The organism is Scytonema sp. UIC 10036 (assembly GCF_009725235.1).
In genome coordinates this window covers 57,672-115,342 of the sequence record NZ_WJFC01000007.1, presented here as the reverse complement: position 1 = coordinate 115,342, position 57,671 = coordinate 57,672, and the positions used below count along the sequence as shown (strand labels likewise).

Annotated in this window: 43 protein-coding genes, 1 tRNA gene and 3 pseudogenes (2 of these 47 cut by a window edge); 32 read left to right on the top strand and 15 right to left on the bottom strand. The window is 41.4% G+C overall.

What is annotated here, in order from left to right:
* Both F7734_RS05595 and F7734_RS05590 read right to left on the bottom strand, forming a co-directional pair.
* Positions 1 to 119: the 5' portion of an NAD(P)H-quinone oxidoreductase subunit F gene (locus tag F7734_RS05595; RefSeq protein ID WP_155743747.1), read on the bottom strand. 1,714 nt of this gene lie to the left of the window's left edge; only the first 119 of its 1,833 coding nucleotides appear in the window; it begins with the start codon at positions 117 to 119; its stop codon lies off the left edge, out of view.
* Between the two features lie 152 nt (positions 120 to 271).
* Entirely contained in the window at positions 272 to 1,804 is a 1,533-nt protein-coding gene (locus tag F7734_RS05590; RefSeq protein WP_155743746.1) for a SulP family inorganic anion transporter, read from the bottom strand.
* Between the two features lie 682 nt (positions 1,805 to 2,486).
* Between F7734_RS05590 and F7734_RS05585 the strand changes: the two genes are divergently transcribed.
* The 7 genes from F7734_RS05585 (at position 2,487) to F7734_RS05560 (ending at position 15,941) form a co-directional block, all read left to right on the top strand.
* Positions 2,487 to 3,947, top strand: a complete 1,461-nt coding sequence (locus F7734_RS05585) for an HlyD family efflux transporter periplasmic adaptor subunit (protein ID WP_155743745.1) — start codon at positions 2,487 to 2,489, stop codon at positions 3,945 to 3,947.
* Between the two features lie 64 nt (positions 3,948 to 4,011).
* Complete coding sequence (locus F7734_RS05580) at positions 4,012 to 5,211, top strand: ABC transporter permease (RefSeq protein WP_155743744.1); 1,200 nt, start codon at positions 4,012 to 4,014, stop codon at positions 5,209 to 5,211.
* Between the two features lie 173 nt (positions 5,212 to 5,384).
* Positions 5,385 to 6,650, top strand: coding sequence for an MFS transporter (locus F7734_RS05575; RefSeq protein ID WP_155743743.1), 1,266 nt, complete (start codon positions 5,385 to 5,387; stop codon positions 6,648 to 6,650).
* A gap of 1,212 nt (positions 6,651 to 7,862) precedes the next feature.
* Positions 7,863 to 8,453, top strand: coding sequence for a hypothetical protein (locus F7734_RS63135; RefSeq protein ID WP_243146708.1), 591 nt, complete (start codon positions 7,863 to 7,865; stop codon positions 8,451 to 8,453).
* A gap of 124 nt (positions 8,454 to 8,577) precedes the next feature.
* Positions 8,578 to 8,820 (top strand): DUF4351 domain-containing protein, encoded by a 243-nt coding sequence (locus tag F7734_RS63130; protein WP_243146707.1) that lies wholly within the window; start codon positions 8,578 to 8,580, stop codon positions 8,818 to 8,820.
* Between the two features lie 895 nt (positions 8,821 to 9,715).
* On the top strand, positions 9,716 to 15,316 hold the full coding sequence (locus tag F7734_RS05565; RefSeq protein ID WP_155743742.1) for an AAA family ATPase: 5,601 nt from the start codon (positions 9,716 to 9,718) through the stop codon (positions 15,314 to 15,316).
* Positions 15,303 to 15,941 carry a response regulator transcription factor gene (locus F7734_RS05560; RefSeq protein ID WP_155743741.1) on the top strand — a complete coding sequence of 213 codons (639 nt, stop codon included), beginning with the start codon at positions 15,303 to 15,305 and terminating at the stop codon, positions 15,939 to 15,941. The genes F7734_RS05565 and F7734_RS05560 overlap by 14 nt, the downstream gene beginning before the upstream one ends.
* 90 nt (positions 15,942 to 16,031) lie before the next feature.
* Here F7734_RS05560 and F7734_RS05555 read toward each other — a convergent pair whose 3' ends face one another.
* Positions 16,032 to 16,352 (bottom strand): hypothetical protein, encoded by a 321-nt coding sequence (locus F7734_RS05555; protein ID WP_155743740.1) that lies wholly within the window; start codon positions 16,350 to 16,352, stop codon positions 16,032 to 16,034.
* Positions 16,349 to 16,756 carry a hypothetical protein gene (locus tag F7734_RS63125; RefSeq protein WP_347566134.1) on the bottom strand — a complete coding sequence of 136 codons (408 nt, stop codon included), beginning with the start codon at positions 16,754 to 16,756 and terminating at the stop codon, positions 16,349 to 16,351. The genes F7734_RS05555 and F7734_RS63125 overlap by 4 nt, the downstream gene beginning before the upstream one ends.
* A gap of 326 nt (positions 16,757 to 17,082) precedes the next feature.
* Between F7734_RS63125 and F7734_RS65955 the strand changes: the two are divergent.
* The 14 genes and pseudogenes from F7734_RS65955 to F7734_RS05480 form a co-directional block, all read left to right on the top strand.
* Positions 17,083 to 17,169 (top strand): annotated as a pseudogene (locus tag F7734_RS65955) (DNA-binding response regulator); the annotation flags it as partial.
* Positions 17,170 to 17,410: 241 nt separating this feature from the next.
* Positions 17,411 to 17,959, top strand: coding sequence for a DsbA family protein (locus tag F7734_RS05540; RefSeq protein WP_155743739.1), 549 nt, complete (start codon positions 17,411 to 17,413; stop codon positions 17,957 to 17,959).
* Between the two features lie 80 nt (positions 17,960 to 18,039).
* The gene (locus F7734_RS05535) at positions 18,040 to 18,285 is read left to right on the top strand and encodes a hypothetical protein (protein WP_155743738.1); all 246 of its coding nucleotides are present in this window, start codon (positions 18,040 to 18,042) and stop codon (positions 18,283 to 18,285) included.
* Between the two features lie 40 nt (positions 18,286 to 18,325).
* Positions 18,326 to 21,802: a CHAT domain-containing tetratricopeptide repeat protein gene (locus F7734_RS05530; RefSeq protein WP_155743737.1), complete on the top strand. Its 3,477-nt coding sequence runs from the start codon at positions 18,326 to 18,328 to the stop codon at positions 21,800 to 21,802.
* A 2-nt stretch (positions 21,803 to 21,804) separates the two neighbouring features.
* Positions 21,805 to 22,164, top strand: coding sequence for a hypothetical protein (locus F7734_RS05525; protein ID WP_155743736.1), 360 nt, complete (start codon positions 21,805 to 21,807; stop codon positions 22,162 to 22,164).
* Complete coding sequence (locus F7734_RS05520) at positions 22,161 to 23,720, top strand: hypothetical protein (protein ID WP_207714024.1); 1,560 nt, start codon at positions 22,161 to 22,163, stop codon at positions 23,718 to 23,720. Before F7734_RS05525 ends, F7734_RS05520 begins: the two co-directional genes overlap by 4 nt.
* A gap of 103 nt (positions 23,721 to 23,823) precedes the next feature.
* Positions 23,824 to 23,961: a hypothetical protein gene (locus F7734_RS05515; protein WP_155743735.1), complete on the top strand. Its 138-nt coding sequence runs from the start codon at positions 23,824 to 23,826 to the stop codon at positions 23,959 to 23,961.
* A gap of 437 nt (positions 23,962 to 24,398) precedes the next feature.
* On the top strand, positions 24,399 to 26,882 hold the full coding sequence (locus tag F7734_RS05510) for a dynamin family protein (RefSeq protein ID WP_155743734.1): 2,484 nt from the start codon (positions 24,399 to 24,401) through the stop codon (positions 26,880 to 26,882).
* A gap of 1 nt (position 26,883) precedes the next feature.
* Positions 26,884 to 27,840 (top strand): diguanylate cyclase regulator RdcB family protein, encoded by a 957-nt coding sequence (locus F7734_RS05505; protein WP_155743733.1) that lies wholly within the window; start codon positions 26,884 to 26,886, stop codon positions 27,838 to 27,840.
* Positions 27,830 to 28,867 carry a patatin-like phospholipase family protein gene (locus F7734_RS05500; RefSeq protein WP_166481743.1) on the top strand — a complete coding sequence of 346 codons (1,038 nt, stop codon included), beginning with the start codon at positions 27,830 to 27,832 and terminating at the stop codon, positions 28,865 to 28,867. Before F7734_RS05505 ends, F7734_RS05500 begins: the two co-directional genes overlap by 11 nt.
* 160 nt (positions 28,868 to 29,027) lie before the next feature.
* Positions 29,028 to 29,408 carry a hypothetical protein gene (locus F7734_RS05495; RefSeq protein WP_155743731.1) on the top strand — a complete coding sequence of 127 codons (381 nt, stop codon included), beginning with the start codon at positions 29,028 to 29,030 and terminating at the stop codon, positions 29,406 to 29,408.
* 222 nt (positions 29,409 to 29,630) lie between these two features.
* Positions 29,631 to 33,239, top strand: a complete 3,609-nt coding sequence (locus F7734_RS05490) for a CHAT domain-containing protein (protein WP_155743730.1) — start codon at positions 29,631 to 29,633, stop codon at positions 33,237 to 33,239.
* Between the two features lie 29 nt (positions 33,240 to 33,268).
* Positions 33,269 to 33,613: a hypothetical protein gene (locus F7734_RS05485; protein WP_155743729.1), complete on the top strand. Its 345-nt coding sequence runs from the start codon at positions 33,269 to 33,271 to the stop codon at positions 33,611 to 33,613.
* Positions 33,610 to 35,211 (top strand): hypothetical protein, encoded by a 1,602-nt coding sequence (locus F7734_RS05480; protein ID WP_155743728.1) that lies wholly within the window; start codon positions 33,610 to 33,612, stop codon positions 35,209 to 35,211. The genes F7734_RS05485 and F7734_RS05480 overlap by 4 nt, the downstream gene beginning before the upstream one ends.
* A gap of 448 nt (positions 35,212 to 35,659) precedes the next feature.
* Here F7734_RS05480 and F7734_RS05475 read toward each other — a convergent pair whose 3' ends face one another.
* Positions 35,660 to 36,769 carry a tetrahydrofolate dehydrogenase/cyclohydrolase catalytic domain-containing protein gene (locus F7734_RS05475; protein WP_243146705.1) on the bottom strand — a complete coding sequence of 370 codons (1,110 nt, stop codon included), beginning with the start codon at positions 36,767 to 36,769 and terminating at the stop codon, positions 35,660 to 35,662.
* Positions 36,770 to 36,777: 8 nt separating this feature from the next.
* On the bottom strand, positions 36,778 to 37,041 hold the full coding sequence (locus F7734_RS05470; protein WP_155743727.1) for a hypothetical protein: 264 nt from the start codon (positions 37,039 to 37,041) through the stop codon (positions 36,778 to 36,780).
* A 50-nt stretch (positions 37,042 to 37,091) separates the two neighbouring features.
* Between F7734_RS05470 and F7734_RS05465 the strand changes: the two are divergent.
* A pseudogene (locus tag F7734_RS05465) lies at positions 37,092 to 37,274 on the top strand (hypothetical protein); the annotation flags it as partial.
* Between the two features lie 74 nt (positions 37,275 to 37,348).
* Here F7734_RS05465 and F7734_RS05460 read toward each other — a convergent pair.
* Together F7734_RS05460 and F7734_RS05455 are read right to left on the bottom strand one after the other, a co-directional pair.
* Positions 37,349 to 38,728, bottom strand: a complete 1,380-nt coding sequence (locus F7734_RS05460; RefSeq protein WP_155743726.1) for an RNA polymerase subunit sigma-54 — start codon at positions 38,726 to 38,728, stop codon at positions 37,349 to 37,351.
* Positions 38,725 to 40,146 carry a sigma-54 dependent transcriptional regulator gene (locus F7734_RS05455; protein ID WP_243146704.1) on the bottom strand — a complete coding sequence of 474 codons (1,422 nt, stop codon included), beginning with the start codon at positions 40,144 to 40,146 and terminating at the stop codon, positions 38,725 to 38,727. Before F7734_RS05455 ends, F7734_RS05460 begins: the two co-directional genes overlap by 4 nt.
* Positions 40,147 to 40,758: 612 nt before the next feature.
* On the opposite strand from F7734_RS05455, the gene F7734_RS05445 reads away from it, so the two are divergent.
* Both F7734_RS05445 and F7734_RS05440 read left to right on the top strand, forming a co-directional pair.
* Entirely contained in the window at positions 40,759 to 42,021 is a 1,263-nt protein-coding gene (locus tag F7734_RS05445) for a proton extrusion protein PcxA (RefSeq protein WP_155743725.1), read from the top strand.
* A 99-nt stretch (positions 42,022 to 42,120) separates the two neighbouring features.
* Positions 42,121 to 43,056, top strand: coding sequence for a hypothetical protein (locus F7734_RS05440; protein ID WP_155743724.1), 936 nt, complete (start codon positions 42,121 to 42,123; stop codon positions 43,054 to 43,056).
* 377 nt (positions 43,057 to 43,433) lie between these two features.
* Here F7734_RS05440 and F7734_RS05435 read toward each other — a convergent pair whose 3' ends face one another.
* The 4 genes from F7734_RS05435 to purD form a co-directional block, all read right to left on the bottom strand.
* Entirely contained in the window at positions 43,434 to 43,601 is a 168-nt protein-coding gene (locus tag F7734_RS05435) for a hypothetical protein (protein WP_243146703.1), read from the bottom strand.
* A 1-nt stretch (position 43,602) separates the two neighbouring features.
* Entirely contained in the window at positions 43,603 to 43,821 is a 219-nt protein-coding gene (locus F7734_RS05430; protein ID WP_155743723.1) for an antitoxin of toxin-antitoxin stability system, read from the bottom strand.
* A 77-nt stretch (positions 43,822 to 43,898) separates the two neighbouring features.
* On the bottom strand, positions 43,899 to 45,833 hold the full coding sequence (gene nblS, locus F7734_RS05425) for a two-component system sensor histidine kinase NblS (protein ID WP_155743722.1): 1,935 nt from the start codon (positions 45,831 to 45,833) through the stop codon (positions 43,899 to 43,901).
* 385 nt (positions 45,834 to 46,218) lie between these two features.
* Positions 46,219 to 47,493 carry a phosphoribosylamine--glycine ligase gene (purD, locus tag F7734_RS05420; RefSeq protein ID WP_166481742.1) on the bottom strand — a complete coding sequence of 425 codons (1,275 nt, stop codon included), beginning with the start codon at positions 47,491 to 47,493 and terminating at the stop codon, positions 46,219 to 46,221.
* A gap of 736 nt (positions 47,494 to 48,229) precedes the next feature.
* Between purD and F7734_RS05415 the strand changes: the two genes are divergently transcribed.
* Positions 48,230 to 49,177, top strand: coding sequence for an NAD-dependent epimerase/dehydratase family protein (locus tag F7734_RS05415; RefSeq protein WP_155743720.1), 948 nt, complete (start codon positions 48,230 to 48,232; stop codon positions 49,175 to 49,177).
* A 284-nt stretch (positions 49,178 to 49,461) separates the two neighbouring features.
* Here F7734_RS05415 and F7734_RS05410 read toward each other — a convergent pair.
* A pseudogene (locus F7734_RS05410) lies at positions 49,462 to 50,278 on the bottom strand (esterase); the annotation flags it as partial.
* Between the two features lie 157 nt (positions 50,279 to 50,435).
* Between F7734_RS05410 and F7734_RS05405 the strand changes: the two are divergent.
* Positions 50,436 to 51,182, top strand: a complete 747-nt coding sequence (locus tag F7734_RS05405; protein WP_017743794.1) for a response regulator transcription factor — start codon at positions 50,436 to 50,438, stop codon at positions 51,180 to 51,182.
* A gap of 210 nt (positions 51,183 to 51,392) precedes the next feature.
* Here F7734_RS05405 and F7734_RS05400 read toward each other — a convergent pair whose 3' ends face one another.
* Both F7734_RS05400 and chlP read right to left on the bottom strand, forming a co-directional pair.
* On the bottom strand, positions 51,393 to 52,166 hold the full coding sequence (locus F7734_RS05400) for a choice-of-anchor K domain-containing protein (RefSeq protein WP_155743719.1): 774 nt from the start codon (positions 52,164 to 52,166) through the stop codon (positions 51,393 to 51,395).
* A 524-nt stretch (positions 52,167 to 52,690) separates the two neighbouring features.
* The gene (gene chlP, locus F7734_RS05395) at positions 52,691 to 53,911 is read right to left on the bottom strand and encodes a geranylgeranyl reductase (RefSeq protein ID WP_155743718.1); all 1,221 of its coding nucleotides are present in this window, start codon (positions 53,909 to 53,911) and stop codon (positions 52,691 to 52,693) included.
* Between the two features lie 183 nt (positions 53,912 to 54,094).
* Between chlP and yidD the strand changes: the two genes are divergently transcribed.
* The 6 genes from yidD to F7734_RS05370 all read left to right on the top strand — a co-directional run.
* Positions 54,095 to 54,577 carry a membrane protein insertion efficiency factor YidD gene (yidD, locus tag F7734_RS05390; protein ID WP_155743717.1) on the top strand — a complete coding sequence of 161 codons (483 nt, stop codon included), beginning with the start codon at positions 54,095 to 54,097 and terminating at the stop codon, positions 54,575 to 54,577.
* Positions 54,578 to 54,714: 137 nt separating this feature from the next.
* Entirely contained in the window at positions 54,715 to 55,731 is a 1,017-nt protein-coding gene (locus F7734_RS05385; protein ID WP_166481741.1) for a sulfate/molybdate ABC transporter ATP-binding protein, read from the top strand.
* Positions 55,732 to 55,793: 62 nt separating this feature from the next.
* Complete coding sequence (locus F7734_RS05380; RefSeq protein ID WP_155743716.1) at positions 55,794 to 56,207, top strand: hypothetical protein; 414 nt, start codon at positions 55,794 to 55,796, stop codon at positions 56,205 to 56,207.
* Positions 56,208 to 56,541: 334 nt separating this feature from the next.
* A tRNA-Cys gene (locus F7734_RS05375) sits at positions 56,542 to 56,613 on the top strand.
* A gap of 154 nt (positions 56,614 to 56,767) precedes the next feature.
* Positions 56,768 to 57,007 carry a hypothetical protein gene (locus tag F7734_RS65950; protein ID WP_347566130.1) on the top strand — a complete coding sequence of 80 codons (240 nt, stop codon included), beginning with the start codon at positions 56,768 to 56,770 and terminating at the stop codon, positions 57,005 to 57,007.
* An 87-nt stretch (positions 57,008 to 57,094) separates the two neighbouring features.
* Positions 57,095 to 57,671, top strand: the 5' portion of a protein-coding gene (locus F7734_RS05370; RefSeq protein ID WP_347566129.1) for a site-specific integrase. The gene runs 326 nt beyond the window's last position; the window shows 577 of its 903 coding nt (coding positions 1-577); the start codon lies at positions 57,095 to 57,097; its stop codon lies off the right edge, out of view.

Below are 57,671 nucleotides of genomic sequence, written 5' to 3'. Positions count from 1 at the left end.
GCAGCAAGGCGGGGACCTGTGCGCCGGATAATGCCCGTTGACCACGGTAGGGTGAGAATTGCTCCTAGCAAGCCGTAGAACGGTATGAGCCAGGTAGTTTGAATCAGAAGTTCTGTCATGAATGCCGAGCGAAGGATAAAGGATAAAGGAAAAAATTATGAAAACCTTTGACTTCTTACTTCACACTGCACACTTTACTGTTTTTTCGTCAGTTCATTGTTGACATTCTCTGTTTTGGCGATCGTTAAGTCATAACTATTAGGGTTGTTGCTTAAGAATGTCCGGCGGTATAAATTTTTCGATTGCGTTCTAAAAGTCTATCCCATTGAACTATGAGGGTACTACCCGTTTGTTCTTGTTGTTTTGCCCAGGTTGAAAAGAGATCGAGGCAGGAATGGTCTATATAAGCTAAATTATCTAAATGGACGTGTAATTGTGTCTTTGGAGGGATGTGGTCTAGGATGTTTGCCAATTTTGGCAGTCTTACAAATGTTGCTGCACCTTCTAAATAAATGTCAACTCGTTGATTTGTTTCATCTCTAAGAACTTGGATGTTTAGCTTGGAGATTCTGTAAATCAGTGAGATTGCTGTCAAGATAATTCCAATAAGAACTCCTGTCAACAGTTCGGTGGTAACAATTCCAATTAAAGTGGCAAAGAAAATGGCAACAGGAAAACGCCCGTATTTCCTGAGGCTTTGAATGTGTTCTACTTCTATCAATTTATAGCCAGTATAAACCAGTATGGCTGCTAGACCGGATGTAGGAATTATTTTTAAGAGTCCAGGAGCAGCAATCACTAAAATGAGCAACCAAAGTCCGTGGAGCATAGCAGAGAGTCTTGTTTTTGCACCTGCTTCTACGTTGACAGAACTGCGAACTATGACGCCGGTCATTGGTAAAGCACCAAGTACTCCACAAAGCATATTACCAAATCCTTGTGCTGCTAATTCCCTGTCAAAATCTGTTCTTGCACCGCTATGGAGTTTATCAACTGCGGCGGCTGATAATAAAGTTTCTGCACTGGCAATGAATGCGATCGCGATAGCTTCTAGCAAGATGGGGGCATGAATGAGGCGTGGTAAGGTGCTTAAAGATGGAAGTTGAAGGGCTTCTAAAAGGTTAGAAGGAACATCCACATAGTCAATAGGTAATTTGTATGTGGTGGCAATTGTTGTTGTAATAACGATGGAGACGAGTGCGCCCGGTATAAGTTTGAGGCGCTTTGGCTTGAATTTTTCCCAGAGAATAAGAGTGGCGATGGTGAGAATACCTAATAAAGCAGCAATGTGATGGGCGCTACCATCCATGGGAAATAGTGCTTTGTAAATAGTTTGGGGAATGGTTATTAAATTTTCCAAGCCATGGGAACGGGGTTTATCGTCAAGCATGACGTGAAACTGAGATGCCAAAATCAGTACACCAATACCTGAAAGCATTCCATATATGACAGCAGGAGACATAGCGCGAAACAACTGACCGAGTTTGAACACTCCTGCAAGTAACTGAATAACCCCAGCCAAGATGAGTATGGGACCGAGCATATCGATACCATATTGCTGAACAATTTCTGCAACAATGACAGCAAGCCCTGCAGCAGGTCCACTGACAAGTAACGGCGAACCGGATACACCACTCACAACCAGCCCTCCTATGATTCCCGTGACTATACCACGGGCTGGGGGAACTCCGGATGCAATGGCAATTCCCATACAAAGGGGAAGGGCGACCAGAAATACAACAAATGAGGCTGGTACTTCGTTGGTTAATGAAGGTTTATTTCTAATCTTAAGTATATTTCTCATCTACTTGTCCTCCAATTGCGATTAACAAACTCTTCGCAGTTCACAGTAATAGTTATCGATTTCTAAAGAAATTCACGTTGCTGAAATCTCAAGTGCAGACGCTTCAGAGCATCGGTACAGTTCCCGATCGCTCCGTTTTTCTTCAGTTGCAAAGCCTAATATCTCAATAGCTTACAAAGGTACTCTTACGAAAGCATATCTAGGAAGAAATTTGGTATTTACCCCCATGTTGAATACCGATCCTACACTCCAGACAGAAATTTCTCATAGTTGCAACTACCTCCTACTCCTAATAACGGATATCTTTTTCCATTGAGTTTCAGTTATAGTTCCTATTTACATTTCTTTATTTTTTAAAATAATCCGCAAGATTTCATGAAAAGAACGTAAATCAATTATGAGAATTTTTTCATAATTCACGTAAAAAGACGTTTTCTTGCATTTATCGCCACATAAATTCTTTCCTCTCTCGTTCCCAGGCTCAGCCTGGGAATGCCTTATGGGAGGCTCCGCCTCCTGTATCGCTCTGCTCCACCTCGCTATCTGCATTCTGTGGTAGAACCACCGGAACGAGACGGTACAAAGTTTCACCCTTTGGCTATGTAAAAGGTAACTACAATATACTCAGACAGAGCTATAAAAAAGGGAAGATGGCAAGTCATGAGATTGGGAGAAGCAAATTATGGGGCAGAGGTTTGAGTCAAGGGTGGAGGAACAAGGCAACAATACCATAAAACCAACCCTTACTCCGTCGGACTCTCGGAGTCTAATAGGAATTGAGAGCCGACGTAGGTATCGAGCAGGAGTTAAGTGGCTGATGACATCAACGGGAGCAATCTTGTTTGGAATTGGTGGATGGGCTGTTTACAATTATTTCTTTAATCGTCCGGTATCTCCTGTAGCAGTCAGTTTGATTCCAGTTCAACGTGGTAATGTTGAAGTCACAGTCACTGAGGCAGGTACTGTTGAACTAGGTGGGCAGCAAACTTTGAAAGCTCCAAAAGATGTTACTGTGGAGCAAGTTCTGGTTAAAGAAGGACAGCAAGTGTTCTCAGGACAGTCTTTACTGCTACTTCGCGATCGGGAAGTGGAACAGAAATTTCAAGAACAACTGCTCGAAAACAGAAAGAATGAAGAGACTTTAATTCGTCGTCAACAGGTCGTCGCTGAGAAACGAAAGACGTTTAAAGATATTCAAAAGCGGTTCCAAGAGTCCCAACAAGCATTTGATAAAGGTCTGATTCCTGAGTTTGAGAAATTGAAAACTGCCCAGAAGCGACTCAAACGTGCCCAAGAACTGATGAAGTTGGGTATCATCCCCAATCGAGAATTAGAAAGCGATGAAGAGAGAGTAACTGATGCTCGTGTAGCGTTGAGGAGTGCAGAAGATAAGTTAGAAACCGATAAACAAAAGGTGAATGAAGCACTAGCAGCAGTTCTGGATGCGGAATCGGAACAGCGCAAGGCTGCATTGGATGTGCGACGAGGTCAACAGAAGTTACGGGAACTTCAGCAACAGTTGAGCGATCGCCTCCTGAAAGCACCAATAGATGGTATCGTGCTTAAACTAGAGGTTAATCCAGGGAATGGAGTTAAGACAGAAAGTAAACTGCTGACCTTAGGGGACTCTGCGAAAGAAATTGTGCGACTGAAACTGACCACACTGAACGCTGCTAAAGTACGCGTGAATCAAGTTGCTCGTGTTAGCACAATTGGTCCCAACCCTAAAGTGTTTAGTGCTAGGGTCATTAGCCTCTCGCCCCAAGCAACCAGTCCAACGTCTGGTAATGAATCTGGTTCGTCCTTTGTGGGTTCATCTTCTGGGAATCAGGCAAAAGTGGATGCAATAGTTTCACTCGATAAGCCGAGTAAGACGCTAATTCCAGGCAGTCAAGTTAGTGTGGAGGTGATTCAACAGCGACGGCAAAATGTACTGATGATTCCTTTAGAGGTTTTACAGACGGGAGAGCGACCTTTTGTTTGGGTTAAGGATCGAGAAGGTAGAGCACAAAAACGCGAAGTGACTCTTGGTTTACAAGCTTTGACTGCGGTAGAGGTAAAGTCTGGTTTACGTGAAGGCGATAGAGTTGTCCAAGTTCCGCCTAGCCAAACAATGACTGAGAAGACTCCGATACAGGAATAGTCTAGTTTACCACATTCTAAAGACAAAGAAGCACAATAAATTAACTTTTCACTTTTAATTGCTTATGGGCATCTCTATTGCCGATATCCTTTCCCTAACTTGGAAATCACTGCATAGTAATCCAGTGCGATCTGGATTGACAACATTGGGAGTGTTTATGGGAGTGGCAGCAATTAGCGCCACATTGAATATTGCCGACATTACCAATGCTCAGATCGAAGCCAAATTAGCAGAGAGAGACAAACCGTACTTAACACCTTACATAATTGGAGAAGAAGGGTTTGCTGTTGGCGACGACCTGAACAAAGAAGATGAAATTGCTCTCAAACGCAGTATTGCGATCGTGCGCTCAACCAGTTCCGTTAGTTCAATTTATGGTTTCAGTTCCGTACAGTATGAGGACAACGAAGTAAAAAATGTGCGTACTTATGGCGTGTCTGAAAATTACATTAGTACGACCGGACGTACAATTATTCAAGGACGGTTTTTTAAGACAGTTGACTTTGAGCAATATCGCCCTGTGGCAGTTATCGATCGAAAATTGGCAACAACTCTATTTCGAGAACAATCTCCTTTAAACCGGGCAATCTTCCTAGCAAGTACCCGTCTTACCGTAATTGGAGTTGTGGAAACAAAATCAATCGGTCAAGAATTTGGAGATACATCTGGTCTCCTCTGGTTGCCTTCCACCTTTGCAAGTGCTTTGGCTGGAAATTTTCAGTTTAGCACTCTCCAGATTAGCCCTTATCGACTGGAGCAGATGCCACAGTTGAAAGAAAAGGTCAAACAAGTGTTATTGAAGCGACATCCAAAAATGGTTGTAGAAACGTTTGATAATACAGCAGATTTGCTCAAGGAACGGGAACTTCAAAAATCTGCTACACAAGCACTTGCTGTTGTGGGAGTCGTTGCTCTCTTAATTAGTGGTGTCGGTATTGCTAATATTACGATCGCTTCCGTTTTGGAACGTATTGAAGAGATTGGTATTCGGCGGGCACTTGGGGCAACTCAATTTGAAATCATGGTGCAATTTATCCTAGAAGCAATCCTCCTAAGCTTTGTTGGTGGTACTCTGGCGATTATTAGCGTCCATGGTTTAACTCAGACAGCAACTACAGTCATCATTCAAGCCCCCTATCAATTTTCTCTTCGGAATGCTGCCCTATCAATGGGTGCTGCGATCGCGGTGGGGGTTGGCTCTAGTTTTTTGCCCGCAGTAAAAGCTACTAAGATTGATATCATTGCTGCGTTACGGAGTGATTGACTATTTTGAAGAAAGCCATTCATGGAAAAATCCCACAAACCAAGCATGAAAAAAGAACATTCCCTACTCCCCACTCCCTACCCCCTACTCCCTGTTTCGAGCTAGAAGTTGGCATCGTTTTTGCACAGAGATCTGTGTAACCCAATTTTGTAAACTTCTGTAACAGGAGAGGTATGGTTGTTCGCTCAGCATCAAGCAAGCAGAGTCTTAGGGCGCTCGACTGGTTGAACGTGTTTTTGGCAGATATTCAGGGCGGTGTGGGGCCGTTTCTGGTAGTTTATCTCACTTCCAGTCTCGAGTGGAATCCAGCTCGGGTGGGCTTGGTGATGACGATTGCGGGATTGGCTGGGGTGATTGCCCAAACACCCGTCGGAGCATTAATTGACCGGGTACGCCAGAAGCGATCGCTCATTGTCATAGCTGCTGTGATGATTGCCATCAGTTCAATCGCCATTGTCACCTTTCCATTGTTTCCCATAATTGCAACGGCTCAATCCCTTACCGCCATTGCTGGAGCCTTCTTTGGTCCGACAATTGCCTCTATTTCTTTGGGATTGGTGGGGCGACAGGGGATGGAGCGCCGCATTGGGCGCAACCATAGTCTCAATTCAGCTGGAAATGTAGCAGCAGCATTGCTAGCAGGGCTTATCGGTCAGTTTATTAGTCAGGCTGGTATTTTCTACTTTACTATATTGATGTCAGGAGTGGTTATTGTTTGCGCTTTACAAATTCGCAAACAGGACATCGACTATCGGCTAGCACGAGGAGGGGATGATAGCGATTCTCCCGTACAAAAGCCACGCGAAAAGGCTCATATTTCTAATGTTACAGATTTGTTAAGCGATCGCCGCTTGCTAATTTTTGCCATCTGTGCTGTTCTTTTCCACTTTGCCAACGCAGCAATGCTACCCTTAGTAGGTCAGGTATTGGCTCACCACAAGGGCGGTAGTCCTCCGTTGTTCATGTCTGCCTGCGTTGTGACGGCGCAACTAGTTATGATTCCCATAGGAATTATCATCGGGCGGCAGGCAAGTCGAAGCAAGCGCAAACCCATCTTTTTGCTGGCGTTTTTGGTTTTGCCGATTCGCGGTGTGCTGTATACCCTAAATGATAACCCTCTGTTCTTGGTGTCTGTGCAATTATTAGATGGTGTAGGTGCAGGAATTTTTAATGTGATGCAGCTAGTGGTCATTGCCGATTTGACCAAGGGAACAGGACGTTTCAATCTAGCGCAGGGAGCCATTGGGACTGCTGTTGGGATTGGTGCGTCCCTCAGCAACGCTCTCGCTGGCTTTGTTGCTAAATCTGCTGGGTACAACGCTAGCTTTTTGACAATGGCTGCGATCGCTGGGATTGCTCTGGTATTTTTCTGGTTCTTTATGCCCGAAACGAAATCAACATCCCGTTCAGCCAGATCTAAGCTTACGTATGCCGGATGAATCGATATAAACGCAGTAGTCCACCACAATAATTTTGATGGGCAGTTACCTCGTTCCCAGGCTCCGCCTGGGAATGCCTTCCGAGAGGCTCCGCCTCCTGTGCTCTAACTGCCCGCGAGGCTCTGCCTCGCAGCCTGCATTCTGTGGTAGAACCACCGGATCGAGACTAGAAGATCTGTCCACTTACCCATCAAAATTAATGTGGTGGACCACTAGTAGTCTGGCACACCAACTTTGAGGGGTGATTTTAAAACCGCGAAGACGCGAAGAGCGCGAAGTCAGAGGGAAAGAAAATGAGTTTGAATGTTGTTTTACCTAGCAAACTTAGTGTGGCGAAGTACTAGTACTCTGTCACATCAACTTTGCGCTCTTTGAGCAATCTTTAAATTCTTCTTTTTTTCTCTTCCTTCGTGCTCTTCGTGTCTTCGTGGTTTTTTTCACTCGTCAATTTTGAGTTGACAGAGTACTAGAGCGCCAATCCACTAATATATGTTGACAAAAACGAAATTATATGTATAAGAGAAAAATGCTGATTTTGGACTAAATATTTGGGCTAGGTTTTTAGCGATTCTCCTTTGGAGACGCTACGCGAACGCATTAAAACATAACTCCAAAATCGCCGATTTTAATAACCCCCATATTTTGCGTTTTACGTCAAGCACTTCTACTGGAGCGGCTCTCTAGTAGGTGTAATTTTGCCACTTCGTTTGGTAGTAGTGATAAATTTGTATTTTCAATTAACCTGCTTAATTCTTCTGCCCATTCTTGGCTAGGATGAACTGCCGATAATCTCCTCACTTGACTCGATGTAGTTCACTAGAGGTATAGAGTTTATTTGGAAGCCCTATCTTCCCCAAACGTTTGTAAATTGGAGTAAATATTCAGAGAGCGGCAAACACGCTGTATTTGGGATTCCAATTAGGTGCGTTTTTCCGATAGTGGGTAAACCCATTACTATCGAATATTTCCTTTTGAGAGATTAATTCTATCAAAGAACATAACAAACCTTAACCGAGCAGTATGGCATAGCCATTCATTAGCATATATAAAACTTGAACTTATAAAGTAAAAATAAAAATTTGATTGATTTACACTAAAATCCCCTAGAGTTAGATTCTACTTGTTCAGTCCATGAAAGCTAGCAAAATGCTTGCCTAACAAGTTAACCCAACACTAGATTTTTCCCATCTGATATCATTTAATAAAAGAAAAATGACTGAAGTCAGAGCCAATTATGATAAATCATGGAAAGAAGCTTTGAACGAATATTTTGAAGACTTCTTATCCTTTTTCTTTCCTGCAGCACACAGAGCAATTGATTGGACACAACCCCCTGAATCTCTGGATAAAGAACTGCAAAATATTACTGCTTCAGCAGAAACGGGAGATGGAGTGGCTGATAAACTTTATAAAGTTCGGTTGTTGGACAAAAAAGAAGCTTGGATTTTAATCCACGTTGAGGTGCAAAGTTATTATGATGTCAACTTGGAAAAGCGGATATACACTTATAATTACCGGGCTGCCGAACTTTACGATAAATTTGTTGTGAGTCTGGCGGTTTTAGGAGACACTATTCCTACATGGCGACCTAACCGATATGCTAAATCTGTTTTAGATTGCTCATTGAGTCTCACATTCCCTATTGTCAAGCTTATTGATTACGAACAGAGTTGGCATGAGTTAGAATCCAGTAGTAATCCATTTGCCATCATTACAATGGCACACCTGAAAACTAAAGCAAGCACTGGTAATTTGACTGAGCGGGAAGAATGTCCATTGGCATTTAATTCGCGGACTTTATGAGCGGGGTTTCACAAAACAGCAAATTGTTAAACTCTTTGACATAATTGATACAATGATGACACTGCCTCAACAGCTACAAAAAAGATGAGTTGCCAAAATCAATCGTTTTGAGGAGGAAAGAAAAATGACTTTGGTTAGTCCAACTGTACAACTGGCTAGGGAAGAAGGCGAAATAATAGGTGAGCAGAAAGTCATTGTACGACAACTTAATCGTCGTCTTGGTGAGATTGAAGCCCCATTCATTGAGCAAATTCGTAAATTACCTGTTGAACAGTTAGAAGAATTAGCAGAAGCATTACTGGATTTTTCGACTGTAGCTGATTTAGAACAGTGGTTACACGATAGACCTAATTCTATAGAAGCATAAAAAAGTTAATAACCTGATGCTAGGGGAGTGTGGGCATTTTGGTGAAATGCCCGATTCCCTTTACCATCATACATTTTATCCATCATTCTGCCTAGTTTATCTGAGTTGGGTAATGACTTATTCCTGTTGCCTAATAAAACAGAGTAGGTTTTCTTAATTAGGATTTACGCATAGCCCCCCTTTTTAAGGGGAGATGGGGGATCTGTAACACGTGAAATCCCTAAAATAGCGTTGAGGTTGCGTAAGTCCTGTTAATGTTTGTTGTTATGATTGATTTTCTTCCTTGTCTACCTTTATAGTATTTTTGTAGACCAATTGCTACATGATAAGGCATAAATTTACGATTGACAAAAAATGCCTATTTTGGGATATCTCGTTAACTCTCTAAGGTTTTTCAAGCTGATGAGGGCGAACGACTCCCGAACCGCCAGCTATATTACCTAAACAGTAGGGTAGGCAGTGCTAGCCCTGTCAAGGTGGCTCATAAAATTTTGATTCAGGCGGCAATTCCTTCTCTTTTTCCTCTGCGCCCTCTGCGTACTCTGCGGTTCCAAAGTCATTTATTTAACCGCCGAGACGCAGAGTACGCAGAGGTAAGAGGGGAGAAAACTATTACTCCCTTTCCGCTATAGGATTACCAATCTGCTTTTCCTCTTTCTTAGTGCTCTTTGCGTCTTCGCGGTTCATTTAAATAGGTAATGTTTGGGTGGAAAGGGAGTAATTTCCTGAAGTTTTTATTCACCTTGACAGGGCATTTGTGGGCAGTGCCCATCCTACAAAGAGCGGTAATTTGAGAGCGCAAAGGGAGTAATACGCCTGAAAAAAATGGAAAAATGTTGAGTTCAGTTCTGTGTTTTGAGACATCCCCAAATGAATATAACCTCAGGTGCCAGTTATGATTTCGCTACCTAGCATTGATGGGAAAGTCAAAATCTACGAAAGCAGCAATTCTCTTGTTTTTCGAGGCATAAGAAAAGAGGATAATACACCTGTTATCCTCAAGGTTCTCAAGGAAGACTATCCTACCAAAGCTGAACTGATTCGCTACAAGCAGGAATATGAAATAACTCGCTCCTTAAATTTAGAAGGGGTTATAAAGGTTTACAGTCAACAGGACTATCAAAGAACTCTTGTCATTATTTTAGAAGATTTTGGTGGGGAGTCTTTACAGAAACTCATGCAGGAGTCCGGAGGGAAGTATTGCCCAATGCCCTTACCAGAATTTCTCCAAATTGCTATCAAAATTACAGATGCTTTGGGCAATATTCATGCTGCCAATGTTATCCATAAAGATATTAACCCAGGCAATATTGTTCTAAATCCAGAAACTGGGATACTCAAAATCATTGACTTTGGTATTGCTACCCAATTATCCCGCTCTCATTCTACGTTGAGAAATCCGAACGTCTTAGAAGGTACATTAGCTTATATATCGCCAGAGCAAACAGGGAGGATGAACCGAAGTTTAGATTATCGCACGGATTTTTACTCCCTCGGTGCAACCTTTTATGAACTGCTCACTCATAAGCTACCTTTTGAAACGACTGATGTGATGGAGTTAGTGCATTGTCATATTGCCAAACAACCTATTCCACCCCATGAGGTGAATTCAGAGATTCCCCAAGTGGTTTCCGCGATCGCTATGAAGTTGTTGGCAAAAAATGCTGAGGAGCGGTATCAAAGTGCATGGGGAATTAAAGCAGACTTGGAGGAGTGTCTAGTCCAATTACAACGTAGCGGTACAATAACAGAATTTCCCCTCGCACACAAAGATATTTCTGACAAGTTTCAAATCCCGCAAAAACTGTATGGACGTGAAGCGGAAGTAGAAACCTTACTGACAGCATTTGAGCGCGTGGCTCAAAGAGGAGAATATCCCAGTGACTATTCTTCAGTAGAAATGATGTTGGTTTCAGGTTACTCTGGTATCGGCAAATCAGTTCTGGTGCAGGAAGTTTATAAACCGATGACTAAACATCGGGGGTATTTCATTTCAGGGAAGTTCGATCAATTTCAGCGCAATATTCCCTACAGTGGTGTTGTCAATGCTTTCTCAGATTTAGTGCAGCAACTTTTAACCGAAACTGAATCTTGTCTGACTCAATGGCGAGAAAAACTTTTGGTAGCTTTGGGTATGAATGCCCAAGTGATTATTGATGTGATTCCTAAAGTAGAACTGATAATTGACAAGCAACCTCCTGTACCGGAGTTACCACCTGCTGAATCTCAAAACCGCTTTCATGTTGTGTTTCAACACTTCATTTCTGTTTTTACAAAACCCGAACATCCTTTGGTGGTATTTCTAGATGATTTACAGTGGGCAGATGCTGCAACGTTGAAACTCATTAAGTTACTGATGACGACATCAGGTAGCAAATATTTGTTCTTAATTGGTTCCTATCGTGACAATGAAGTTAGCGCGGCTCATCTGTTAAGATTAACCATTGATGAGATTCAGCAAAGTGGGGGAATTGTGAATAATATCTTCCTCTCACCTTTAAATTTACCCTGTGTCAATGAGTTAATTTCTGACACCTTCAAATGCCCTCCAGAAAGAACAATCCCCTTATCAGAGTTAGTGCTATCGAAAACAGACGGCAATCCTTTCTTTATAAATGAGTTTTTAAAATCTCTTTATGCCGAAAAGCTGATAGAGTTCGATAGAGAGCAGCTCTGTTGGCAATGGAATGTAGACCAAATTCTCTTTGCCAATTTAACCGATAATGTTGTCGAACTGATGGCTCTCAAGATTCAAAAGTTGAGCGCTACCTCACAGCGAACGTTACAAATAGCTGCGGCAATTGGGAATCAGTTTGATTTGCAAATACTGGCAAGTAGTCGTGGAAAATCTCAAAGAGAAACTGCACTTGACCTGCATGAAGCTATGGTAGAAGGTTTAGTCTTACCTTTAAGCGATGCCTACAAAGAGATTGAGCTAGATGTGTCCAGTTCGGCAGATGAATTAACGATTGAATATAAGTTTTCTCACGATCGCATACAGCAAGCTGCCTATTTCCTAATTTCTGAGGAGGAACGCCAAGCTGTCCACTGGCAACTGGGGCAACTCCTGTTGCAAAATACTCCCCAAGAGATGCGAGAGGCGAAAATTTTTGATATTGTCAACCAACTCAATTTTGGGATTGAATTAACCACAATTGTAAACCCGCCCATACAGTGGGATGAATTGGCTTCTTTAAATTTGATGGCTGGTAAGAAAGCCAAGGCTACTGTAGCCTATGAACCAGCGTTTAAGTACTTGAAGATTGCTATTGGACTATTGAGAGAAGATAGTTGGCAAACTCAGTATAAACTGACGTTAGCACTATATGTGGAATTAACGGAGGCAGCGTATTTGTGCGGAGACTTTGAGCAGGTAGAGAAATTAGTTAAGTTAGTACTGCAACAAGCCAAGACGCTACTGGATCAAGTGACAATCTATGAAGTCAAGCTCCGAGCCTGTATGCAAACAAAGCATATAGAGGAGGCGATAAAGACTGCGCTTTCCGTTCTCAAGTTATTAGGGATAAAATTTTCAAAAAAGCCGAGCAAACTGAATATTTTACTGAAATTGCTCTTGACAAAGTTGGCTTTAACTGGGAAACGAATTGAGGACTTAAGTAACTTGCCCCAAATGACAAATCCTTACAAGCTTGCAGCAATGCGTATCTTGGATAGGGCAACTTCTGCTGCCTATTTTGCTGCTCCATCTCTGTATCCAGTCATTGTGTTGAAACAAGTCAATTTATCGATAAAATATGGCAATGCTCCTGAATCTGCCTATGCGTATGTCGGTTATGGAGTCATTCTTTGTGGTGTACTGGGAGATATTGATTCTGGATATCAATTTGGACAACTCGCTTTGAATCTGTTGAAACGCCTCAACTATCAACAACATAAAACTAAGATACTTCAGATAATTAGTGCATGTATACAACATTGGAAAGAGCATCTTAGAGAAACAGTAAAATTTATGCATGAGTCCTATCAAAGTGGGTTAGAAACAGGAAATTTAGATTATGCTGCCTATTCTCTAAATAGTTACTGTTTTAATTCGTATTTTAGCGGGAAAGAACTCACAGTGCTCGAACGAGAAATGGTAACTCACGGCGATCTCCTTCGGCAAATAAAGCGAGAAGGTGCTGTTATAGCTAACAATCTGTATCAACAGGTTGTTTGGAATTTAATGAATTTGGCAGAAAATCCTTGCTCTTTAGTTGGTAAATTTTATAATCAAGGAGAAATGTTGCCATTTTTTATTAAATATAATAATAGAATTCACATTTATTTTATATACATACATCAGGCTTGTTTATCCTATTTATTTGGTCACTATCAAGAAGCTGTGAAAAATGCAGTATTAGCAGAAAAATACTTAGATGGAGTGGTGGGATCGATGGTAGTTCCTATCTTCTATTTTTATGATTCCCTGGCACACCTTGCGGTATATCCTTCTGTCCAAATATCTGAACATAAGCGGCTCCTAAAAAAAGTCGCTAACAATCAAAAAAAAATGAAGAAATGGGCACATCATTCTCCCATGAATTATCGGCATAAATTTTATTTAGTTGAAGCTGAGAAAGCACGAGTCTTGGGTTACATTCTTGAGGCTGAGGAATTTTATGAACTAGCCATTAAAGGTGCTTTTGACAACGAATTTATCCAAGAAGAAGCACTGGCTTATGAGTTGGCAGCCGCGTTTTATTTAACACGTGGTAGGGAGAAAACTGCCCAAAGTTATATGAAAGAGGCACACTATTGCTATGAGCGCTGGGGAGCTACTGCTAAGGTGAAAGATTTGGAAGCTAAATACCCGCAGTTACTGACTCAATCTCATACAAAAGACACGCGCACGACAAATCCTACGACTACAACTAGCAATAACTCAGGAGAGGCTTTGGATTTAGCTACGCTGATGAAAGCAAACGTTGCAATTTCTGGTGAAATTGTGTTAGAGAAGTTACTCGGTTCCTTGATGAATATCTTAATTGAGAATGCCGGGGCGCAAACAGGTTTTTTAATTTTGCATTCCCAGGTAGAGCCTGGAAACGAGGGTGAATGGGTGATTGAAGTCTCACAAGAGGTGGATACTAATGCAGCCATGGAAGCCAAAGCTACCAGGATATTGCAGTCAATTCCTATCGATAAACATCTCCCCGTATCAATTATTAATTATGTTATCCGCACTCATGAAAGTGTGGTTTTGAATGATGCTACCCGTGAGGGTAACTTTATCAATGAACCTTATATTAAAGAACATCAAACCAAATCTATTTTATGTACGCCGCTTGTCAATCAGGGCAACTTAGTTGGAATTGTGTATCTAGAGAATAATCTTGCAGTGGGAGCGTTTACTCAAAATCGAGTGGAAGTTTTACAACTGTTGTCTGGACAAGCAGCGATCGCTATCACCAACGCCAAACTCTATGCCGAACGCCAAGAAGCAGAGAAATTCTTAGCGAATTACAACCGAATATTGGAGCAGCAAGTCGCTGAGCGGACGCTGGAACTATCGCAGGAAAAAGAACTCCTGCAAGCCGTTATTGACTACATCCCTGTGATGATTACACTTTATGATGCAAACGGGCGAGTACAATTTGTTAACCGGGAGTTAGAGCAATTTTTAGGATGGTCTTCCACAGAACTTGAAGAAATTGACTTGTTGGCTGAATGCTGTCTTAATTTAGAACAGCGCGAGCAGGTTTTAGAGCATATGATAGCCGCCACTGGGAAATGGCTTGACTTTAAAGTCAGGACGAAAGATAATCGTTACGTAGATACGTCTTGGGCAAATATTCGACTTTCCAATGGGATGAGTATCGGCATTGGGCAGGATATCAGCGATCGCAAACTGGCTGAGGAAGCCTCCATTCTGGAAGAACGCAACCGTATGGCACGGGACATTCACGATACTTTAGCGCAAGACTTCGCCATCATCGCTTTACATTTAAACAATGCCTTACGAAAGATGACGGCAGATCTAGAAACTGCACAGTCGTGCATCCAGGCAGCACGCGAGCAAACCCGCTCTGGGCTGGCTGAGGCTCGCCGGTCAGTATCAGCATTGCGATCGCCATTGTTGTCAGGCGGTGGTCTACATAGTGCTCTCAATCGCCTCGCGACTCAGATGTTCTCACAAACCAATACCCACACTGTCTGTGAAGTCGTGGGCGAAGCATATGTGCTGCCAAAAGATGTAGAGAACAACCTGTTTCGTATCGCACAGGAAGCACTCAACAATGCTTTCAAGTATGCAAAAGCTAGCGAAATCCGGGTAAAGTTAGTGTACGAGAGCGGACAGTGCATTTTGTGTATTAAAGACAATGGACAGGGGTTTGAGGTCGGCAGTCAACCTGTTGGCAGCGGCTTCGGTCTACCTGGCATGACCGAACGGGCTGAGCACATCGGGGCACAACTGACAGTTTGGAGCGCACCGGGACAAGGAACAGAAGTAGTGGTGGTGGTCACAACTAAAGGTAAAGAGTATGAACCAGTCTGATGTGATTCGAGTCTTAATTGCTGACGATCATCCTATCTTTGGAGAAGCTTTGGCGAAATCACTTGGGGATGAGCCAGATATAACTGTTGTTGGGCATGCCCGTAATGGACGAGAAGCATTAGAATTGTTCCGTCAATATCAGCCAGATGTGACGCTGATGGATTTGCGAATGCCTGAAGTAGAAGGTGTGAGCGCGATTACTGCTATCCGCGCTGAATTCGACCAAGCTCGCATCATTGTGTTAACTATCTATGATACCGAGGAAGACATTTATCGTACACTGCGGGCAGGAGCAAAAGGCTATTTGCTCAAAGGCGCTGAGACGGACGAACTTCTGGCAGCTATTCGATCTGTTCATAGCGGTCAGCAGTATTTTGTATCCACCGTGATAGAAAAACTGGCAGAGCGGACACAGCGGTTAAGTAGCCAGGAACTGAGCGAACGGGAGTTAGAGGTGATTCGTCTGATGGTAACGGGTAAGAGTAACCAGCAGATTAGCACTGACTTAAATATCACTGAGCGCACTGTCAAGTTCCATATCAACAAAATTTTTAGTAAGTTAAACGTCAATGATAGGACACAGGCGGTGATTGTCGCACTGAAGCGGGGAATTGCCAGTCTCTAGTTTTAGGTGCGCGACCTGTACCAGAGGACAGTTTACAGCTGTTTGGTTTAGCAACTCAACACTGAATCCTGGGTCAGTGACACAGTTGGCTTAATTTTGTCCCGGTGTATTGGGATTGTTAGACGCCCCATATTTATAACTGAATTCAAGTGCATTGCAAAAGCTATTGAGCCTCGAAAGCAAAGCATTGTAGTAAGAGTAGGCATCGGAGCGCTCATGAAGAAGACGGGCATACAAGGTCAGTTCAGGCTCTGGGGCTAGACGATCTTTTGGGATATCCAAGCCAACTTCGGTTAAGCGCGTTGCGGCGATCGCAACTAACAAAGATGCAACTGTATTCGTCTCGCCATTGTGAAGATCGTCTATTCCTGGTAAGATTAAATCTGCTCCTGGCAACTCCTCTAGATTCATGATTGACCTTCCTCTGGTTTACCTTCATTTCGCTCGATAAAGTTCTCGACCCTGCTTCTAAGCATATCAGGATCGAGAGAAGGGAATCGCAGTAATTCGGGTGCAATAGCTTCAAAGCAATCACGTAACTCTCTCAAGGAAAATAATCTCTGCTCGTACATGGCTTGAACATCGTCTCGGTCACGGTCAAATCCTCTGGATAGTTTAGAAAGGGCTTGGGCTGTGAAGTCATAATGGTAAAACGAGATTTTACCTTGTTTGCCAATGAATACGTTTCGATCGCGCCACCCTGGAAGAGGAGGTAAGAAATCCTGGGGGGAAGCCAGTTCGATATTGATGTACAATTCTTGTTTGATTTTGGCAATTGCTTGAAAAATACCTGGAGGTTCAGGATCTAGACGAATATCAACATCAACCGTGGAATTACGCCATCCAATCAGTAGAGCACTAGCACCACCTGTAAAGTAAATGCACCCTGAACCCAGATCGCTTCTCTACCCAAAGCTTGCATAAGTCGTTCTATCTTCTCAGAGTCAACATTTGGACGCATATTTTTTGCCGTGATTCGCTTCCTTAACCAGTGTTGGCAAAGCCGATCTTCGAGCGACCTCTATAATAGTGTATAGACAAATAGCAGGCGCTTTTACAGGGTACAATTATCGCACGGAAAAGCCCCAATCAAGCGATTATAATAGGTTCTGCTATTAATTCAAAATTTGAGAACCAGTTTTTAAACAAAATTTTTAGTAAGTTAGACCTTAATGATAGGACACAGGCGGTGATTGTTGCACTGAAGCGGGGAATTGCCAGTCTCTAGTTTTAGGTGCGCGACCTGTACCAAAGGACAGTTTACCGTTGTTCGATTTAGCAACTCAAAACTGAACTCTGGGTCAGTGACACACTTGGATTTATTGACTAAATTGGGTCTATCAGGACTGGGAGCAACTCGACCTTGTAGGGGTATAGAGTAGAAGTTTTCATTCACAAGATTTTGCAAAAAGGAGGTTTCATAGCAATATTCTCGTCACCATCCTATGTTATCATTCTCAGAAGTACGAATGGGTCAGGTAAGCGATAAAGACAGACTGCTCGCACCGATAACAGAGCGCGATCGCATCCAAGGATCTTTGAGTTCCCCAGTGGTGCTGGTAGAGTATGGCGACTATCAGTGTCTCTACTGCGGTGAAGCTCACAGGATAATCAAGGAGATTCAGCAACAACTCAATAACCAACTGTGCTTTGTGTTCCGTCATTTCCCACAGACGCAGATACACCCCCAGGCTCAAAAAGCCGCAGAAGCAGCAGAAGCCGCCGATGTGCAAGGTAAGTTTTGGCAGATGCACGACACTCTGTTCGAGCATCAGCACGCATTGGATGACGGTCATCTAGTAGAGTATGCCAACGGTATAGGTCTCGATATAAGCCGATTTCTCCAAGATATGTCGGGACACGTTTATGCCAACCGGGTGACCGAAGACATTAGAAGTGGTGTGAGTAGTCATGTCAACAGTACACCAGCTTTATTCATCAATGGTGTTTGCTACAAAGATGCCTGGGAAATTGAGAGGTTACTAGCCGCAATCTTGAAGGTAGGAGATTTCTTGTAGATGTAGACGGGTGTTGGATAACATACGTGCAAGAACGAACAGATTCCTTATTCTACGCAACATCGACTAGGAGTTCAACTATGCATAATAGCTACCTACGTGCATTTAATATGAACTCTGCACAGGCGGACTTGGCTTGTATAGCTGCGATTTTCAATCGCTTGGTGTTTTTTCCAAATTCAGTAGACCGAAAAGTTTTGAAAGTTAACGAAAGAATAAGGATTTCATGCGACGTTATTGGAGCTTTCCATTACGTTTTTGAAGAGGTGTCCAAAGAAGAGCAAATCTCAACAAATGGAAAAACTCAACAAGAAGAAATCATATGATAGTTTTTCTACTATCTTTTGTAATTTATAGATGTGAATTATGTCAAACGAAGTTCAATTTTTAATGAACGTATTGCAAGCAACGGATGACAGTGGTGCTGATCCGGAGGCAGTTTACCCGTTGCTAGCAGCAAACATAGATAAACTTAATGCTACCTTCGTAGAAGTCTTACGGCGTTGGGCAACAGACGAACTTACAAGAGTTGAACCAGATCAAGCACAAGACATTGCTAGTAATATCCTAAGCTTCAGCTCTTTAATCCAGCAATTTCCCTTGGGTGACAGAGCCAATAACATAGAAATTGCGATTGCTGGCTATGAAATGGCACTCATTGTTTTCACCCGCGATGAGTTCCCTGAAGACTGGGCAGATGTGCAAAGTAATATGGGCACTGCCTACCGTGACAGAGTATTTGGTGATACGGCAGACAATATTGAAAAAGCGATCAAGATCCACACTGCCGTCTTGAAAGTCAGAACCCGTGGCTCCGAAGAATGGGCAGGAACGCAAATGAATCTGGGTGCTGCATATCTTGGCAGAATAGCTGGTAATACGGCAGACAATATTGAACAAGCTATCGTTGCAAGCAACGCCGCTAAGGAAGTTTTCACCCACGATAAATTCCCTCAGCAATGGGTGATGATACAAAGTAATTTGGTTATTGCCTACCGTAACAGAATTCTTGGTAAGAAAGCAGACAATATTGAAAAAGCGATTAAAGCCTGCACTGAGGCTTTGGAAGTTTGTAGTACTCGTAACGAGGTGGATGAACAATGGGCAGCAATGGCGCAAACTACTCTAGGAAATGCCTACTTTGAAAGAATATACGGCAACAGAGCAGACAATCTTGAAGAAGCTATCAAAGCATACACCGCCGCATTGGAATTTTACACTCGCGATGAATTTCCTCAACAATGGGCATTAGTACAAAGTAATTTAGGTGGTGTCTATCGTGATAGAATACACGGCAAGAAAGCAGACAATATTGAAAAAGCGATCACTGCTTGTAACGCCGCGTTGGAAGTTAGAACCCGCTCCTTACCCCAATCTTGGGCAGAGACGCAAACTAATCTGGGGAATGCCTACAGTGAGAGAATTCTTGGCGAGAAAGCAGACAATGTTGACAAAGCGATCGCTGCTTACACCGACGCGTTAAAAGTTTATACCCACGAGAAGTTTCCCCAACAATGGGCAACGGTGCTAACTAATCTGGGGAATGTCTACCGTGACAGCATATTCGGCGATAAAGCAGACAATATTGAAAAAGCAATCGCTGCCTGCACTGCTACATTGGAAGTTCTTACTTACGAGAAGTTTCCCCAATTATGGGCAACGATGCAAATGGATCTGGGGAATGCCTACTCTGAAAGAATCATTGGTGATGAAGCTAAGAACTTTGAAAAGGCAATTGTTGCCTACACCGACGCGTTGAAAGTTTATACCCGTGAGAATTTCCCCCAACAATGGGCAATGGTACAAACTAATCTAGGGAGTGCTTATTGGAGGAACAGAACACACGGCGATGAAACTGAGAATGTTGAACAAGCGATCGCAGCTTACAAAGCTGCATTGAAAATTTGTACCCAAAACGAATTTCCCCAACAATGGGCAATGGTACAAACTAATCTGGGTATTGCCTACAGTGAAAGAATACTTGGTGATAAAGCTGAGAATATTGAACAAGCGCTCACTGCTCTCACCAATGCGTTAAACGTGTTTAACCGCAATTCCTTTCCTCAAGATTGGGCACTAGTGCAAAATAATTTGGGCATTGTTTACTCGAGTAGAGGAAAATATCGCGACAAAGCAGAGAATATGGTATTAGCTTTCCAAGCATACAGCGACGCTTTGGAAGTTAGAACCCGTGATGCTTTTCCTATAAATCATGTGGAGACTAAATATAACCTGGGCATTCTTTATCAAGATGGACAACGGTTCACCGATGCTTACACTACCTTTAAATCTGCCATTGAAACAGTAGAATTATTGCGAGAGGAAATTGTTTCTGGTGATGAGACAAAACGCAAACAAGCAGAAAAATGGAATCAACTTTATCGCAGCATGGTAGAAGTTTGCATAGCACAAAATAACATTGCTGAAGCAATAGAATATGTTGAACGTAGCAAAACCCGCACCTTAGTTGAACTTATCCTTGAGCGAGACTTCAAAACCATCTTTTCCTCAGAAGATGCTAAGCAGTTAGAAGAACTTCGAGATAAAATAGCCAGCGGTCAAAATGAACTCCAGAATCGTACAGCCAAAAATCCAAAAGCTTTAGCGCAAAACCTCCAGGAGTGGCGACAGCAGCGTAACGATTTGCAAAACTCCAAGCTATCTGTTGGTTATAGCTTCAATTTTGACAAATTCCAAAAAAGTTTAGATGAGGGTACTACCATCATTGAATGGTATATTACTGGTACAAGCAAGACAGCTTTTGAGACATTTATTATTACCCACAATAGCCTCCAATGGTTTAATGTATCTAGCGAAGCCGATGAGAGGAATGCTTTTGCAAATTGGCTTAACGAGTATGGAGAGGCGTATAATGAGAAAAATAAATGGCAAAAAAATCTTAGCTCTCGCCTGAATCGTCTGGCTGAAATTTTGCATTTGGAAGACATTCTCAAGCAAGTACCAGATACTTGTTCGCGCCTTGTTCTCATTCCCCATATGTTTCTGCACATATTTCCTCTACATGCACTTCCATTAGCTAACGGTGATTTCTTATGCGATCGCTTCTCCAAAAATGTAAGTTATGCACCGAGTTGCCAGTTATTACAACAGTTACAACCATTGCAACGTCCTGAATTTCAACGTTTGTTTGCTGTACAAACCCCGACTAAAGATTTGTATGAGCCGTATGAAAAGGATTTAGGAGCCATTGCAGCTATCAAAAAACAGTTTAATAATTCTTGCATTTTAAAGAAAGCGGAAGCCACAAAATCAGAGATTTACTGCAATGAAGAGTTATTTAAGGCTAACTGTATCTTTTTCTTCTGCCACGGCTACTTCAATCCCGATTCTCCTCTAGATTCTGGATTACAGTTAGCTGATGAAAATTTGACTTTGAAGGATATAATTGTTAATTTCAAGCTAAATAACTGTCGCCTAGTGATGCTTTCTGCTTGCGAAACTGGTTTACCAGATTTCATGAATACTAGTGATGAGTACATTGGCTTACCTTATGGTTTTCTGTTAGCTGGTAGTACCAATGTAGTTAGTAGTCTCTGGACTGTAAGTGCCAACGCTACCGCTTTATTGATGATTAAATTCTACGAAGAATTACAGCAGCAAAATAATATTGCAGTCGCTCTTAATACAGCCCAACGCTGGTTACGTGATACGACAGTACAGGAATTTCGAGATTGGCTGGTGCAATCGCGACTGGAGAAAGTTTGGCAGAGACAATTGGATAAAGACTTTAATAAAATTCAAGCCAACCAAGGAGCAACTGTAAAACCCTTTGAGCAGCCTTATTATTGGGCAGCGTTCTGTGCTATTGGTAAAGGAGTGTAAATATGTCTATTTATGGAAACAGCATGCAGGCTTTTATTGATGTATTTAAATCTGGTTTGATTTCACCCGAAGAATGGAATGAATTTTGTCAACAGACTCAGAATCTGCAAGAGGATGAGGATATCTCTGAGGCGATAGAAAATTGGGTAGAATCTCGCCCTGAGATTTTAAAGGCTTACGAAGAGAGGCTGGAAGTACTCAATTCTTCATCCTCTGTGGACTTGGACACAAATCTGGGACCTGGTAATGCTAAATCTCCTACCCTGCCAGGTCAGCGTAGCCAATCTTCTAGGGAACTACTGGATAATGCTATCCCCAAAAAGAACCCTTCCGCATCCGATCCACCACCAGCTAAGCCGTGAAAAATTTCACCATCAGCCTCTACGCCTTTCATCTGCGCCATAGCCTCACGGATTCTCCTGATGAAGTTGATGCTAATGCTAATCTTTTGTGGGAGAATCTAGCTCAACTGGGTGAGAAATCACTACAGTTTCCTAAGTTGAAGAATTTACGGCAAAACCTGATTTGTTACCAAGATGACGAAAAATACGAACCCAAGCTTGAGCTAGGGCGACAAACAGACTGGTTGACTAATTTACGCAATCCAGGCAGCTTGAAATTAGGGAGTATTTCCACAGCAGAAAGTTTCAAAATTAAAGGCAATCTTCAGCCTTTCCTAGTGAACGATACCTATGCGGCAGATCTTACTCTATCCCCAGAACCGTCAAGCGTCTCGATTGACGCGTCGCAACTGCAACTTTTCAAATCAGATTGCCTGCTACCATCGAATATTCAAGCATCTCTGGGACATACTTTATGGATTTATGGGGAAGTGGATGCAAGTGAAGACTGTCAGGCACTTGCATATAAATATGCAGAGGAATTAGCAGGAAAAAACTTAAATCCAGTTCTGGTTAATCACGACAAACTGTTTGGTAGCCACCTATTTGAATACCAGGCAACTGACCCCAATGAACCGCATAATCTTGCTAAAGAATGTCAGATTCTGGTATTGCTGAATAATAGTAAAGCTGACACAGTAGCACTCGTAGGAAATGCCTACGACTGGCTGCTGAATTTGCTTATATGCCGCCATAAAATTCTCTACATTTACCAAGAAGCTTGTAAATACTACCCCAACGCACGGGAACTTTACAGCAAACTAGATAAACAAATGCAGGAATTCCAAAGCCTGATTGCTGACCCCAAAACTCGATTGGAGAAACTTAAGGAATTATTGACAAATACTCCGCTAGATGCTATTCGTTATGAGCGTTATTTCAGAGACTTGAAAGCCTACTACACAGCAATTAGTACTAATACTACAAACTACCGCACTTGCCTAGAAAAAATTAAGGCGATAGGCAATCATCCTCAATTCTGGGAAGATTTCCTGAATCGCAGTTGTCAACAATGGCAGAACCAAATTCAAATCTATAGTGATTATCTTGCCCCAGGTCAAGAACTTTTCGAGAAAATGATTGATACGATTCGCGGTATAGTGGAAATAGAACAAGCCGAGAGCGATCGCCGAAAAGAAGCAGACGATAAAATACGCGACGCCAAATTACAAAACACCATTCAAGCCGTGGGTGTTGGTATTGGTGTAGGGACGGGAGTAGCAGGCATATTTTCCCAAACATTCCCTTTAATAATAGAAAAAGAATGGGCATTACCTAGCAAAGAGCATCCCTTTCTTTATCCTCATCCTTTCTTGACTTCCTTTGGCGTAAGTCTGATGTTGGGCGCTTTTCTTGGGTGGCACGCTTGGCGTTATTTTAAACAACGCCTTGACAACAAACTACCTTTAGAAGCCTCATCTACTAATACTTTAGCTACAGCAAATTCTAATTCCAGTATCTTACCTCCATCTCAAAATTCTGAGTTTCCATCTATGACCCAAAAGACCGAAATATAACGAGTCATACCATTTCACTAAATGTTGGATACAGATGATACCCCTAGCCGCCCTTAGGAACGGGGGTTGGGGGGATCTGAATCTGTTGCAAGGTTAAAGAGAATTGGTATCAATTAGCCGCTATAGCAATCCGCGTATCATTTGTAAACAATGGATAATTTCGGAGGATGAGCCAGATATAACTGTTGTTGGGTATGCCCGTAATGGACAAGAACCATTAGAATTGTTCGGTCAATATTAGCCAGATGTGACGCAATAATAAGATACAGGCGCTGATTGTCGCACTGAAGCGGGGAATAGCCAGTTTTTAGTTTTACATGCCCGACTGTACCAAAGGACAGTTTTCTATTGTTCGATTTAGCAACTCAAGACTGTATTCTGAGTCAATGGCACAGTTGGGCTAATTTATTAAATTGAATATGTCAGGAGTTAGGCAACTCGACTGTTTAGTTTATGAGTAATTTGCAAGAATCTTTTCTATTTCTGTTCAAGAATTATAAGTTGATTTTGCTTGCACCTATAAGAGTACATAATAAAACATTCAAGGAGTATTCATGCATCTAATTTGATTTTTGTTAATACTTAAGTCGTGAAAGTAGAATACAAGCCATATAAGGAAGTTAAATAATCACAAAACCCCTTAGCCTAAATCGTTAAGTTAGTACAACAAGGAGAAAAATGATGCATTCCAATCTAATAGATGCAACCCGTAGAGATGTTTTAAGTTTAATTGATAAACAAAATGAACTTTTCCGTGAATTACTGCAAATTCCTGGTTTATTAAAAGAAAGCAGTGAAGATGGAGAACAACAAAGAACTGATATTCAGACAGTCCATAATTGGCAAGCTATTCTCGATAACGAGATACAAAAAGTGGATAAATTGGAAATGGTTTTGGCAGTAGTTGGCACCATGAAAGCTGGCAAATCAACTAATATAAATGCGATTGTAGGTTCACAAATATTGCCTAATCGTAACCAACCAATGACATCTTTGCCAACATTAATTAGACATCGGATAGGGCAAAAACAACCTGTCCTATTTTTCCAAAAACATGAACCTATTAAAAATATGGTTGATGAAATCAGAAAAAAATTAGTTAATTTGGCAGAAAATAACCAATTAAACACAGTAGAAATGTATACACAAAACGATGGAAAGCAGTTAGTTGAAAGCTTGATTACAGGTAATTTTGGTCAATTTCAGGAACTATATGAAGGGCAAGAGCACATCTTTCAGTTCTTAAAATTTCTCAATGATTTAATGCGGTTATCTGTAGACCCTAGTATTGGGGTTGAACCTCCGATTGAAGAGTATACCAGAATAGATGACCTACCCTCAATAGAAGTAGAATTTTTCCATTTAGTCAATAAGAAAGAAGTAATTGAAGGAAGTTTTGCTTTACTAGATACACCAGGACCAAATGAACTTGCCTTAGGTGAAAAATTACGTAAGGTATTAAGCGCTCAAATTGCTAGAGCATCAGCAGTATTAGCAATTGTGGACTACACCCAATTAAAATCTCAAGCAGAAGGTGAAATCCGTGAGGAATTAGCCAGCCAGATTGAGCAAACCGAAGATCGCTTATTTATCTTCGTCAATAAGTTTGACCAGCAAGATGAAAATAGTATGACAGAGGATGAAGTAAAACGCTATATTGCAGAAATCTTCATGGGTGGACGAGTTACACAAGAGCGAGTGTATCCTGTATCTGCACGTTATGGCTATCTTGCTAATCGTGCCTTATCTGAAATTAATCAAAATGGGTCTTTACCTGATTATAAAGTACATCGTTGGGTAGCTGATTTTGGTAAACAGGCAATAAAATACCGCTGGATGCAAGAAATTCAGAAAATAGATACTGTTACTACTGCTGCACAACAGCTATGGGAGGAAAGTTTGTTTGATCAACCGATTGATGAAGTAGTAATAAAAGCAGCCAAGACAGCCGCATTAGTAAGTATGCAATCTGCAACCGCAAAAATGCTTGATTTTGGTAATCAATTAGAAAATTTTTTAGAGTTACGACGTGGTGCTTTAACTAAAAGTGTAGCAGAAATTCGTCAATTAATTGACGGTTTTGCCCAAGATATTCAAGAAGTTGAGAAGGCTGAAGCCAAAGCAGAGAAAGCGTTAGAAGAAGTCATGGAAAACACTTTAGAAGCGGCTCAATTCAAGTACGAGAATGTTAAACAACTCTTGAAAGATGCCTTAGAAGCTTACTTTAAAGAAGGTAAAAGGTTAGAAGAATCAAAACTTAGGGAAAGGTTAAAAATAATTGAAACAGAAGCTTTACAAATGCGAAGAAATAGAGATATTTTAAACAGGATTTTTCGTTTATTTTATAATTCTCTTGAAGAAGAATATATTCAATTTATGCGTCGTGAAGCTGTGCAGAGATACCGCGATTTCGATCCGGAAAATCCAGTGATTAAATTTGATGAGCCAGTGCAGGCTGAAGCATTATTAGTTAGGGTAAATGAAAAAATTAGCTCTATTATTAATGATGCAGCAAAAGAGTTAGAAAATGCTTTAAAAAATTTATCAAAAGGTCTTGAACAAAGAATTCCTGAAACAATCCAAGAGGGCGTTCAAAATATACTTAAAAATGCTCAAGAGCGTTTACAAGGAGAGGGGTTTGCACTGCAATTTGAGGTGTCAGAGCTAAATCTTGAACGCGATGAAGTTGATATGGCTGAACTACTGCTGTCAAACTTAGAAACATCTAGCAGAACTATATATAAAAGTGGACGTAGAGAAAAAAAGGGCATTTTAAGTCGTGCTACTCGCTTTTTTGGTGAGGTTTTTAACAAAGATTGGGGATATGAGGATTACATTTATAGCGAGGAAGAGCGTATATATATTGTTGATATGAGGAAAATCCAAAAAAAGGTCTTTGAAAGTTTGGATACTAGTATTCAAAAACTAAGTAAAAACCACCAAATTTTCTTTAATCAAAGCTTGAAACCTCTGATAGAGAAATATTTCACTAATTTAAAAAACTATCTAGAAAAATTCCGAGGTGATCTAAAAGATAGTATTGATAACCAGAGATTGGATAAAGAAACTAAACAACAGCTAATGCAACGTATTCTTGAATTAAAAGAACAGACAGAGTTACATACACAAGATGTCCAAATCATTAAGCAGAATTTGAAATAATATGAACCATGGAGAAAATGAAATCACACTGTATGAACTGCGGAAACAACATCCGCAGTTAACAGAAAAAGCGATAGTCGATTATGTTAATGGTTTGGAAGTTCTAGATGACCATTTGCGATTTCGTAACCAGATTAACAATAGTTTCTTAACAAGGATTTGGGATTCTATAACTGCTAGAACAGCACAACGTCAACAAGTTATCGACATTAACTTTACTACCGCCCTCAAAACCGTCTCTGTTTGGCTACAAGACATTCAACTCAGTCAAGCTGATAGTGATATTGCTATTGCTCACATAGCTAAGAAGTTACGTGAAACCCGTGCAGGTTTAATGGGTCTACAACAGCGGCATCAGGAGCTAGCAGAAAAAGTTGAAGCAATTGATCAAAGTCTGGAAATATTTCAAATTCAGGTTGATAACCGTTTCACAGAACTAGAATCTCGAATCCAACAAGTTGATGCTAGAACATTAGCTAGCACTCATCTTGAACAAGTGTTTGACAAGTGGCAAGCAGGACGTTTAAATACTTATCCACTATTAGCACGACTCTATTTAGTAATAGATGAACTCCACTGGGGAGACTTTGGAACTTATTGTCGAAGTCGATGGAAATCCAGTGAAGTAGATAACTTCATAGAGCAGTTAGTTAATAAAGCTTGCAGTCAAATGAGACAAGATTTGAAAGGTGATATTTCTGAAATAACTCTTTCAAAAGAGTGGTTATCTCCCATTATAGCTTTACCTAAAGAGTTACGTGAAGTTTTGGGTTATTTAACTGATTGGGCAAGCCCACAAACTACACCTGTAACCTGGACAATCAGAAATACAGCTTTAGCTGAATCTTCTGTGTTAACACCTAATAAAATTTTTCCTGGCGTTTTTTCAGGGCAACATGCAATTAACCATTTGATGTATGAACATAAACGAAGAATGCAAATCAGCTATGACTACTAAATCTTCTCGACTAGGCTTAGTCTTATCTGGTGGTGGTGCTAAAGGTGCTTATCAAGTAGGAATCATTAAATACCTAGCTGACATGAACATTAGCATTGATGCTATCGCTGGTACCAGTATAGGGGCTTTAAATGGTGCGGTTATAGCCGCAGAGCCAAATCTCAAAATAGCATCAACATATTTACAGGAAATTTGGTACTCAATTGCTTGCAATAGTCCTATAAATATTAACAGATTAGAAACCATTGCTTATATTGGGTTAACATTATCTAGTGGACTTGTTCCACTATTAACTGGAACAATGAATCCATTATCAGCATGCAATCTTCAGACTCTATTCTCAGAAAATTTAGGTTTGATGGAAGAAAGTCCTATACATGAATTATTGGATAGATATTTAAACCTCCAAAAACTTCGACATGGCTTACCTTTATACGTTTCCGTATATCGAAGTGATGGTGGTTTAAATGACTTATTTTTGGCAATTTTAGCAGACAATAACTTGATGAATACTCAATCCTCGGATTTTTTGCATATTCAATCATTAGAAGAAATACAACAAAGAAATGCTATTCTAGCTTCAGCTGCTCTGCCTCTACTAATTAAAGCTAAACAAATTAATATTGAAGAAACTGAATATTTATTTTCAGATGGCGGTATGGGAGGTAGGAAAAATTTTCAAGGTAATACTCCTATCACTCCGTTAGTTAGCTTAGAAAAATGTACCCATGTTATTGTTAATCACCTTAGTGATGGAAGCTTATGGAATCGTCATGATTTTCCCAGTACCACAGTTTTAGAAATTCGGCCAGGCAGAGCAATAAAACGACAAGATAAAGTAAAGGATTTAATAGATTTTAATGCTAAAAATATTCAGTCCTGGATAGAGCAAGGTTACGAAGATGCCCAGCGTTGTTGTGAAGGGATTGCTGCTAGTCTCTATGGATTTCATATAGCGACTCAAGCTAAAAAGCAACGAGATGAGGAAATAAGTAAACTGGAGCAAGATAATTTTCATATTGATTAAAAATGAGCAAAGTAATGTGGCAATTAAGTCAAGTGGTGGATATATGTAGATACTGTGGTCATAACAGTTTCAGATGCTCAAATAGCATTGCAATTTAATTTCTAAGATTTGAATATATTCAAAATATAAACGTATAAACCTACTATTTTTGTCTAAAAGTATGAACAATTACAATGAGGACGAATTTAATCTTTGGAAAATATTTTTAGCAGCAACTTCAGCTGCTGCTGCCGGGGCTTCGTCATTTATTGACTATGTAAACTCTACTGATATAGACAATATAAGCTCTACCAATATAGAAGATACTGGCTTACAGCATGAAAAAGCACAGAGACTTTTTGAAAAAGCAGTTGCATTAACTCAACAAGGATACTATTGGCAAGCAGTTCCTTATTTTGAGCAAGCAGTTCCCTATTTTGAGCAAGCATTGCAAATTGATCCTCAAAATCTAGAGACGTATTTAATATTAGGAGATTATCACTATTCTATGGTTTTTTTGCTTGTTAAAGAAAGTCCAACAGGAAGCTATAACTCATTATGATAATGCTATTAGTCATTATCATAATGCCATTAACTTAGCAAAAACTCATAGTATTTCTGACGATTTCTTTCGACTCAAATTAAGTTTATCATTTAATGACAGAGGCGTAGAATTCGGGCTTATTGAAAGTGAAAATTACGAGCGGAAATAAGCCAAGTATTCTTATAGGAAACTAAAAAAGTAGAGTCAAAGCATTTCACGCTGAAAACAGAGGAATTTGGTATGGCACGATTAGCTCCAGAGTCTGACAAGCAATTTGTACTAGAGGTGCTGCAAACAACATTAAACAGTGCTGGCGATGCTGATATAGTTTACCCCTTATTGGCAGCAAATACTGATAAACTCAACCATATTTTTGCAAAACAGTTGCACTACTGGGCAACAAAAACCCTAGCAGAAATAGAACCAAGTACAGCGAAAGACATCGCCGAAGTCATTTTTATTTTTAGTAATCTCATTCAGCAATTTCCCTTGGGTAGCAAAGCCAATAACATCGAAATTGCTATTACTGGCTACGAAATCGTTCTTACTGTTTACACTCGCAGCGCCTTTCCTAAAAAATGGGCAGATACCCAAAATAATCTTGGATCTGTTTACCTTGACAGAATAATAGGAGAACGAAAGGAGAATATTGAATTAGCGCTCGCTGCTTGTTTTGCTGCACTGGAAGTAAGAACCCGCAACAGCTTTCCTAAGCAATGGGCAATGACGCAAATTAATCTGGGGAATGCTTACTTATACAGAATAATAGGAGAACGGAAAGAGAATATTGAATTAGCGCTCTCAGCTTATTCTGCTGCACTTGCCGTATACACACGCAGCGACTTTCCTCAACAATGGGCAACCACGCAAATTAATCTGGGGAATGCTTACTTATACAGAATAATAGGAGAACGGAAAGAGAATATTGAATTAGCGCTCGCTGCTTTTTCAGATGCACTGACTGTATACACACGCAGCGACTTTCCTCAACAATGGGCAACCACGCAAATTGGTTTGGGGGCTGCTTATTATGACAGAATATTAGGAGAACGAAAGGAAAATCTTGAATTAGCGATCAAAGCTTATTCTGGGGCATTGGAAGTATACACCCGCAGCGACTTTCCTGAAGATTGGGCAACAACACAAAATCATCTGGGGAATGCTTACTTACACAGAATATTAGGAGAACGAAAGGAGAATATAGAATTAGCGCTCGCTGCTTTTTTTGCTGCACTGTCCGTATACACACGCAACGACTTTCCTGAACAATGGGCAATGACGCAAAATAATTTGGCGTCTGCTTACGATGAAAGAATATCAGGAGAACGAAAGGAGAATATAGAAAAGGCAATTGCTGCTTATTCTGCTGCACAAGAAGTATTAACCCGATACGCCTTTCCAGAAAAATGGGCAGCCATACAAAATAATCTGGGAAATGCTTACTGTGATAGAATATTAGGAGAACAAGCGGAGAATATAGAAAAAGCAATCGCTGCTTATTCTGCTGCACTGTCCGTATACACCCGCAGCGCTTTTCCAGAAGATTGGGCAGCCACGCAAAATAATCTGGGGACTGCTTACCGTAATAGAATATTAGGAGAACAAGCGGAGAATATAGAAAAAGCAATCGCTGCTTATTCTGCTGCACAAGAAGTATTAACCCGCAACGCCTTTCCTGAACAATGGGCAATCACGCAAATTAGTCTAGGAAATGCTTACTGTAGTAGAATATTAGAAGAACAAGCGGATATAGAAAAGGCAATGGCTGCTTATTCTGCTGCACAAGAAGTATTAACCCGCAACGCCTTTCCTGAACAATGGGCAATGACGCAAACTGGTCTGGGGAGTGCTTACGGTCAAAGAATATCAGGAGAGAAAGCGCAGAATATAGAACAGGCGATAGAGGCTTATTCCGCTGCCTTGGAAGTATATACTCGCAACGCCTTTCCCCTAGATTGGGCGATGACACAATATAATTTGGGAACTCATTACTATCGCAGAATATTAGGAGAACGAGCTGAGAATATTGAATTAGCGATCAAAGCTTATTCTGCTGCACTGTCCGTATACACACGCGGTGCCTTTCCCGAACGTTGGGTAACAACGCAAACTGGCTTAGGGGTTGCTTACTCTGAGAGGATATTAGGAGAACGAACTGAGAATATTGAATTAGCTTACAATACCTTTGCCGATGCGATTGTAACAGTAGAATCTTTGCGGGGAGAAATCACTTCTGGTAATGAAAGCAAACGTAAACAAGCAGAAAAATGGCACCAACTTTATTTATTTATAGTAAGAACTTGCCTAGAATTGGGCAAAATAACTGAAGCTATTGAATATGTTGAACGTAGTAAAACTCGTAACTTAGTTGAACTTATACTTGAGCGTGACCTCAAAACTATTTTCCCTCTAGAAGTTGCCACTCAACTAGAACAACTTAGAGAAGAAATAGCCAGTGGTCAGTATCAACTCCAAAATGGCAAAGCCGAAAATCCAACAGATTTAGCCAAACATCTTCAACAATTGCGACAAAAACGCCAAGAATTACAAGACAGCGATCTACCTATTGGTTCTGGCTTTAAATTTGACCAATTTCACAAAACTTTAGCTCAAAAAACTGCGATTATAGAATGGTACATTACCAACGATAGAATTATCACGTTTGTTGTCAAACCTAAGGGACAAGAATTAAAATTTTTTCAATCAACAAAAGAAGAATTTAAGGAGTTATCTGATTGTGAAAATAAATATTTAGAAGCTTACTACAATCAGCAAGATAAACGTAAATTAATATGGCAGAATCAGCTAGAAGACCGCTTGAAAGAGTTAGCGAAAATTCTACATATTGAGGAAATATTAGAAAAGGAATTACCTACTGAAAAATACGATAGATTAATCCTCATTCCTCATCGTTCTTTGCACCTTTTCCCGCTCCATGCTTTACCTATAAAGGAATCATACCTAATCGACTTATTCCCCAACGGCGTAGGCTATGCACCTAGTTGTCAACTTCTGCAACAAGCGCAACTGCGTCAACGTCCTAATTTTAAATCTTTATTTGCTATTCAAAACCCTACAGAAGACCTTAATTACGCTAACTTGGAAGTAGATAACATTCTGCCTTTATTCTCTTCCCAGGAGGTGTTAAAAAATAGCCAAGCTACCAAAGATGCTTTCTTTCAAGCCACACCACAGTTAAGAGAAGTAAATTGTTTGCACTTTTCTTGTCACGGTTCCTTTAACTTTAAATCACCTCTAGATTCTTACCTACAATTGGCTAATTCATATACCTCTCCTGTTTTTCTCAATCCTGACCCCATCAGGCGCTATCTTTTAATTAAATTATTAGATGACTTTAAAGTATTAGATGAAGTATTAGAGCAAAAAGTTGTAGATTTAACTGAATGTCTCACATTGGGTAATCTCTTTGAACAAGATTTTGTCCTAAATCAATGCCGTCTCGTCGTTCTTTCTGCCTGTGAGACTGGGTTAGTTGAATTCGTTAATCTCAGTGATGAATACATTGGCTTACCCAGTGGCTTTCTGTATGCAGGTAGTGTCAATGTAGTTAGTAGTTTGTGGATAGTTGACGATTTATCTACAGCATTGTTAATAATTAAGTTATATCAAAATCTCAAAGATGGTTTAACTGTGGTTTGCGCTCTAAACAAAGCACAAATCTGGTTACGAAATGCAAGTGTAAAAGACTTACTAGACTGGAGTAAAACATCTAAAATTAATAAAAATATGGAACAAGAAATACAGGATACACTGGAATGTTGCAATCCCGAAGAAAGACGTTTTTCTTCTCTTTTTCATTGGGCTGCTTTCTGCGCTATTGGGCAATAAAATTATTTTTTATCTATATAAAAACAATCATGAAGTTTGCTGAACTTATCCAAAATTTTCCATATGCACTAAAGACTGAACCTCAGAAATTTAATATTGAGGACTTGCAAGACTTAGATAGAATTCTTGCAGACTTGGATCGTGAACCTGATGAAGTAATCCAGAAAGTTAAGAATTGGTTTATGAGTCATACAAATGCTAGAGATGATATAATTAGAATTGCATCTCCTACTCGCCAAGTAAATGTATTACCTCGCCAAGCACCAAGTAGGGAAGCCACTATTATTCAAAACTTATTTGAACTGCGAGAGACTAATCGAGAAGTTCTCCGTCAAAATAATCAAGAGCCACCAAAATCGGATGACAGGCAATGACATACAAAGTTTATGCACCTAATGTTCACCTCTTTGCATTCCACTTACGTGATGATTCTGGTTCAAATGAAAAATATGACAATCAATTACTTTGGAAGAAATGCGGGGAAATTTTTCAAAAATTTAAAATACAGCAAGACTTAAAAATTAAGGATGTTGCACCAGGTAGCCGTGTTGATTTGTTAGAAGAAGCAACTAACGCAAATATTGGTATGGCATTAGAAGGTGCAATATCATTAGAGACTAGCCAAAAAACAAGAATTACAGGTATTGCTTGTCCTTTGCAAATATATGATAGCTATGCTCTAGCTTTAAATCTTAGGGTTGATGAACTTGATGAAGCTAAGAATAAAACAGAGGAAGTAGATATAAACATTTTCAATAATTTTAATCCAGATAATTGCTTTTTGCCGACAAGTATTAATAGTTCTTTGGGACAAACCCTAATATTAACTGCTTGGCTATCCAAGGCTCAACAACAAGATTCAAAACTTTGGCGAGAGATTGCTGATAAATGCGTGCAGAATTTTTTGGGACAAAAAAGAGAACATCCACAACTATATCAAGAAGGACAATTATTTGACAGTCCGATTTTTGAGTATGGTATTCCTGATTCTCCTAATATTTATGAACATACATTAGTTTGGTTATTTTTTGCAGAGGAAGATGGTGATAAATATTCTGCCAAAGCTGATGAGAATCTAAGCTTGTTTTATCAAGAATTTATAGATTTATTTTTTTACCGTAATAAAGTAATTAAAGCTTATCACTTCAGTCGAGATGCATATAGAGATACTTATGAAGTATATAAAAAAATTAAACAAACAGTGCATGAGATAGTCAATATAAGATTGATTGAAAATAATTCACTAGTTACGAATACAAATAGAGATTTATCTTATGGACTAAACAATTTTAAAAACCAGCAGAAAATATTTACCCAAAATAAGATAGTACCAAAAGTCTCGAAAGAGAATAATTTAACAGTCTCGAATACAATTAGGCGATTATCTAATATTGAACTTAAAAATTATCAAGATAAACTCAGCATACTTCCCTTACTAGATTTACAGTATTATGAATACTTAACAGAATTCGATAAATATCGCATCACTATTGATACGAATACTAAAAATTACACAGAAAAGCTAAGACAGATACAAGAAAAGGCTTCAAATGAAAATTTACAGTTTTTATCAAATTTTAATCAAATAATATCCATTAATTTTTCTAACCAAATCCAAACAGATTTAGGTTATTTTGCACATAATTCTGGCTTAGTAGACAAAGCCATCACTTCAATTCGCGGTCTAGTAGAAATAGAACAAGCCGAGCGCGATCGCTCTTTAGAAAACACAATCCGAATATTAGGTATCGGCTTTGGTGGTGGTGCAATTATCTCCGGCGTAATCGTCCAACACATCGACAAAATCAAGATACCACTAATATCTCCCAACAACTCACCTAATCCCTTTTACGCATCTTTAATATTGAGTCTTATTGCAACATTAGGATTTATGGGCTTGGGCTGCTTGATAACTCAAGGTAATAGTATCCTAGAAAAAGTAAGTAGGAAGATGAGGAAGACAAACAATTAAAATTTCAAAATTTAAAATGAAGAAATTTACTGGATTATTGCTTCATTTGGATAAGTTAGTGTTACGAAGTTGTGATTAAGTAATAAGCAAAATTAGGTTACCATCTTAGCTAAAAAATGAAAAATGCTGGTGATTTGGAGCCACGCTTTTTTGATAAATTCTCACTAGTTGGTGTAATTTTTCAACTTCGTCTGGTAGTAGTGAGAAATTGGTGTTTTCAAGTAAACTGCTTAATTCTTCTGCCCATTCCTGATAGGATGAACTCCCGATGATCCCCTCACTTGACTGGATGTAATTAACTAAAGGTATAGAGTTTATTTGAAAGCCTTGTCTCTGGAGTTTAGACTAGTACAGCTTGGCGGAAGTAAGTAGACCATTAAAAGCTACGAAAATTCGGTGGACTGAAGGCTTAAAAATGGTATATGTATTTACGCCGCCGTGTACTAGTCTAAACTCCAGTAGTCAGATTTTCTTGAATTAAAAGAGTCTTTTCTTGCAAGCGAGATACCATGAAGATATTTTTCTCGGTGTCGAGGGTCAACTTGTAGTCGCCGAGTTCTAGTACAAACAATTCCGATTTTTCTGCTGGTGGTCTAGAAATATCGTTATTATTTGTAGTAGCAAGTATATCTTTGGCGAGGGGTGTAATTATTTGCGCTCTTTCCAGCCGTTCTTGTGCTAACTGCTGGTAATTCAACTTAGGAAGTTCAATCCCTAATTCCATTTTGATGAAGCGCTCTGCAAGGATAGCCATTTCTGTAGGACCAATGCCACCAGGGACGGGAGTAATGTTTTGGGGAATGTTGTAAGCGCTCTTGTCAACATCACCTCTAGTTCGGTCTTGTTTAGTTTCTCCTGGAGTGAACCCGCTATCTACTACTAACCTATGTTGGGGAAGAATATATGGCGTGGCTAGCCCAGGTACTCCTGTTACAGTTACGACGATATCAGCAACTCTTGTTCTGGACAAATCATCGCCATCTTCCAGTATAAAGCAGTTGATATTTTTTTCTCTTAAATAATTAACGACTCCATTACCGATAAACCCTCCACCGCCAATGACTGCAATATTTGAATCTGGTTGTGCAAAGGACTCAACAAAAGCAACACCTTCAGATGTAGCTGGTACTGAAAATAAACCGTTAGGTTCTTCTCGTACTATATCTATATCTTTTTCTGGAGATAAAATTTCAAGAGAGTCTTCAAATTCTGATGGGATTGGAAACTGAACTATAGCTGCTTTTACATTCTCGTTATCGTTTATATTTCGGAGAAGACTTTGAAATTGTTCTACAGTCGTATCTTCTGGCGATAGCGTTTGTCTAGTGACTTTCACTCCGAAAGATTCAAATGTTGCTAATTTTTGGTTTTCTGAGACTAAAGCTGCTTCGTATTTTCCTTTTAGACTTTTTTGCCTTTCACTTAAATTTTCAGAAACTCTTAAATTGGCTGGGGGATTAAACCTAATAATGGTAATTTCTTTACCTAGTAATTGTTCTTGGTAGTTTTTGCATTGGTTTTTCACGTGTTCTTTAATTATATTGCCATCAATTATCATGGAAATTATTATAATTTATGATTTGTAAAGTATTTTTCTCCCTCAGAGGGTCGTCTGGTAATTTCGCCTATACTCTTGCCATCACAATCAACCCAACTGGTCGCATATCGTTCAGTTCTATGAAACCCTGTAAACTCTAAATTTTTTCCTGGAAAATGAGCTTTAAACCATTCTTTGGCTGACTCTTCAGTATCAAAAGTTCTGGTTTTTACTTCCTCTTTGGTTTTATACCAATTGCTATCATCGGTAAAATCACAAACATAATGAGGCATATATTTATTCTCCTTTTTATAGTGTGCTTGGTCTATTTACTATTATCTCATTAGATGTCTACCTCCAAATCGATCGATTGCTACATTCCATTTCTACAACGACAGTCTCTCAGGTACAAACCTCCAACGAAATCTCAAGTTTGATGCAAGAAATTGCCCCAGTCTCAGAAATGACTGGCACTTCTTCGCGTCAAGTTTCTTCATCTTTGCAAAAAACAGTAGAAATTTCCTAGCAATTCCAAGCCAGAGTTCGGATATTTAAGGAGAGTGAGCATCTGGGGAATTCTTGAAATCTCCCGATACTTACCTACTTCCTGGATTTACCGAGCTTGCGTATGTGGGATGAATCGATTCCTGCCATTTTACGGTACTTGACAACAGTCCGGCGAGCGATCGCAACTCCAAATCGCATCTGTAACAATTGAGCAAGTTGGTCATCGCTGTAGGGTTTCGTCGGAGGTTCTTGTTGAATCAGTTGGATAATCATCTGTTGGATCTGTTTGGGTGTACGTCCACCCACACTCACAGGAGTACACAGCGATCGCAACGGCAGAATTCGACTTTGTTGTCCGCCAATCAACAAGTAACGCTCTCGCACGATGCGGCTCGTGGTAGCATCCGAAAGCCCAATTGATTGAGCGACAAGTTGCTGGGGAGTAGGAACCAAATCTAAACTGTTTTTACTTGTTAGAAACGCTTGCTGGCGATTTACCAAAAACTGTCCAACTTTGAGTAAATTTTCCTGCCACTGATTAACTGCTTTGAGTAAACTCCTTGCCTCTTCTAGTAAGCTTTCTAAGCGTTGCTTTTCTCGCGCTGTCTGGCGAGATTGGGTTATCTTGACGATCGCTTCTTCATCCAGGCAAAATTCTTGACTCACCTCATACATCAAAGAAACCTGCCACCCATTTGTATGAGGTTCAGCTTTCAGATCGGGGGTGACTATACTTGCCGGATGATAGCTGAAGTTTCTTCCCGGTCGAGGTTCGAGCGTCTGAATTTCCGAAATTGCTGCTTCTAACGCTTGCAAATCGAGCGGCAATTCTAACACAGGCTCGTGGACTGCAAACCGTTGTTGTAACTTCAACAGTAACAATTCTTGATGTTGTCTTGCTTCAGTTGACTGACCAACACAGTTCGCCACATCTTCTAAATAATCTTCTACCAGTCGTGCTGCCAGACTATTAGGTTGTTCTTGAAGTTGCAACAGCAGACACTCTTGAAGCGATCGCGCCCCAATACCTGGTGGCTCGAGACTTTGCAGGTGAGGTACAACTGCTTCCAACTCCCTCACACTCCAACTGCTTCCCTCTGCCCAGACTTGAGGAGATTCTTCCAAATAGCCACTGGGTGAGAGCCACTGGGTGAGGTAAAGTAATGCTTCTCGCTGTTGAAAGGGTAAATTTAAAGCACTAATCTGTCCGCGCAAATGCTCTTGTAAACTGGGTGCGCTTGCAGCCGGACTGTACCAATCGGGGAAAACATCCTCTAGCAAGACCTCCGGATTTGTAGAGCGCTGATGCAGCAAGAATGGATTGTGTTTGGCTTGTTCTCGCAGATGCTCTCGAACTCGCTGATGATTCCAAGGCAACAGCTGCACCAACTGCCGTAGCGTTGGATAGAGAACTGCTTGGGTCTCTAAATGGGTTTCTGGTGAGGGAGTAGCAATTAATACAGGTTTATTCATTCTTCATCCTGTTGACTAAAAACGAGATGTTCCGACAAAATCGTTCGTCCACCAGAAAGCACCGCAGCCCGTTCTAAGGTGTTCTGCAACTCGCGCACATTGCCAGGAAAAGAATAATTCCTCAGTTTTAAAGCTGCAGATTCAGCAAGCGCCAACCGCTTTAATCCCCGTTTCACCGCAATACTACTGAGAAAGTGTTGGATGAGTTGTTCCAAATCTTCAGGGCGATCGCGCAAGGGTGGTAATTCAATCCGGACGACATTGAGGCGATAAAACAAATCTTCCCGGAACTGCTGAAGCCGTACCATCTGCTCTAAATTGCGATTGGTTGCAGCAACAATTCGCACATCAACAGTGCGTGTCTGGTTGCTGCCCAAACGCTCAAAGGAACGATCCTGCAACACCCGCAACAGCTTACCCTGAATGGGAAGACTGAGTTCTCCCACTTCGTCCAGAAAAATTGTGCCACTATTTGCTTGCTCAAACCGTCCGATTCGCATATGATTCGCTCCGGTAAAAGCCCCTTTTTCGTGTCCGAAGAGTTCTGCTTCTAGCAAATGTTCTGGCAGTGCGGCACAGTTGACTTTCACCAACGGTGCTTTGCTGCGGGGACTCGCTGCATGAAGCGTGGAAGCAACTAGCTCTTTGCCAGTGCCAGATTCTCCAGTAATCAGAACCGTTGTGTCTGCAGGAGCAACACGACCAATAAGTTTAAATACCGATTGCATTGCAGGCGATCGCCCTAATAATTCCTCTTGTCCCTTCTGCAATGTGGACTCCCCGACCTGATACACTGGTTCTTGATGGTGGGCTAATGCCTTCGCAGTCAAATTTACCAGTTCGTCTAAGTCAAAGGGTTTGGTGAGATAATCGTAAGCGCCCAACTGCATTGCTTCGATAGCCGTGTGACTAGTTCCATATGCCCACAGTGGTAGTGGATCTGCTTGCAGTACCAAAATATCTAACTTTGACCGCAGCACGAGTTCTTGTGGTAAGCCTTGACTCGTTGCTTGTCGTGCCAGTTGCAAAATTGAATCCCGTTCGGTAGGCGGGATATCTGTTTTTGGCACTGGTCCTCCATGGGTGGGGAAGGCGTATCCCAGCAAGCTATCCTGCTGTAAAAGATAAAATCCTCCTTCCACGCGGGGAAAATTTTCCAGAGCGTCTGTTGATAATTGTTGTAATAATTTCTCCAAACGCCGAGGGGACATTTCCGTATGATGCAGGCGCGATTCCCAAAACAATTGGATTAGACGTGTATTGGCGCTAGCAAGCTCACGCTGATTGCGAGCAATCACTGTTCCTTCTAAGCTTTCAAACAGTTGTACGACCAGCCACAATGCTAATCCACTCAGGCTGAGAAACAAAACTGTCAAAATTGTAAGTTGCTGTCGCAAAGTCCAGCGTCGCAGAAGCATAACAGGTTAATTTGTAGAAATTATTGGATAAAACGTGAAAGTGCAAAAACTATGCCAGTTTTCATCTTATCCAATCTAGTTTCGCTTCGGTCTGTATCTTTGGCACGATTTTTGCTCTTCTGTTATATGACCAAATTAAAGATGAAGGAAAGGATTGAAAGTGAAAACCTATGGAATTTCTCAAGGGCAACCCTCAGCAGGCATTACAGGGCAAAACGCTATTGCTCCAACAAACCCCAAGAAGCCTTTTTCAATCAAACTTAGAACTCTGAAAATTTTTTCATGCATATTTCTAAAATTGAACATTAAATATCTTGTATGAAAAGTAAAAATTGTCAATGACAACCACAGTAAAAAGTGGATGTACCTACAAATAGCCAGAAACTGTGCTTTGTCAAACCGTATTAATTTGTCAAAAATAATACTAGTATTTTCAAGGACTGATAAACTTTTGATTCAGGCGGTAATTCCTCATCTTCTCTGGTGCGCGCTCTGCGCCTCTGCGGTTCAAAAGTAAATTTATTTAACCGCAGAGGCGCAGAGGACGCAGAGGTAAGAAGTGAGATAGCTATTGATTTCCTTCAGTATTTAAGTAGATTTTGGCAAAGAATTATGAAACTTTCAATACCAACAAAAAATACAGGATTATTTCCGGAGTACTTGCGAGTAGTTCGTCTCTGGTTTGTAAAAACACCGGAAAGAGCCTTGGAAGAAGCCTATCAAACTGCTTTGCTAATTAAAGCTATGGAAGATGAACACTTTGGCGGTCAAAAAATTTCTCCCAACTCAGGTTTGCATAGTGAAAGTGTGATGGCTTGTTTGTTAGCAGATGTTGACAAACACCTCAATACAGTGAAATTAAGGGTTGCAGAATTCAAGCTCAGTCGTTCAGTGCTGAGAAATTCAGCTCCTAAACTGTTAGTAAAGTTAGGGTTGATTGATGAAATTGTTGCAAAATATACTACTACATCAGAGCTAGAGTTAGCATCAAATTCAGATTTACTGGAGATTAATCCCCAGCAAATCGATACCAAGAGAAAACCAAATGAAATCGTGAAGGCTGAAAATACAGATGTTTTTCAGAAGAAGGGAGTATTACCTAGATCCATTGGCAGAACAGTCAATCGGATCAAAACAGATTTAAATCCCAATTCAGAACAAGAGGTTATTACACAGTTTCGGAGGTCGAGTCACAAAACAAAAATGGCGATTCGATTTGTTATCTTGTTAATTCTTGTGCCTCTCCTGACTCAACAATTATCCAAATTCTTTTTAATTAATCCAATTGTACAGCGATTTAGAAATGAAACCAATTTTTCAGTCTTTCTGAACAAGGAAATGAAAGAAGAAGCACTTACGGAGTTAAAAACTTTTGAAGAAGAACTGCGCTTTGCTAGTTTCATTAATCATTCGCCACAACTATCCTCAGAAGTTATTGAACAGCGAGTTCAACGGAAAGCTGATGAAATTGCTGAAGAATTTCGGAGTAAAGGTAACGATGCGATCGCCAACGTTTTTGCAGATTTACTAGCACTCGTTGCTTTTGCTTGGTTAGTTATAAACAGCAGAAAGGAGATTATCGCTTTAAAATCTTTTATGGATGAGGTCGTATACGGTTTAAGCGACAGTGCCAAGGCTTTTATCATTATTTTGCTCACAGATATGTTTGTGGGATATCATTCCACTCATGGTTGGGAAATTCTGCTTGAAGGGATGGCAAATCATTTGGGGATTGCTGCCAATAAAAGTGTCATATTTCTGTTTATTGCCACATTCCCAGTAATGCTGGATACGATATTCAAATATTGGATATTTCGATACCTGAGCCGTGTTTCTCCTTCAGCAGTTGCAACTTTAAAGAATATGAATGAATAGGGTGGCGAGAGCTTTACCCGGCAAAATACGCTTTTCAGACATCTTTGGCACGATTTTTGCACGTTTGTCATGTGACAAAACAAAGATGAAGAATCAAGCATGAAAGACGATCGCATTTCTCATTCCTCCGCCACGGAACTATTTGCCCTTGCTGCAAAACTCCAACAGCAGAAATCCGAGGAGTACATTCCCTCTGAACTCGTTCAAGCAGCTACAGAAGCAGGAATTTCCCCGGACAGCCTTCAGCAGGCATTACAATTGATGTATCTCAAACAGACACAACACCAAAGTCGTCGCCGCAATCTGCACCTGATAATTGGCAGTGGGGTAGCTGGAGCTGCAATTGCCCTAACTAGTGTTTGGAGTTACTTTACTCTGAACCAACACTCAACAATTCGAGGCGGTTTATTTTCTGTAGCGAACGCTCAACCTGCGAATCCGGCTCCTCTGGGTGTTCCTGTACCAAATGACTACACTACAACTTACAATGGCAGAGTACAGCAATACCTGCTTAATCCAGAAGGTAGAGTTGATGGGCTATTGTTGGACAATAAGCTTCAGGTTAAGTTTCCGCCACACCTGAGCGATCGACTCACTAGCGCGCTCGCTCCAGATGCTGAAGTCAGAATTGTCGGCGTTGCTGGTACACCCACCCGATTTGGACAGGAAATTCGGGCAACTCAGATTGTTAATCTCAGCACCCAGGAGACGATCGCTACCCAACCACCTACCGTTCCTCCTCCACCTCCAGCCAACAGAGTCAGCTACAGCAGTCTTTCTGCTGATGGAATTGCTCGGCATTGGCTTGTTGGACACCGAGGCGAACTCAAAGGTGTTATTCTCTCCTCTGGTGTGGTAGTGAAATTTCCACCTCATGTGGGCGATCGACTTGCCAACATAATTCAAGGTAATGACCAAGTTCGGGTTCAAGGTTTTGGCACCCGCAACACTTATGGACAAGTCATAGAAGCAACCACCTTAAGCGTGAACAGAGAGAATATAGCGATCGCTCCACCTAAGCGGTTAAGTCGTTAACAAAATAATTACTCCCTTTCCGCCATAAGATTACCGATCTTCTTCTCCTCTTTCCTCTGTGTCCTCTGCGCCTAGAGCGGTTCATTAAATTAGGTATTCTTTTAACGGGAAGGGAGTAAGTATACTTATAAGAATCCTAAATGATTTATGAAAGGGAACGGGGAACAAGGAATAGTACCGTGAGCCGCCCACAAGGGGCGAAATTTCCACCTTACAAGGGATACAAGGGATTTTTCGCCAACGATTCCACTCGCTTCGGGGCTAGTTTTTCGCCTGTTAAGCGTTCCCTGTTCCTTATATGTTTAGTGCGACTAAGCGCAGGTTATCGTACTTACCAATAACGAGTGACTGCATAATTATCTAGCACTGCATCCACACTAACAATCGGGATCTTTTCTGTAAGTGCTTGAGCAACCATGAATTTGATGCTCCATCCATGTTTCAAAATTTCCAGGAATTTGATACTTACCAATACTAACTTTGATAGCAATTTCCCAATAAGAAGCAGGACTGAGCAAAATGTCATTGAGGGGATCGACAATCAAATCACAGGCGACTTGACTGAGGGGTTTCGTCTTCGGACAGGATGATTAGGGTTCCAATTGCACTACCGGGCTGGCGAGGCTTGCGAGGTGATTGGAGTTCGGCAATCAGTCTGGCGACTGTGCGATCGCCGGACAAAATCTCCACTTCTTCACCGGGTTGCAGGCTTGCAATCAGTTCGGGTAAACGCAGTTGGGCTTCTGTTAATGGAATCCGTGTCATTGTTATATGCTGTAGGATTACTAGCCGACACCTTTGATAGTAACTTGAAGCAGCCCGTCTAGATAATTCTTCGCACTTTAAACTACACTTGACAACTTCCCAACTTGAGACGCTTCTTCTTCATAAACTGCTAAGTCAAACCAAAAAGTGGTGCCAACTCCAACTTCGCTCACCAAATAAACTTTGCTGTGATGCTTTTCCATGATGTTTCTGACAATTGATAAACCCAAACCAGTTCCCTCTAGAGTGTGTACTCGATTTTCTACTCGGAAGAAGCGGTCAAAAATAGCTTCTTGATCTTCTGGAGCAATGCCAATACCAGTGTCGGAAATTTCTACTCTAACTTGAGATGTTTGGCGATCGCTTGAATTGGTTTTTGGTTCGAGTTGGTAGGCGCGGATTGCGACTTTTCCACCTGACTGAGTGAACTTGAGGGCGTTACCCAGAAGATTCGCTAACACTTGCAGCAACAAATCGTAGTTACCAACAACTAACGGCAACTTAGGAGAGATTTCTTGAACCAATTCAATCCCTTTATCTTTGGCATTCAATTGATAAGTCCGCAGCGTTTGTTCAATTGCCTGTGTCAAATCGACTCCATCTAAATTATATCTGCGGCCTGATTCAAGTTTTGATAAATCCAAAACATCATTCACTAAGCGAGTCAACCTGTCTGTTTCGTGATTGACTGTTTCTAGAAACTCCCGACGTTCTACCCAGCTTAAATCTTCGCCGTATTCGTGTAATGTTTCAATAAAAGATTTTATATTAAATAGTGGAGTTCTCAATTCGTGGGAAACATTGCTAATAAATTGGCTTTTTGCCTCGTTCAATTCTACTTCACGAGTGATATCTTGTACTGTGATCGCAATCCCTTTAATACTTTCCCGTTGCTGATTAACAACTGTTGTTAAAAGAATGCGGATTGTTCTTAGTGTGGTGGATTGGTTCAGTAAAATGCGAAATTCTGCACTTTCGCATTCTCCCTGTGCCATTTCATACAAAGGACGCCTGACTTCCATCTCTACCGAGGGCGGTAAGTAACGCAAAACATTTTCTCCTACAACCTCAATACCTTCCCAGTTAAAAATTCTCCTTGCTGTAGGATTGACTAAAATGACTTGCATATTGTTATCAATCAGGACGGCACCATCGGCAATCGTAGAAACCAATGTTTCAAGTTTGGCTTTCTCTGCTGTCAATTCTTCAATATTTTGTTCTTCGTAACGCTCCAAGCGTTCTGCCATTTCATTAAAATTGAGAATTAACTCCCCTAGTTCGCCTCCTAGCGGTAAATCTATTTGCTGCTTAAAATTTCCTGCAGCAATTTGTTTTACGCCTACGAGTAATTCTTTAATGGGCTTGGTAATGGTTAAAGCATTAATCACTCCTCCTAAAATCACCATCACCCAAATTGAGATAAATACAGCAATGGTGACATCGCGAGTGAAGTTTGTGGAAATAACAGCAGCTGGGTTGGGGTTAATGCCAATCGCCAACACGCCCAAGTATTTGCCATCTACCGTCAAAGGAACAAACACATCCGTCACTTCCCCGTCTGGGGATCGATGTTGCCGTACCATTGGCTTATCAGCATCAGCCGCATAATCATCGGGTAGCTGTATTCGCCGTTTGATAGCAAGGGAGGTTTCCACTTCTGGCTCCCAAAAGGGAATGCCAAAATAAATTTTCCCCCCTTCATCAGCATATAGCATATAACGTACACTGGAAGTGCTGCTGTAAAAGCGTTGAGAAAACTGAGAGACCTCTGTAAGATTGCCATCGGCAATAAGTGGGGCAACGTTGGCAGCCAGTAACAGCCCCAGATCCCGACCAAAGCGCGTGTCGTTTAGACGTGCATCTAGCTGAATCGTATTGACTGCCCAGAAGGTTAAACCACTCATCACCAGAGACACAACTAATGTGGCAGCCGCTAAAAGCTTTGTCTGGAGGGTGAACTCCGACCACCAATTGACAATTGCTTCTTTGATTGTTTTTAAAATAGCCAGCATCTTAAATACAGCGTATTAAAAGGGGTCAGGGGTTAGGGGTTAGGGGTTAGGGAAGTGAGATCTTCTTGTTTGACGGTGAAATTTTTTTTCATTGGGACTGCCCAATCATCTGAGTTCAACTGGTTCGAGAGGGCATCGTTCTGGTTTTCATACTTATTTACAAATGAAAATAAACCTAACAACTCAAAATTAACAGTTTCTTTGACAAATAAGGAAGGGATTGGGGTAGGGGGTAGGGGGTAGGGAATTTTGGATTTTGGATTTTGGATTTTGGATTTTGGATTGGGGATACAGTCATTACCCTTGTTCCCAACCCCTCACCCCTACCCCCTCACCCCTCACCCCTACCCCCTCACCCCTCACCCCTACCCCCTCACCCCTCACCCTACCCCCTCACCCGATACCCAATATCTCGTCGGTAATACATTCCCTCAAAGTGAATCTGCTGTATCCCAGCGTAGGCTTGGTCAAGGGCTGCATCAAAATCTTTGCCAACTCCAGTAACATTTAACACTCTACCTCCATCCGTGACTAACTGTCCTTGGTTGAACTGGGTGCCAGCGTGAAATACAATTGTTCCTGATGCTTCTGCGCGATCGATGCCAGTGATGGCTTTTCCTTTTTCATAGGTTCCAGGATAACCACCAGAAGCAGCAACGACTGTGGCACATGCTCCTTGTTTCCAGGTAATGGGTGGCATTTCACTCAAGCGCTGTTGTACGCAGGCAAGAATTAATTCTTCTAGAGGTGTTTCTAAAAGTGGTAGTATCACTTGTGTTTCTGGATCGCCAAAACGACAGTTAAATTCCAACACCTTAAATTCCCCTTGCGTGCCAATCATCAACCCAGCATATAATACCCCTCGGTAGTCAATACCTCTGGCTCTTAAAGTCGCGATCGCTTTCTCTAAAACTTCTGTCTGAATGCTTGCCATCAACTCAGGAGTCAAAATGGGTGCTGGTGCATAAACACCCATTCCACCTGTATTTTCTCCCGTATCGCCCTCCCCGATGCGCTTGTGGTCTTGAGCCGGTAGCAACGGGCGAATTGAAATTCCATCAGTCAATGCCAAAACAGAAACTTCTTGCCCAGTCAAATACTCTTCAATGACGACAAATTTTCCCGCACTGCCAAACTGTCCTCCAAACATGGCATCAATTGCCTGATTTGCTTGTTCCACTGTTTCGGCAACAATGACACCTTTTCCAGCTGCCAAGCCATCGGCTTTGACAACAATTGGCACTCCCTGAGCCTTGACGTAAGATTTTGCCGCTTGTACCTCTGTAAATACCGCAGAGCGTGCTGTAGGAATTTTTGCTTCTTGCATCAGTGCTTTTGCCCAAGCCTTGCTGGCTTCGATTTGCGCTCCTGCCTTACTTGGACCAAAAACCATAAAACCTTTGGCTTGGAGGTTATCTGTGATTCCTTTTGCCAACGGAACTTCAGGTCCGACTACAATTAGAGAAATGCCCTCACTGTGGGCAAATTGACTGATTCCCTCAAAATCATCTACAGACAAAGACAAGTTCTGGCAGCGTTCCATACTTGCCGTACCGCCATTTCCCGGCACGCAAACAACCTGCTCAATTTGCTTTGATTGTAACAATTTCCAGGCAAGAGCGTGTTCCCGCCCTCCATTACCTACAACTAAAACTTTCACTGATGTCCTCTTAAGCTTGGGATCGGTTACCAGTTATCAGTTATCAGTTACCGATTATCAGTGAATCATGAATTACCAGTTATCTCTAATACTGGTCACTGGTCACTGGTTACTGGCCACTGTAACGACGACTCGCCGTACAATTTTTCACCAATTTTGATGCTTGTGCAAGCCCCTTCTTTTTCCCAAAGATATAACTAAACTTTGTACCACCTCGTCACCTCGTTCCCAGGCTCAGCCTGGGAATGCCTGAAGGGAGGCTCCGCCTCCTGTCTTGCCTTACGGGAAGTTCCGCCTCCTGCCTTAGACTGCTGCTACGCTCTGCAGAGCCTCGCAGACTGCATTCTGTGGTAGAACCACCGGAACGAGGTGGTACGAAGTTTCGACCCTGAGAACGAGAGTGGGAGATCTGTCCACCTACCCATCAAAATTTATGTGGCAGACGACTACTAACTGTCCCCTTGAAATGGAATACTGGAATTTTTACGTATTTATCCTGTTTTTATTTTCTTTTTTCTTGCAAAAACTCAGTATATTTGCTGTTATCCTTAGGGTATTAAATTTCAATAATTTTTCTGAATTCAGTAGAAAGTGAAAGCTATTATAAACTCTTTATCAACTTATTGTTTGCTCTATGAAATAGTAAAAAATAATTGTAAATTGATGGCGGTTCAACGACTGAAGAGATTAACTTGGAAGTTGAAATAGATTAAGGTATCGAAAAAAAGCAAGAATCATGGTTAAAAGTATAGTTACTGGAGTTGCAGGCTTTATAGGTTCCAACCTTGTAGAAGCTTTGTTGAAACAAGGTGAAGAAGTCATTGGAATAGACGAATTTAATGATTACTACGATCCTGCATTAAAACGCAAGAATATCGCTCACCTGCACGATCGCCCTGGGTTTCAATTAATTGAGGGAGATATTCGCACTTTAGACTGGATAGAACTTCTAAAAGACATTGACGTAGTTTACCATCAGGCAGCACAAGCAGGAGTTCGGGCAAGTTGGGGTCAAGGGTTTCGTCTGTATACAGAAAGGAATATCAGTGCCACACAAATTCTATTGGAAGCGGCGAAGGATGCAAAACAGTTGAAAAGGCTGGTATTTGCTTCAACTTCCAGCATCTACGGTGATGCTGAAACTCTACCAACTCATGAAGACATATGCCCTAAACCAGTTTCTCCTTACGGTATTACCAAACTTGCTGCCGAGCAATTATGCAGACTATATCACAAAAATTTTGGTGTACCTTACGTAGCGTTGCGTTACTTCACAGTTTACGGTCCAAGGCAGCGTCCGGATATGGCGTTTCATAAGTTCTTTAAATCTGTCTTATTGGATGAAGCTATTCCTATCTATGGCGATGGTTACCAAACACGAGACTTTACCTTTGTGAGTGACGCTGTAGCAGCCAATTTAGCCGCAGCGACTGTATCTGAAGCAGTGGGAGAAATATTTAACATTGGCGGTGGTAGTCGAGTTGTGCTAACCCAAGTTTTAGATACGATGGAAGAAATTGTTGGAAAACCTATTAAGAGAAACCACGTAGAAAAAGCAATGGGAGATGCCCGCCACACGGCTGCGGATGTCTCTAAAGCAAGGAGAATTCTGGGTTATCAGCCTCAAGTTTCTTTAGCGGAAGGCTTGGCTCAGGAATGGCATTGGGTGAAGTCGTTGTATTAAAGATTCCTCAAAAAATTACGCCACAATCAAAAATTGGATATTTTTGCTCTCGTTGCTCTCGTTCGTTGCTCTCGTTCCCAGGCTCCGCCTGGGAATGCCTGATTGGGAGGCGGAGCCTCCTGTGCTCTACCTACCGGCTCTACAGCAGCCCACTTGTGCTGCATTCCCAGCCTGTGACAAACTTTAGGGCAATGCCAACTTTTCGGAGAGTGGCAAACCGAACCTAGTTTGATTGCCTTTATAATAAATAGTAAACACTAAACGTTCATCACGCTTAATTTTTATAGTAACAAATCCAATACCTTGTTACTCTTGCAAATTGCTTGCAATTCAGGTACAATATCAGGCTCAAAGAAAGGATCGTCTTCAGCGTATATGATGAGCGTGGGTTTGCTAAGATGTGGTAATATAGGCAAAGCACTGCTAGCATCGTAGTAAGCTTCCACTGTTGGAAAGCCGAGTCGCTGAATGACTAGCTCCTCATCAAAGCCCCATATGCTGTTAGCCCGCTTAATCGCTTCAGGGTCAAGAGTTCCAGGATGAGCTTCATGAATATTCCATGCAAGTTTTTCTAACCCCCGTGCGATCGCTTGTTCGAGATACCTCCCCAAAGGATGCTTGACCAGATAAGCTAGCGATCGCCGAGAGTCCAAACTCGGACAAATGACTGCTGCACCACCGATATCGTTCTCTTGTAGCCCCAGATTCCGATTTTCTTTGGTGAGTTCCACAGCAGTTTTCACAGCCCACAGTGCCAGCTGTCCGCCCAAGGAGTAGCCGGTAAACCAATATTGACCGGGACATCCCATCTATTTGGCAGTGGCGGCAATGGGGGTAAAATCTTCTCCCTCGTACAATCCATCACTCGTTAGCGTTGGAGACAATTCAGCTACCAACAATCGTGCCACGCGGATTTTTGGGAATGGCAACCTTACCAAAAATTGGTACTTCTTGCGCCCCCGTAAAAATGATTTCTTGATAAAGCGGCTCTGGGTGTTGAATTGTACTTTCCCAATCACGCGCACCCTGCAAAGCAGTATAGACAGTCATCACCACACCATTTTGCAAAAACCAAGAGGGACTGTAAGAGGCATAACACATGATATAGGAAACCTAGTATAGTTTAATTTTGGTTTTACAATCCTTTAATTTTAATCTTTATGTTAGATTTAAATTATTTTTTATAATCAGGAAAGCAATCTTTGTATCTACCAAAGGTTCTTATTTATCCTTAATAAGTAGTAATAATTTTTTAATAATGCCGAGGATTCTTGTCATAGACGACGACCCTGCAATTTCAGAACTCGTAGCCGTCAACCTAGAGATGGCTGGTTACGACGTTAGCCAAGCCGAGGACGGCATCAAAGGTCAAGCATTAGCTCTCCAGCTACAACCAGACTTGATCATGCTGGATCTCATGTTGCCGAGGGTAGATGGATTCACTGTTTGCCAGCGCCTGCGTCGGGATGAGCGCACTGCTGAAATCCCCGTGCTGATGCTGACGGCTTTGAGCCAAACACAGGATAAGGTGGAAGGTTTTAATGCTGGCGCAGATGATTACCTGACCAAGCCCTTTGAAGTCGAAGAAATGCTGGCACGGGTGCGAGCGTTATTGCGGCGTACTGACCGGATTCCTCAAGCCGCCAAGCACAGTGAAATTTTGAATTACGGACCTCTTACCTTAGTTCCAGAACGTTTTGAGGCGATATGGTTTGGTCAAACCGTGAAATTAACTCATCTGGAGTTTGAGCTACTGCACTGTCTCCTTCAACGCCACGGTCAGACAGTTTCCCCTAGTGAAATTCTGAGAGAAGTTTGGGGTTACGATCCGGATGACGATATTGAAACCATTCGCGTACACATCCGTCACCTTAGAACCAAGTTAGAACCAGATCCCCGTCATCCCCGTTATATCAAAACTGTGTATGGTGCGGGTTACTGCTTGGAACTACCAAGCGCCCCCCAATCAACGGAAGGCGCTTCTACAGTGACCAGTGACCAGTGACCACCTGACTACCTGACTAGTGACCGACGTCTTCACCTATTGCGTTTTGAACGCAACAAGCGAGGGCGCGGTTTCTGTATGAGAGTGCTAGGTATTCTAAAGCTGGTGTGAATAACTCGTATCTTTAAGAGTGCAAAACCTGTAGAGACGCGCCATGGCGCGTCTTTACTGTTAAGTCCTAGTAGATTTGTAATTTATATTACAAGGCTACTAAGTATCCCCTGAGGTTATTTTATTTTTAGCCCAAAAGATTTTATTCTTACGGGATAAAAGGTAGATGCTTAATACTGATAAACCAACAAGACTCGCAGGTTCGGGGACTTTTTTCGGTGGTGTAATCCGAGTAATTCGGGCGTAGATACCTGCCGTAATGTCTTGATTTTCGTAGACACGAAACTTTTTAACGGTGGTGTTACCGCCATCTTGGCTGAAGCCAATGAGCTCCAGAAGATAATCATTTCCTCCAAAACTGAAACTGCGATCGCTAAAACTATTTTTAACAATGACAGAATCCGCGTCTTTTTCTGGATCGCCCTCGTTAGTTGTGTTTTCTAAATCCAACTCGTATTTAAAACTCTCAGAGAACGTGAATGGCTCAGAGAATAATAGGTCAAGACTTAATGATACAGAGTCCACATTGGTTCCTTGAGGCACTGTTCCATTAAAGTATTTTAAATAACCTATCTTAAACACTGAGCCTTCCTCTGCAGTAAATGAAATACCTTTGAGGGCCATTTCATTTGCACGCGTTCCATACCTTGGTACTTCTGGATAAGCATCCCCCCATTGAAAAGTATTGGTTCCCACACCTGTGTAGTGTGGATCGGTATTTGCGCTCCCTGAATAATTACTGGGTTCTCCCCAAATGGCTCTCGAGTCACCAAAAAAAGTTAGACCTAGAGCTTGGCTGGAGAAACCAAGGACTGTGACAACACCTACAGTCAAAGTAGACACAGCAGTAGTAAGTACTGAACTGAGTTTCATGGTTAAGCCTTACTCCTACCCAGGAGCTGGTTTCAAGTAAGCATCCCGTCCACGTTAGTAAATTTACTGAGAAAATGACAATAAATTTATATAAATTTCACAAAATCTTCATATTGACTTTGCCAATTCTTAGCAAAACAATTTTCTCTGCTCTGGTTGATAATCCTTGTTTTATCAGCTTTTTACAAGGCTTTTACACAGTTTCATCTATTGTTAACTCATTCTGTAGAATAAGTATATTTTTTTGCTATTAGAAAAAATAAAGCAATATATTCTGTCAGTAGTAAAATGTGATTTACATAACCTTAACAAAGAAGGTAGCTATTTCGAGGGCAGAGGGCATTTATAACGATTGAATCGGAGTACACCCCAAGCAGTTAGGCTTTGGCATGAGGGCAATTCTGATAAAGTGAGAAATTTTTCCATCTGCTATCTATCATCTGTCTTTCTCAATAAACCAAAAGGCAATAGGGAATGTGCAAAATTCTTCCCTATTGCATACTTGCCGATTAGCTATTGCCTTGTTAGGGAGCTAAAGCATTACCGCGAAGCAAACTACCAATAGTCTTAGCAGTAATTTTTAACTGAGTGAAAGGATTAGCAGGTACAACTGTCTTGTACAGATAGCTGTCAAAAGTTAGCCTTTGAACATCGATATCGTCACACATTTCCACAAAAGCTTCACGTGTGGCATCAGAACGGTAAAATACAGTCTGTAGGAGATCTAAGACCTTGTAGGTTAGCCCGTACTTCCTATCCCACCGTCTCAGATAGACTTTAAGGTCAGCTTCTGTAGGAATGCGGCTACCGTTGTTAGACATTTCAACAATTGTTTCAGCACACATCCGTCCAGACTTGGCAGCAAAGTAAATGCCTTCTCCAGAAGATTTAGTCACATAGCCCGCAGCATCACCTACTAAAGCAATTCTTCCTACAACCCGACGGGGGCGGGGATGTTCGGGAATGGGGTGCGCTTCTACCTTGATAATTTTGCCACCTGCGAGTTTTCTGGCTGCACGAGCGCGAATACCAGCTTGCAGTTGCTTGATGCTCGCTTTATTCACGTGCATTGTACCAGTACCGACGGCAACGTGGTCGTATTTGGGGAATACCCAAGCGTAGAAGTCTGGAGACACATCATCGCCAACGTACATCTCGGCGAGATCCTCATAGTAGTTCATGCGATCTTGAGGGAGACGAATTCGTTCCTGGAAAGCGATCGCATAATTATAATCTCCTGCATCCATTTCTTTAGCAACGCGGGAGTTAGCACCATCAGCCCCTATAATCAAATCAACTTTCAGGGTTTTGGCAATTCCTTGAGCAATACCTTCTGTGTGTTCTACGTAGTGGATGGTATAGGGATCGGTATTGTTGGCGGGAATATCGAGTTTATGAACAGTGGCATTAATTAAATTTGCGCCCAGTTTGGCGGCGCGATCGCGTAGATAACCATCTAACACTTCGCGACGACACATTCCGATATATTCTTCTTCTTTTTCCAGATTGATATCCACCTCACGATTGGAAGGTGATATCATCTTCATTTTCCGCACGCGACGGTCAATAATATTTTGGGGCAGGTCGAATTCACTAACCATACATAAGGGAATTGCACCGCCACAAGGCTTGGCATTATCCAGCTTGCGTTCAAATAGGTAGGTTTCAATTCCTGCTAGAGCTAATGTTTCTGCAGCTGATGAACCTGCTGGACCTGACCCAACAACAGCAACCCGTAGTGTCAAAGTCTTCTCCCAATCTTTTCATTTACCGAAAGCATGGTATCACGGTCTTTTGACTGATTTTGTGCTTCCCTCTAAATCTCTGAACCAAATGCAACATTCCTTAATATTTCTCTAAATTGAGTATTGGGAATTGGGCATTGGGAATAGTTAATTAGGAAACATCTATGGTTTATAACCCAATTTATGCAGGTTTCAGTGTTTGACTCAGTTAGCAGACAAATTAGTGTTGCAGCAATTACTCAGTATCAAAAACGTATTTCTCCTCACAAAGGATTTAGTTGCGCTCATCGGATTCTTTATGGTGGAGAGTCTTGTTCGCAGTACATCAAGCGAGTGATTGCTCAAGAAGGTTTGCGGGGTGCAATGGTCAAATCTCGAATCCGATTTCAAGCCTGTTCGCAAGCCAATGAAATTTTGCGGGCGCAGATTGAGGGATCGACAGAGGAAACGCCAGATAAAAAGCATCGAAGACACAATTGTACCAAAGATAAAGTTCGTCAATCAGACTGTAGAAGCAGCGATTGTGGTGGGGGCTGCGACTGTATCGAGGGGTTAGTCGATTTAGCAACCTGTGATTGTACTGTATTAGACTGTAGTGCTTTGGATTGCAGTGCAGCAGACTGCGGCTCACTAGATTGTGGAAGTTGTGGTAGCTGTGGGAGTTGATTGGTCATTGGTCATTTGTCATTGGTCATTTGTCATTGGTCATTGGTCATTGGTTACTGGTCACTGTTTATGGTATACTCCGATATACGCTAATCTTAATCAAAAATCCGTAGATTGGTTTCCGAGGTGCAGTCACAGTGGGCATAGTTGTTGAGAACGTATCTAAAGAGTTTGGCAATTTTAAAGCAGTCGATCGAGTCAGTCTGGAAGTTAAGAGTGGCTCACTCGTAGCACTACTCGGACCATCTGGTTCAGGGAAGTCCACACTGTTGCGTTTAATTGCGGGTTTGGAATTGCCAGATAGCGGGAAAATTTTGCTGACTGGTAAAGATGCTACATACCAAAGCGTACAACAACGGAAGATTGGGTTTGTCTTCCAGCACTATGCTTTATTTAAGCACATGACTGTCAGGCAAAACATTGCCTTTGGTTTAGAAATTCGTAAAGCAACAAAAGTAAAAATCAAAGAACGGGTTGAAGAATTATTAGATTTAGTGCAACTGAGTGGGCTGGGTAACCGTTACCCCTCACAACTTTCTGGGGGTCAACGCCAAAGGGTAGCACTCGCACGGGCGCTAGCAGTAGAACCAGAAGTTTTACTTTTAGATGAACCCTTTGGCGCACTTGATGCCAAAGTTCGGAAAGACTTGCGAGCTTGGTTGCGCCGCTTGCATGATGAAGTACATGTAACCACTGTTTTTGTAACCCACGACCAAGAAGAAGCGATGGAAGTCTCGGATGAAGTCGTGGTGATGAATAAAGGGCGAGTAGAACAGATAGGGACGCCAGCAGAAATATACGACCATCCAGCAACAGCATTTGTAATGAGTTTTATCGGACCTGTTAATGTGTTACCCAGTACGGCTAGGATTTTCCAGAGTAATGGATTTGATTCTGCTCATCCAGAAGTATTTTTGCGTCCGCAAGATGTCATCGTGGAAACAAGCCAGAATGGCGCTACAGTACCTGCTAGGGTGACTCGGTTGATACATTTGGGTTGGGAAGTGCAAGCAGAGTTGACTTTGGATGACGGGCAGGTAGTAACAGCCCATTTGACAAGAGAACGTTATGACGAGTTAAAGTTAGAGCCACAACAAAAAGTGTATGTCAAGCCAAAGGACGCAAAATCCTTCCCACTGTATTATTCAATTTAAATTGTTTACTGTTGGGTGTTACGACAGAGTTGACTATTGACTCTTAGCTGGCTAATGATACTATGCTGATTGCATTTAAGACACAGTTAAAAATGATATCAGCACAGTCACTCATTTTGCTAATCGAGTACGCTAGAAGTCGAGAAGCGACAATAGCGATCGCAGAGTCCACAGAACCAGGAATCACATATCAATGGGAGAGGGAGTGGGGTATGACGGAGTGGCTTGGCGAAACCTTGAGTACCAGCGCTATTCTGACCATAAATGAAGAAAAAGCAGTCCTTTGCTTTAATGCATATTTTGGAAAGGAAGAACACAATGGTTCCTACCCGCTTCCATTGCCACACCCACCCGCACTTCTATTTAGTCAAGAAAGGTCTGTTGCTAACCTCAAGGAAGCACTGTCACTGGAGGATACTTTTTATAAAAGAGTCACAGAATGGGTAAATAAGCAGGCACACAAGAGGTTAAGTTAGGAATATGGCAGGACTAAGAGGGTAGAAGGTAGTAGAATATTGAGGGTGCAAAAGCTGATAGTACGCGCTTTGATGTGATTTTTAATGGAAAGTTTATTTACGCCATCCTGTAGCGATCGCTAAACGCACAAATAAGTAGCAATAAAAACCAGGGTGTTTCTGCCCTACCTAAAGGGGCATTATGCAGTCAAGTTTATAGTTTTTTGGAGTTGGCTAAAGGAAAAGCGTGTGCTATGCTAGAAAAGTAGTTAATTGCGAATCTACCAAACTTAATATCTAAGCTAAAATTAGGTAGGATAGATAAGCTAAAACTACAAGAGTATAAGTTAGTTATGGCGGCATAGCCAAGTGGTAAGGCAGAGGTCTGCAAAATCTCCATTCCCCAGTTCAAATCTGGGTGCCGCCTTTTAAAAAAACTATGTTTTTAATCGATGGGAATCCATTGTAGTAAGTGTGATGAAGTGTGCTTATTATGCCACACTTTAAATTTTTGGGTAACTTTTGGGTAATTGGGCGTAAACCTAGTAAGGTAAAGGTTTATACGCCATTAATTAAAACGTATGTACTCTAAAAGCCTAGAAGAAAGAGCCAATAAGAGTTCTGTAAAAATCAAGGCATCTAATGGTAGGTTGCAATTAGTTTTCGCCCATCCCATCGTTACTCCAACAGGAGAAATCAAGACCAAGCGTTTCTACCTTTCCACTGGTCAAGCAGATACCCCTTTAGAAAGGCAGCAGGCATCTGTTTTAGCTGCAAGAATCCAACGGGACATTGATTATGATGAGTTTGACGCCAGTTGAGTCAAGTACAAGCCAGTTGCATCTTTAACAACTGTTACCCCAATTACCCCATCTGTTACCCCAAAACTCGATATACAGGAATTGTGGATGCAGTATACAGAGTTCAAAAAACCACAAGTCAGTCAGTCTACTTACGCAGTGGACTATAGAAAATATCGCAACCACATCGCTAGTTTGCCAACTAAAAATCTCGATGATGCGATCGCTATCCGGGATTATCTCATTGCTCACCTGAGTCCTAATGCTGCCAAACGTACCTTAACCAATATTAATGCCTGTTGTGATTGGGCAGTGAAAAGCAAGTTGATTGCGTCTAATCCCTTTCAAGGAATGACAAAAGAAATTCAGCTTCCTAAGTCGGAATCTGAAGAGAACCAAATTAACCCATTTAACAGGGAGGAAAGAGATGTCATTATTAAAGCATTTGAGGACAGCAAGCTCTACAACTACTACGCTCCCCTGGTAAAGTTTTTATTTTTCACTGGTTGTAGACCATCAGAAGCAATAGCGTTGCAATGGAAGCATATCGGTGATAAGTTTATCATTTTCGAGCAAGCGATCGTTATCAGTAGTAATGGACTGGCTCTCAAGGATGGGTTAAAAACCCAAGCTCACAGGCGTTTTCCGATTAATTATCAATTGCGAGAAATTCTGAAATCTATTA

What these genes read in the sequence shown, in the direction of transcription:
- F7734_RS05590 (WP_155743746.1), bottom strand. Translation starts at nt 1,804, where the DNA reads ATGAGAAATATACTTAAGATTAGAAATAAACCTTCATTAACCAACGAA.
- F7734_RS05585 (WP_155743745.1), top strand. Translation starts at nt 2,487, where the DNA reads ATGGGGCAGAGGTTTGAGTCAAGGGTGGAGGAACAAGGCAACAATACC.
- F7734_RS05580 (WP_155743744.1), top strand. Translation starts at nt 4,012, where the DNA reads ATGGGCATCTCTATTGCCGATATCCTTTCCCTAACTTGGAAATCACTG.
- F7734_RS05575 (WP_155743743.1), top strand. Translation starts at nt 5,385, where the DNA reads ATGGTTGTTCGCTCAGCATCAAGCAAGCAGAGTCTTAGGGCGCTCGAC.
- F7734_RS63135 (WP_243146708.1), top strand. Translation starts at nt 7,863, where the DNA reads ATGACTGAAGTCAGAGCCAATTATGATAAATCATGGAAAGAAGCTTTG.
- F7734_RS63130 (WP_243146707.1), top strand. Translation starts at nt 8,578, where the DNA reads ATGACTTTGGTTAGTCCAACTGTACAACTGGCTAGGGAAGAAGGCGAA.
- F7734_RS05565 (WP_155743742.1), top strand. Translation starts at nt 9,716, where the DNA reads ATGATTTCGCTACCTAGCATTGATGGGAAAGTCAAAATCTACGAAAGC.
- F7734_RS05560 (WP_155743741.1), top strand. Translation starts at nt 15,303, where the DNA reads ATGAACCAGTCTGATGTGATTCGAGTCTTAATTGCTGACGATCATCCT.
- F7734_RS05555 (WP_155743740.1), bottom strand. Translation starts at nt 16,352, where the DNA reads ATGAATCTAGAGGAGTTGCCAGGAGCAGATTTAATCTTACCAGGAATA.
- F7734_RS05540 (WP_155743739.1), top strand. Translation starts at nt 17,411, where the DNA reads ATGGGTCAGGTAAGCGATAAAGACAGACTGCTCGCACCGATAACAGAG.
- F7734_RS05535 (WP_155743738.1), top strand. Translation starts at nt 18,040, where the DNA reads ATGCATAATAGCTACCTACGTGCATTTAATATGAACTCTGCACAGGCG.
- F7734_RS05530 (WP_155743737.1), top strand. Translation starts at nt 18,326, where the DNA reads ATGTCAAACGAAGTTCAATTTTTAATGAACGTATTGCAAGCAACGGAT.
- F7734_RS05525 (WP_155743736.1), top strand. Translation starts at nt 21,805, where the DNA reads ATGTCTATTTATGGAAACAGCATGCAGGCTTTTATTGATGTATTTAAA.
- F7734_RS05510 (WP_155743734.1), top strand. Translation starts at nt 24,399, where the DNA reads ATGATGCATTCCAATCTAATAGATGCAACCCGTAGAGATGTTTTAAGT.
- F7734_RS05505 (WP_155743733.1), top strand. Translation starts at nt 26,884, where the DNA reads ATGAACCATGGAGAAAATGAAATCACACTGTATGAACTGCGGAAACAA.
- F7734_RS05500 (WP_166481743.1), top strand. Translation starts at nt 27,830, where the DNA reads ATGACTACTAAATCTTCTCGACTAGGCTTAGTCTTATCTGGTGGTGGT.
- F7734_RS05495 (WP_155743731.1), top strand. Translation starts at nt 29,028, where the DNA reads ATGAACAATTACAATGAGGACGAATTTAATCTTTGGAAAATATTTTTA.
- F7734_RS05490 (WP_155743730.1), top strand. Translation starts at nt 29,631, where the DNA reads ATGGCACGATTAGCTCCAGAGTCTGACAAGCAATTTGTACTAGAGGTG.
- F7734_RS05485 (WP_155743729.1), top strand. Translation starts at nt 33,269, where the DNA reads ATGAAGTTTGCTGAACTTATCCAAAATTTTCCATATGCACTAAAGACT.
- F7734_RS05480 (WP_155743728.1), top strand. Translation starts at nt 33,610, where the DNA reads ATGACATACAAAGTTTATGCACCTAATGTTCACCTCTTTGCATTCCAC.
- F7734_RS05475 (WP_243146705.1), bottom strand. Translation starts at nt 36,769, where the DNA reads ATGATAATTGATGGCAATATAATTAAAGAACACGTGAAAAACCAATGC.
- F7734_RS05470 (WP_155743727.1), bottom strand. Translation starts at nt 37,041, where the DNA reads ATGCCTCATTATGTTTGTGATTTTACCGATGATAGCAATTGGTATAAA.
- F7734_RS05460 (WP_155743726.1), bottom strand. Translation starts at nt 38,728, where the DNA reads ATGAATAAACCTGTATTAATTGCTACTCCCTCACCAGAAACCCATTTA.
- F7734_RS05455 (WP_243146704.1), bottom strand. Translation starts at nt 40,146, where the DNA reads ATGCTTCTGCGACGCTGGACTTTGCGACAGCAACTTACAATTTTGACA.
- F7734_RS05445 (WP_155743725.1), top strand. Translation starts at nt 40,759, where the DNA reads ATGAAACTTTCAATACCAACAAAAAATACAGGATTATTTCCGGAGTAC.
- F7734_RS05440 (WP_155743724.1), top strand. Translation starts at nt 42,121, where the DNA reads ATGAAAGACGATCGCATTTCTCATTCCTCCGCCACGGAACTATTTGCC.
- F7734_RS05430 (WP_155743723.1), bottom strand. Translation starts at nt 43,821, where the DNA reads ATGACACGGATTCCATTAACAGAAGCCCAACTGCGTTTACCCGAACTG.
- nblS (WP_155743722.1), bottom strand. Translation starts at nt 45,833, where the DNA reads ATGCTGGCTATTTTAAAAACAATCAAAGAAGCAATTGTCAATTGGTGG.
- F7734_RS05415 (WP_155743720.1), top strand. Translation starts at nt 48,230, where the DNA reads ATGGTTAAAAGTATAGTTACTGGAGTTGCAGGCTTTATAGGTTCCAAC.
- F7734_RS05405 (WP_017743794.1), top strand. Translation starts at nt 50,436, where the DNA reads ATGCCGAGGATTCTTGTCATAGACGACGACCCTGCAATTTCAGAACTC.
- F7734_RS05400 (WP_155743719.1), bottom strand. Translation starts at nt 52,166, where the DNA reads ATGAAACTCAGTTCAGTACTTACTACTGCTGTGTCTACTTTGACTGTA.
- yidD (WP_155743717.1), top strand. Translation starts at nt 54,095, where the DNA reads ATGCAGGTTTCAGTGTTTGACTCAGTTAGCAGACAAATTAGTGTTGCA.
- F7734_RS05380 (WP_155743716.1), top strand. Translation starts at nt 55,794, where the DNA reads ATGCTGATTGCATTTAAGACACAGTTAAAAATGATATCAGCACAGTCA.
- F7734_RS65950 (WP_347566130.1), top strand. Translation starts at nt 56,768, where the DNA reads ATGTACTCTAAAAGCCTAGAAGAAAGAGCCAATAAGAGTTCTGTAAAA.